At 68.9% G+C, this 57,671-nt stretch carries 41 protein-coding genes and 11 pseudogenes (1 of these 52 running past the window's edge); 32 read left to right on the top strand and 20 right to left on the bottom strand.

Annotated elements, in window-relative coordinates:
- The 4 genes from AB0G17_RS31625 to AB0G17_RS31610 all read left to right on the top strand — a co-directional run.
- Positions 1-2,138, top strand: the 3' portion of a protein-coding gene (locus AB0G17_RS31625; RefSeq protein WP_361390118.1) for an MMPL family transporter. The gene continues 67 nt to the left of window position 1, outside the view; 2,138 of the gene's 2,205 nt are visible here — the last part of the coding sequence; the start codon falls outside the window, past its left edge; its stop codon occupies positions 2,136-2,138.
- Between the two features lie 50 nt (positions 2,139-2,188).
- Positions 2,189-3,376 (top strand): sensor histidine kinase, encoded by a 1,188-nt coding sequence (locus AB0G17_RS31620; RefSeq protein WP_361390116.1) that lies wholly within the window; start codon positions 2,189-2,191, stop codon positions 3,374-3,376.
- A gap of 2 nt (positions 3,377-3,378) precedes the next feature.
- Positions 3,379-4,026: a response regulator transcription factor gene (locus AB0G17_RS31615; RefSeq protein ID WP_361390114.1), complete on the top strand. Its 648-nt coding sequence runs from the start codon at positions 3,379-3,381 to the stop codon at positions 4,024-4,026.
- Positions 4,027-4,298: 272 nt separating this feature from the next.
- Positions 4,299-4,682: a hypothetical protein gene (locus AB0G17_RS31610; RefSeq protein ID WP_361390112.1), complete on the top strand. Its 384-nt coding sequence runs from the start codon at positions 4,299-4,301 to the stop codon at positions 4,680-4,682.
- A 184-nt stretch (positions 4,683-4,866) separates the two neighbouring features.
- Here the strand turns inward: AB0G17_RS31610 and AB0G17_RS31605 are convergent, their stop codons facing one another.
- Positions 4,867-5,742 carry a hypothetical protein gene (locus tag AB0G17_RS31605; protein ID WP_361390155.1) on the bottom strand — a complete coding sequence of 292 codons (876 nt, stop codon included), beginning with the start codon at positions 5,740-5,742 and terminating at the stop codon, positions 4,867-4,869.
- A 154-nt stretch (positions 5,743-5,896) separates the two neighbouring features.
- Here AB0G17_RS31605 and pip point away from each other — a divergent pair.
- The 4 genes and pseudogenes from pip to AB0G17_RS31585 form a co-directional block, all read left to right on the top strand.
- Positions 5,897-6,757, top strand: a pseudogene (gene pip, locus AB0G17_RS31600) (prolyl aminopeptidase); the annotation flags it as partial.
- Between the two features lie 714 nt (positions 6,758-7,471).
- Positions 7,472-8,011 (top strand): ricin-type beta-trefoil lectin domain protein, encoded by a 540-nt coding sequence (locus AB0G17_RS31595; protein ID WP_361390110.1) that lies wholly within the window; start codon positions 7,472-7,474, stop codon positions 8,009-8,011.
- Between the two features lie 77 nt (positions 8,012-8,088).
- Positions 8,089-8,415, top strand: a pseudogene (locus AB0G17_RS31590) (transposase); the annotation flags it as partial.
- Between the two features lie 248 nt (positions 8,416-8,663).
- Entirely contained in the window at positions 8,664-9,128 is a 465-nt protein-coding gene (locus tag AB0G17_RS31585) for an NUDIX hydrolase (RefSeq protein ID WP_361390108.1), read from the top strand.
- A gap of 549 nt (positions 9,129-9,677) precedes the next feature.
- On the opposite strand, the gene AB0G17_RS31580 is transcribed toward AB0G17_RS31585, so the two are convergent.
- The gene (locus AB0G17_RS31580; RefSeq protein WP_361390106.1) at positions 9,678-10,796 is read right to left on the bottom strand and encodes an acyl-CoA desaturase; all 1,119 of its coding nucleotides are present in this window, start codon (positions 10,794-10,796) and stop codon (positions 9,678-9,680) included.
- A 7-nt stretch (positions 10,797-10,803) separates the two neighbouring features.
- Complete coding sequence (locus AB0G17_RS31575; protein WP_361390104.1) at positions 10,804-11,859, bottom strand: ferredoxin reductase; 1,056 nt, start codon at positions 11,857-11,859, stop codon at positions 10,804-10,806.
- Positions 11,860-11,946: 87 nt separating this feature from the next.
- Here AB0G17_RS31575 and AB0G17_RS31570 point away from each other — a divergent pair, with 87 nt between their 5' ends.
- Positions 11,947-13,086, top strand: a complete 1,140-nt coding sequence (locus AB0G17_RS31570) for a helix-turn-helix domain-containing protein (RefSeq protein WP_361390102.1) — start codon at positions 11,947-11,949, stop codon at positions 13,084-13,086.
- A gap of 556 nt (positions 13,087-13,642) precedes the next feature.
- A complete protein-coding gene (locus AB0G17_RS31565) occupies positions 13,643-13,981 on the top strand; it encodes a thioredoxin family protein (RefSeq protein ID WP_361390100.1) in 339 nt (112 codons plus the stop codon).
- Positions 13,982-14,839: 858 nt separating this feature from the next.
- On the opposite strand, the gene AB0G17_RS31560 is transcribed toward AB0G17_RS31565, so the two are convergent.
- Positions 14,840-15,232, bottom strand: coding sequence for a hypothetical protein (locus tag AB0G17_RS31560; RefSeq protein WP_361390098.1), 393 nt, complete (start codon positions 15,230-15,232; stop codon positions 14,840-14,842).
- A 235-nt stretch (positions 15,233-15,467) separates the two neighbouring features.
- Between AB0G17_RS31560 and AB0G17_RS31555 the strand changes: the two are divergent.
- The 5 genes and pseudogenes from AB0G17_RS31555 to AB0G17_RS31535 all read left to right on the top strand — a co-directional run.
- A pseudogene (locus tag AB0G17_RS31555) lies at positions 15,468-16,397 on the top strand (FAD-linked oxidase C-terminal domain-containing protein); the annotation flags it as partial.
- A gap of 142 nt (positions 16,398-16,539) precedes the next feature.
- The gene (locus tag AB0G17_RS31550) at positions 16,540-17,472 is read left to right on the top strand and encodes an alpha/beta hydrolase (RefSeq protein WP_361390096.1); all 933 of its coding nucleotides are present in this window, start codon (positions 16,540-16,542) and stop codon (positions 17,470-17,472) included.
- Between the two features lie 16 nt (positions 17,473-17,488).
- Positions 17,489-18,208, top strand: a complete 720-nt coding sequence (locus AB0G17_RS31545) for a WYL domain-containing protein (RefSeq protein WP_361390094.1) — start codon at positions 17,489-17,491, stop codon at positions 18,206-18,208.
- A gap of 160 nt (positions 18,209-18,368) precedes the next feature.
- Positions 18,369-19,265 (top strand): glycoside hydrolase family 19 protein, encoded by an 897-nt coding sequence (locus tag AB0G17_RS31540; protein WP_361390092.1) that lies wholly within the window; start codon positions 18,369-18,371, stop codon positions 19,263-19,265.
- A 213-nt stretch (positions 19,266-19,478) separates the two neighbouring features.
- Positions 19,479-19,772, top strand: a pseudogene (locus tag AB0G17_RS31535) (serine hydrolase); the annotation flags it as partial.
- A gap of 255 nt (positions 19,773-20,027) precedes the next feature.
- Here the strand turns inward: AB0G17_RS31535 and AB0G17_RS31530 are convergent.
- The 4 genes from AB0G17_RS31530 to AB0G17_RS31515 form a co-directional block, all read right to left on the bottom strand.
- The gene (locus AB0G17_RS31530; RefSeq protein WP_361390090.1) at positions 20,028-20,936 is read right to left on the bottom strand and encodes a cyclopropane-fatty-acyl-phospholipid synthase family protein; all 909 of its coding nucleotides are present in this window, start codon (positions 20,934-20,936) and stop codon (positions 20,028-20,030) included.
- A gap of 76 nt (positions 20,937-21,012) precedes the next feature.
- Positions 21,013-22,680 (bottom strand): PfaD family polyunsaturated fatty acid/polyketide biosynthesis protein, encoded by a 1,668-nt coding sequence (locus tag AB0G17_RS31525; RefSeq protein ID WP_361390088.1) that lies wholly within the window; start codon positions 22,678-22,680, stop codon positions 21,013-21,015.
- Positions 22,677-25,133 carry a hypothetical protein gene (locus AB0G17_RS31520; RefSeq protein ID WP_361390086.1) on the bottom strand — a complete coding sequence of 819 codons (2,457 nt, stop codon included), beginning with the start codon at positions 25,131-25,133 and terminating at the stop codon, positions 22,677-22,679. The genes AB0G17_RS31525 and AB0G17_RS31520 overlap by 4 nt, the downstream gene beginning before the upstream one ends.
- The gene (locus AB0G17_RS31515; protein WP_361390084.1) at positions 25,126-31,182 is read right to left on the bottom strand and encodes an SDR family NAD(P)-dependent oxidoreductase; all 6,057 of its coding nucleotides are present in this window, start codon (positions 31,180-31,182) and stop codon (positions 25,126-25,128) included. Before AB0G17_RS31515 ends, AB0G17_RS31520 begins: the two co-directional genes overlap by 8 nt.
- Before the next feature lie 522 nt (positions 31,183-31,704).
- Between AB0G17_RS31515 and AB0G17_RS31510 the strand changes: the two are divergent.
- From AB0G17_RS31510 to AB0G17_RS31485, 6 genes and pseudogenes are all read left to right on the top strand, one after another.
- Positions 31,705-32,115 (top strand): annotated as a pseudogene (locus tag AB0G17_RS31510) (diiron oxygenase); the annotation flags it as partial.
- Positions 32,116-32,155: 40 nt separating this feature from the next.
- A pseudogene (locus AB0G17_RS31505) lies at positions 32,156-32,317 on the top strand (diiron oxygenase); the annotation flags it as partial.
- 140 nt (positions 32,318-32,457) lie between these two features.
- A complete protein-coding gene (locus AB0G17_RS31500) occupies positions 32,458-32,622 on the top strand; it encodes a hypothetical protein (protein WP_361390082.1) in 165 nt (54 codons plus the stop codon).
- Positions 32,623-33,346: 724 nt separating this feature from the next.
- Entirely contained in the window at positions 33,347-34,105 is a 759-nt protein-coding gene (locus tag AB0G17_RS31495) for a polyketide synthase (protein ID WP_361390080.1), read from the top strand.
- A 17-nt stretch (positions 34,106-34,122) separates the two neighbouring features.
- Positions 34,123-35,172, top strand: coding sequence for a ketoacyl-synthetase C-terminal extension domain-containing protein (locus AB0G17_RS31490; RefSeq protein ID WP_361390078.1), 1,050 nt, complete (start codon positions 34,123-34,125; stop codon positions 35,170-35,172).
- Positions 35,153-35,353: pseudogene (locus tag AB0G17_RS31485) on the top strand (acyltransferase domain-containing protein); the annotation flags it as partial. The gene AB0G17_RS31490 and the pseudogene AB0G17_RS31485, both read left to right, overlap by 20 nt.
- Before the next feature lie 93 nt (positions 35,354-35,446).
- Here AB0G17_RS31485 and AB0G17_RS31480 read toward each other — a convergent pair.
- Both AB0G17_RS31480 and AB0G17_RS31475 read right to left on the bottom strand, forming a co-directional pair.
- A pseudogene (locus AB0G17_RS31480) lies at positions 35,447-35,540 on the bottom strand (IS481 family transposase); the annotation flags it as partial.
- Between the two features lie 102 nt (positions 35,541-35,642).
- The gene (locus AB0G17_RS31475; RefSeq protein WP_361390076.1) at positions 35,643-37,898 is read right to left on the bottom strand and encodes an MMPL family transporter; all 2,256 of its coding nucleotides are present in this window, start codon (positions 37,896-37,898) and stop codon (positions 35,643-35,645) included.
- Positions 37,899-38,221: 323 nt separating this feature from the next.
- Here AB0G17_RS31475 and AB0G17_RS31470 point away from each other — a divergent pair, with 323 nt between their 5' ends.
- Entirely contained in the window at positions 38,222-38,818 is a 597-nt protein-coding gene (locus AB0G17_RS31470) for a hypothetical protein (RefSeq protein ID WP_361390074.1), read from the top strand.
- 312 nt (positions 38,819-39,130) lie between these two features.
- Here the strand turns inward: AB0G17_RS31470 and AB0G17_RS31465 are convergent, their stop codons facing one another.
- Both AB0G17_RS31465 and AB0G17_RS31460 read right to left on the bottom strand, forming a co-directional pair.
- Positions 39,131-39,685 carry a hypothetical protein gene (locus AB0G17_RS31465; protein ID WP_361390072.1) on the bottom strand — a complete coding sequence of 185 codons (555 nt, stop codon included), beginning with the start codon at positions 39,683-39,685 and terminating at the stop codon, positions 39,131-39,133.
- A gap of 351 nt (positions 39,686-40,036) precedes the next feature.
- Positions 40,037-40,510: a hypothetical protein gene (locus tag AB0G17_RS31460; RefSeq protein ID WP_361390070.1), complete on the bottom strand. Its 474-nt coding sequence runs from the start codon at positions 40,508-40,510 to the stop codon at positions 40,037-40,039.
- A gap of 253 nt (positions 40,511-40,763) precedes the next feature.
- Here AB0G17_RS31460 and AB0G17_RS31455 point away from each other — a divergent pair, with 253 nt between their 5' ends.
- The 5 genes from AB0G17_RS31455 to AB0G17_RS31435 all read left to right on the top strand — a co-directional run bounded on the left by AB0G17_RS31455 (position 40,764) and on the right by AB0G17_RS31435 (position 43,346).
- Positions 40,764-41,081, top strand: a complete 318-nt coding sequence (locus tag AB0G17_RS31455) for a hypothetical protein (RefSeq protein WP_361390068.1) — start codon at positions 40,764-40,766, stop codon at positions 41,079-41,081.
- A gap of 40 nt (positions 41,082-41,121) precedes the next feature.
- Positions 41,122-41,259 (top strand): hypothetical protein, encoded by a 138-nt coding sequence (locus AB0G17_RS31450; protein WP_361390066.1) that lies wholly within the window; start codon positions 41,122-41,124, stop codon positions 41,257-41,259.
- Between the two features lie 57 nt (positions 41,260-41,316).
- Positions 41,317-41,508: a hypothetical protein gene (locus tag AB0G17_RS31445; RefSeq protein WP_361390064.1), complete on the top strand. Its 192-nt coding sequence runs from the start codon at positions 41,317-41,319 to the stop codon at positions 41,506-41,508.
- A 288-nt stretch (positions 41,509-41,796) separates the two neighbouring features.
- Positions 41,797-42,531, top strand: coding sequence for a thioredoxin domain-containing protein (locus AB0G17_RS31440; protein WP_361390153.1), 735 nt, complete (start codon positions 41,797-41,799; stop codon positions 42,529-42,531).
- A gap of 278 nt (positions 42,532-42,809) precedes the next feature.
- Entirely contained in the window at positions 42,810-43,346 is a 537-nt protein-coding gene (locus tag AB0G17_RS31435) for an ATP-binding cassette domain-containing protein (RefSeq protein ID WP_361390062.1), read from the top strand.
- Between the two features lie 146 nt (positions 43,347-43,492).
- Here AB0G17_RS31435 and AB0G17_RS31430 read toward each other — a convergent pair whose 3' ends face one another.
- Positions 43,493-44,413, bottom strand: a complete 921-nt coding sequence (locus AB0G17_RS31430; RefSeq protein WP_361390060.1) for a pentapeptide repeat-containing protein — start codon at positions 44,411-44,413, stop codon at positions 43,493-43,495.
- 182 nt (positions 44,414-44,595) lie between these two features.
- Here AB0G17_RS31430 and AB0G17_RS31425 point away from each other — a divergent pair, with 182 nt between their 5' ends.
- The gene (locus AB0G17_RS31425; RefSeq protein WP_361390058.1) at positions 44,596-45,006 is read left to right on the top strand and encodes a RidA family protein; all 411 of its coding nucleotides are present in this window, start codon (positions 44,596-44,598) and stop codon (positions 45,004-45,006) included.
- Positions 45,007-45,128: 122 nt separating this feature from the next.
- Positions 45,129-46,481, top strand: a pseudogene (locus AB0G17_RS31420) (NF041680 family putative transposase); the annotation flags it as partial.
- A gap of 171 nt (positions 46,482-46,652) precedes the next feature.
- Here the strand turns inward: AB0G17_RS31420 and AB0G17_RS31415 are convergent.
- The 6 genes and pseudogenes from AB0G17_RS31415 to AB0G17_RS31390 form a co-directional block, all read right to left on the bottom strand.
- Positions 46,653-47,270, bottom strand: coding sequence for a hypothetical protein (locus tag AB0G17_RS31415; protein ID WP_361390056.1), 618 nt, complete (start codon positions 47,268-47,270; stop codon positions 46,653-46,655).
- A gap of 93 nt (positions 47,271-47,363) precedes the next feature.
- Entirely contained in the window at positions 47,364-48,659 is a 1,296-nt protein-coding gene (locus tag AB0G17_RS31410) for an IS701 family transposase (RefSeq protein WP_361390054.1), read from the bottom strand.
- Between the two features lie 198 nt (positions 48,660-48,857).
- Positions 48,858-49,211 (bottom strand): hypothetical protein, encoded by a 354-nt coding sequence (locus tag AB0G17_RS31405; protein ID WP_361390052.1) that lies wholly within the window; start codon positions 49,209-49,211, stop codon positions 48,858-48,860.
- A gap of 950 nt (positions 49,212-50,161) precedes the next feature.
- Positions 50,162-50,402, bottom strand: a pseudogene (locus AB0G17_RS31400) (IS5/IS1182 family transposase); the annotation flags it as partial.
- A 455-nt stretch (positions 50,403-50,857) separates the two neighbouring features.
- A complete protein-coding gene (locus AB0G17_RS31395; RefSeq protein WP_361390050.1) occupies positions 50,858-51,487 on the bottom strand; it encodes a hypothetical protein in 630 nt (209 codons plus the stop codon).
- Between the two features lie 416 nt (positions 51,488-51,903).
- Positions 51,904-52,089, bottom strand: a pseudogene (locus AB0G17_RS31390) (BlaI/MecI/CopY family transcriptional regulator); the annotation flags it as partial.
- 120 nt (positions 52,090-52,209) lie between these two features.
- Between AB0G17_RS31390 and AB0G17_RS31385 the strand changes: the two are divergent.
- The gene (locus AB0G17_RS31385; protein ID WP_361390048.1) at positions 52,210-54,681 is read left to right on the top strand and encodes a DUF6185 family protein; all 2,472 of its coding nucleotides are present in this window, start codon (positions 52,210-52,212) and stop codon (positions 54,679-54,681) included.
- A gap of 322 nt (positions 54,682-55,003) precedes the next feature.
- Complete coding sequence (locus AB0G17_RS31380; RefSeq protein ID WP_361390046.1) at positions 55,004-55,426, top strand: winged helix-turn-helix domain-containing protein; 423 nt, start codon at positions 55,004-55,006, stop codon at positions 55,424-55,426.
- Between the two features lie 414 nt (positions 55,427-55,840).
- Here the strand turns inward: AB0G17_RS31380 and AB0G17_RS31375 are convergent, their stop codons facing one another.
- Positions 55,841-56,440 (bottom strand): hypothetical protein, encoded by a 600-nt coding sequence (locus AB0G17_RS31375; protein WP_361390044.1) that lies wholly within the window; start codon positions 56,438-56,440, stop codon positions 55,841-55,843.
- A gap of 273 nt (positions 56,441-56,713) precedes the next feature.
- Here AB0G17_RS31375 and AB0G17_RS31370 point away from each other — a divergent pair, with 273 nt between their 5' ends.
- Positions 56,714-57,253 (top strand): hypothetical protein, encoded by a 540-nt coding sequence (locus AB0G17_RS31370; protein ID WP_361390042.1) that lies wholly within the window; start codon positions 56,714-56,716, stop codon positions 57,251-57,253.
- The last annotated feature ends 418 nt before the right edge of the window (positions 57,254-57,671 follow it).

Here is a 57,671-nt window from a genome sequence, read left to right as displayed (position 1 = left end):
GGTTCCTCTTCGTCGTTCTGTGCCTCGGTATCGGTATCTCCGTCGGCACCAACGCGGCGACCACCGAGGACTTCCGCATAGGAGAGGCGGGACGTGGTGAGGCGATCGCCGCGGAGGGCGGGTTGCAGCAGCGGCCCGTCGAACACGTCCTGATCACCGCGCAGCCGGGAACCGGAAAGCTCGACATCGCCGCGGCCGATTCGGCCGCCGCCGACATCGCCGCCCGGATGACCAAACTGCCCGACGTGCTCTCCGTCGCCGGCCCGGTGCGCAGCGCGGGCAACACGGCTGTGCGGGTCACCATCACCATGAAGGGCCCGGAGCTGGAGGGCAAGGAGCATGTCGACCCGCTGATCGAGCAGACCGCCGCCGTACAGAAGGCCAACCCCGGGCTGCGCGTGGAGGAGACGGGATCACCGTCCATCAGCAAGGGCGTGGGCAAGCTGCGCGGCGACGATTTCTCGCGCACCGAGGTGATCGCCCTGCCGGTCACCTTCATCACCTTGCTGCTGGTCTTCGGCTCCATGGCGATGGCCCTCGTACCGCTGCTGCTCGCCCTGTCCTCGATCGCCGCGGCCGTCGGCCTGTCGATGGTGGCCTCGCACGTCTTTCCCGACGCGGGTGTCGGCACCAACGTCATCCTGCTCATCGGTCTCGCCGTCGGCGTCGACTACACGCTCTTCTACCTCAAGCGCGAACGCGAGGAGCGGGCCCGCGCCGGCGGCAGGCTGAGCCCGCAGGCCGTCGTCGAACTGGCCGCCGCCACGTCAGGGCGAGCCGTCGTCCTCTCCGGTCTCGCCGTGGCCGTCTCCAGCGCCACCCTCTACCTCGCCGACGACGTCATCTTCTCGTCCATCGCCACCGGCGCGATCGTCGTCACGCTGGTCGCCGTCGTCAGTTCCCTGACCGTACTGCCCGCACTCCTCGCCAAGCTGGGCATGCGTGCCGAGCGCCGGGCCGAGCGCCGGGCGGCCCGCGGGCTCGCGCCGAAGAAGCGGAAGGCGCACAAGACCGGCCCCGGCCGTCTGACCGCCGCCGTGCTGCGCCCCGTCGCCAAGCACCCCGTCGCCACCCTCACCGTCACCGTCGCCGGGCTGGTCGCTCTCGCCGCCCCGCTCCTCGGCCTCAAGCTCACCGACATGGGCCGCGAGACGCACTCCCGCTCCATCGTCGCCATGCAGGTCTACGACCGGCTGAACGCGGCCTATCCGGAGCTGAAGTCCATGCACCAGGTCCTGGTCCGCGCCGACGCCAACCGCTCGTCGGAGGTGACCGCCGCTCTGCGCGAACTCGCCGCCGACGTCAAGGGCGACCCACGCCTGAGCGGCACCCCCCGGCTGACCACTTCGCCCGACCAGCGGATCAGCATGCTGCAACTGCAGGTCCCGCACTACGTCAGCAGCGACGAGGCCCAGTCCTCGCTCCAGGACATCCGCGACACGTTCGTCCCGCAGACCGTCGGCCGGGTGAAGGGGGCCGAGACCGCGGTGACCGGTGACGTCGCCCGCTACACCGACTACCCGACCCACCAGGAACAGAAGCTGCCCCTCATCATCGGCGCACTCCTCCTGGTCACCTTCACCATGACCGTCTGGGCCTTCCGCTCCGTGGTCCTCGGCCTGGTGGGCGTCGTCCTCAACCTCCTCTCCGCCGCCGCCTCGCTCGGCATCCTCGTCCTGGTCTTCCAGCACACCTGGGCCGAAGGCCTGGTCGACTTCACCTCCACCGGGTCGATCGGCTCCCGTGTGCCGCTGTTCCTCTTCGTGATCCTGTTCGGCCTCTCCATGGACTACCAGGTCTTCGTGATCAGCCGGATCCGGGAAGCGGCCCTGCGCGGAGTCCCGACCCGGAGGGCCGTGATCGAAGGCATCGGCAGCTCGGCGGGGGTGGTGACCAGCGCCGCCGTGGTCATGGTGACGGTCTTCGCCAGCTTCGCGGCACTGCACCTGATCGAGATGAAGCAGATCGGCTTCAGCCTCGCGGTCGCCGTCCTCCTGGATGCCTTCGTCATCCGGCTGCTGGTCCTGCCGTCCCTGATGCTCCTGCTCGGCGAGGCCAACTGGTGGCCCTCTCGCGGAGTGAGCCGTGCCCGCCACACCACCGACCAGGCCCCCCACACCCTGGAATCGGTAAGCTGATCAACTCGACCGCCGGGCCTCCAACTCCCCTACGAACGAAATGAATCAGCGTGAGTCAGTGGCAGCAGCAGCCGGGTGACCGGCTCATCCAGGACCGTACCCTCCGCTGGAACCTGGCAGCCTGGATCCTGTTCGGCCTGCTTCCCCCGGCCATCGCCGTGCTCGACGCGTCACCGGCCCGCATGTGCTGGATGTTCGGACTGCTCGCCCTGATCGCGCTGTGCCACACCGTCGTTCTCACCCGGCCGGACACCTCCGTGCCGTCTCCCCGCACCTACCTTGCCGTCCTCGCTGTCGTCCTCGGCGCGGCGTCCTACCTCCTGGACGGCGGGGCCGCGTTCTACGTGGTATCTCTGCCGCAGTTCTGGCTCTTCACCCGCACCCCGTCGGACGCGATCGGGCTCAGCGGGGCCGCCGCGGCCCTGACCGTCTTCGGCGGCACACTCGGCCAGGGCTGGAGCCCGCATTTCCTCACCGGGAACGCGGTGGTCACCGTCGTCGCCTACGTCGCAGGGGTGGGTCTGGGGCTGTGGGTGCACCGCTTCGTCGGCCAGAGCAAGGAGCGGCAGGAGCAACTGGCCTCCGAACTGTCCGTAACACAGGAGGAGTTGGCGGTCGCGTATCAGCGGCAGGGGGCGGCTGAGGAGCGCGAGCGGCTTGCCCGGGAGATTCATGACACCCTCGCCCAGGGCTTCGCCTCCATCGTCGTGCTCGCGGAGGCCGCCCGCGCCGGCGTCGTCAGCGACCCCGTCCGCTGCGCCGAGCAGCTCACCTCCATCGAGCAGACCGCGCGCGAGAACCTGGCCGAGGCCCGGGTGCTCGTCGGCTCCGCCCCCGTGAGCGGTGTCGCGGCAGGTTCGCTGGCCGCCACCCTGCGAAGGACCCTCGACCGTTTCGTCCAGGACACCGGTCTCACCGTCACCGCCGAGCTGCCCGACATCGACCTGGACCAGCGCACCCGCGTCGCCCTGCTGCGCTGCACGCAGGAGTCCCTCGCCAACATACGCAAGCACGCGGGCGCCTCCACCGTCGGCGTCGTCCTCTCCGAGCGCCCCGGCGGTGTCGAACTGGAGATCACCGACGACGGCCGCGGGTTCGTCGTCGAGGAGTCCCATGGCTTCGGCCTCGACGGCATGCGCCGACGGCTGGCCGAACTCGACGGCGAACTCGCCGTCACCAGCTCGCTCGGCGACGGCACCCTTGTCCTCGCCACCCTTCCCACGCAGAGTCAGGACTGACCATGACCGACACCCCGTACGACCGGATCCGGGTGGTCGTGGTCGACGACCACGCCGTCATGCGCGCCGGAGTCATTGCCCTGCTGACCAACGAGCCCACGATAGAGATCGTCGGCGAGGCGAGCGACGGTCGCGAGGGCGTCGACCTCGTCGAGCGGCTCGCCCCCGATGTGGCGCTCCTCGACCTGCGTATGCCGGTGCTCGACGGCGTGGCCGCCACCACCGAGATCGTCGCCCTGCCGACACCCACCCGCGTGCTGATCCTCACCACCTACGACACGGACGTCGAGATCGAACGAGCCGTCGAGGCCGGCGCCGTCGGCTACCTCCTCAAGGACACCACCCGCGAGCAGCTCGCCGACGCGATCCGCTCGGCCGCACGCGGTGAGACGGTCCTCGCGCCCAAGGTCGCCGAGCGCCTCGTGGCCCGGATGCGCCGCCCCGAGCCGGTCGCCCTCACCGCCCGGGAACGGGACGTGCTGCGCGCGGTCGCCGACGGTCTGTCCAACGCGGAGATCGGCCGTCGCCTGGTGATCGGCGAGGCCACGGTGAAGACGCATCTTCTGCGGGTCTTCGCGAAACTCGACGTCAATGACCGCACGCGCGCCGTCGTCGTCGCCCTGGAACGCGGACTCCTCGCACACTCCTGACGCCCCGACGCCGACAAGGGTCAGACAGCCGGCAGGCGGGTGCGTTTCCCCGTCCGCTCGCCTGGTCGGGCGCCGCGTTCCCGGCGTCCGACCAGGCGTTGCGCCTGTTAGAGGTACGGACGGGTGATCAGCTCGATCGCGTGGCCCGCCGGCCTTGAAGTACACACCCCGGCCGCCGTGCTCGTTGTTGATCTCGCTGGTGCCGCATCAGGCAACGTTCGCCCGGTCTTGTCGATCAAGTGGCGCATCGCGGGGGCACGTAGTCTCACGGGATGCACTCTCATCTGACCTTCGAGAACCCTCCTGCGCTGCCTCACGAGGTGGCGGCCGAGGCGTTGGAGCGGGCTCTGCGTGACCGCTCGCACGAGTTCGAGGCGGCGAGCGTCCTGGTCGGGAGCGCGTTGAACGACGACGATCGGGAGTTCGTCGAGCACTGGTGCATGGAGGTCGGAACCCGGGCTATCTCGGGAAGCCCTTTGCTCGGGCTGGCCGGCCTGTGTCTGGGACACACCGCGCGACGCTTCGGGCGTCTCAGCGGTGAGGCTCTCGCTCTGGTGGAGTCGCTGGCGTCGCGTGCCGAGGCAGACCCGTCGGACGTGGACGGTCGGGCTCTCGACGGCTTTGACGACGTCCGGAGCTTCCTGCACCTGTGGTGAAGCCGTTCGCAGGTACGGTCAGGCGGCGTTCGCCCTGCACACGATGGCGTTGAGGCGCTGGTCGGTGGCGTGCTTGTTCCGCATGATGTAGCGGCGGATCATGCTGCCCTGGGCCTTGTGGCTGGGATGGTCGGTGCCGTCGAGGGCGAAGTACCGCAGGGCGGTGAACTGGGCCTCGACCCAGTCAGAGGGAACCCGTTGCGTCGTCCTCGGCCGGGCCGGGGGCTGCCGTGCTGTCGGCGGCCTGGCCGGCGGCTCGTTCCGCGCGGAGTTCTTCGGCGACCTCGTAGGCCCGGCCCGGGTCGTAGACGGTGACCGAAGCGCCAGGGCTGTACATCGCGTTTGCCCGGGGCGTGTACCGATAGCCTTCGACACCGCGCCGGGCTGCTATGCCGTCGACCTCGCCGACGGGTACCCGCCACAGCTCGGCGGTGTGCGACGGGGTCCACCACTCGTCCGGACGCACGAAGTCTCGCTTGACCTCCGTCTGACGCTCCACCGTCACCTGGACCCGGCCGAGTTGCTCGGTCAACCAGCCGGTCAGCGCCTGTGCGTCGACCCGAGAGAGCGGTGCGGACGTCGACGGTTCGCACTCCACCGTCTCGCTGCGGGCATGCAACACCACCTTGACCGACTGCCGCTGCCCCAGACTGAGTCGCTCGATGACGACAACTCGCTGCAGATCAGCCATCGCCATGGTCGACGAACGCAGAAAGCGGGCGATCACCACCTGGGCCGGAGTTCCCAGGGGGCGGAACTCGACCCACCGCACCGTCATGGAGACCGTGACGTACATCATGGCCACGGCGAGCAGGATCACTGCGACGACCGTGAGCGCCAGCAGGATCCAGAAAATGCCCCAGACGAGTGAGCTCCCCGAGATCAAGGCGACCACCAGAACGGGCAGCACAAGTGGGGCTGCGACCACCGGCGGGATCATGATGCTCGCGCCGAGCCCGACGGCCAGCTCGCGGGCCCGGCTGGGCACGAACAGCAGCCGCCATCCGGCCGTCACGGGTGACACAACTCCCGCCAGCGGGCCGGGATGCTGAGTTGCCATGGCTCAAAGGTACGACTCTGCAAAGGAGTTCGTAAGGCCCACAGCGAGGGGGTTGAACCACCAACTCGGGCCCCTCGTACGGGAGGCCCGGTTCGCACCGCCCTCAAGGCGGCGCCGGCCGTACTCGCTGCTGATCTTTCCAGCCCGATCCTAGGCGGCTCTGTGCGTGCACGGCGGGCCTGGCAGCGGGGGGCACCGTGGCAGTCGCAAGATGTTCGATCCCGAGGTCTACCGGATCGTCCTGTTCGATCAGCGTGGCTGCGGCGAGAGCCGGCCTCACGCCTCCGACCCGTCCGTCAGCCTCGATCGCAACACCACCGACCATCTCATTGAGGATATGGAGCGGCTACGCGAACACCTGGGCATCGAGCGCTGGCTCCTCTACGGCGGCTCCTGGGGCTCAACACTGATCCTCGCCTACGCTGAGCGCTATCCCGAGCGAGTCTCCGAGGTGGTCATCGTCGGCGTCACCATGACCCGGCCGGAGGAAACCCACTGGCTCTACCACGGCGTCGGACGCCTGTTGCCAGGCCCCTGGGAGACATTCCGCGACGCACTTCCGGAGGCGGACCGGAGCGGCAACCTGGTGGCCGCCTACAACCGGCTGCTGAACAGCCCTGATGAGGCGGTCAGGGAGAAGGCAGCGCGGGACTGGTGCGCTTGGGAGGACGCTGTCATCGCCCACGAGGCACTCGGTCATCCGGGCGCCTACAGCGACAAGGCTGACAACGCACTGATGGCATTCGTTCGAATCTGTGCGCACTACTTCGCGAACGATGCCTGGCTTGAAGATGGACAACTGCTCCGTGACGCACATCGGCTGGCCGGTATCCCAGCAGTGCTGATCCACGGCCGACTCGACCTCGCCAGCCCATTGAAGACCGCCTGGGAGTTGTCCAAAGCCTGGCCGGACGCGGAGCTGAAAGTGATCGACGACTCCGGGCATACAGGCAGCCCCACGATGCAGCACGCGGTTCTGGAAGCGATCGCACGGTTCGGCAAAAGCGGGCGGTAATGGGCACCGCAGCGCCGTGCTCTCTCGCCGCACAAGAGAGCCAGAGGACAGGAATAGCGCACGGTCGGAATAGCCCCCTCGCCGGATAAGCGAGCGGGCCCTTAGGTACGTCCAGTCGACTGGGATGTGCGAAGCGTCCAGACATTCTCGACACTTCACGCAAGGCCTCAAGTCGTTTCGGGCGTCACGCACCCGTTGCGATTGGGGGCGGCAATGGCATGTCAGCCTCCTCATGGGCGGCTATCTACCGCCCCATGTACGGCCGCGAGATTCCCCAGGTCCGGCTGGTCAGGCTGCCCCCTCGCCTTGGATTTATGCTCCACAGCCCACAGGCGGCCAACGCATCACAGGTTCAGCCCGCCAGCGTTCAGGGGTGCCATGTTCCGGATCCGGGAGGGTGATGCGCGGGCGGAAGCCGTGCGCGGGTGCGCTCTTTACGCGGTGTGAGCGAACCTCAACCCCTGCTACATTCACCGCCGTTGATCACCGACTAGGGCGTGTCTCCTTGACGCTCTGACGGACCGAGCATCCCGCGAATGGTGTGGGCGGGTGGCCGGAACTGATCAGTTCAGTTCACCCTTGGGTGTGACCGGTGCGTCGGGTATCGGCCACACCGGACGGTCTGCGGTTTCCTCATACCGTCGGCAGGGGAGTCTGGGCGGTGCTGGCGGCGAGTGTGCGAGCTGGCACGTCCCACGAAGGAGAAGAGGCCACGTGATCGGCAATATGATGAGGTCTCTGCGACGATCGGCGGTGGCTGTCGCCGCCGTAGCAGCCCTTACCTCCATGATCGGAGCAGCTCAGCCCGCGCAGGCGTACCCGGCTTACCACAACATCCAGATCAAGACTTCCACAGGCAAGTGCCTGACCATCAGGAACCAGAGCACCAGCGACGGCGCTGTGCTTGAACAGAACCGGTGCCAGAATGTGGCTGCCCAGCGCTTCAAGAGTATGAACTTCGGCGTCGCGGACCCGGTTCACGTGCTCAGGACGTTCACGGACAAGTGCCTGACTATCGGCAGCGCCTCGGAAGGCAACACGCATTTTTGGCCGATCATCCAGCAGGAGTGCAGGGATGGTTCCTATCATCAGCGGTTCACCTACTTCCGCGAGTACGACAGGCCGGGCACGGGGTTCAGGTCGTTCTCCATGGGGCTCTGCTGGACCGTGACGGGCGGCAACGACGGAGCCAGGATCGAGGGCGACGCGTGCAACGGGTCTGACTCTCAGCGCTTCACAATCGTCTTCGTGTGAGGCCGCGCCGCTGCTCACCCGCAGTGGCACGATCCCCCAGCGCGTGACTCTTTGATCGGTTGGTCAGTTGATCGGATGTGTCTGTCCGCTTAGTGATCACTGATGCGATGTGGGACCGGATCGAGCCGCTGATGCCAGCCGATCCGGTCCGCGGGCGGCGGTGGGCCGACCACCGCCGCACCCTTGAGGCCATCCCGTGGAAGTACCGAACTTGCTCGCCCTGGAGGGACCTTCCGGACGAGCTGGGCCCGTACCAGACCGCTCACAAGCGACTGATCAGGTGGGCCGTGGACGGCACCTGGGAACAGATCCTGACTGCGCTCCTGACGGCAGCCGACGACGCTGACGACATCTGCTGGACCGTGTCGGTGGACTCCACCGTCTGCCGCGCCCACCAGCATGCCGCCACCGAAGCCGGTCAGCCCAGCTCCACCCGTCCGCTGCACACGCATCCGCTCTTCCGGGCCCCCGGATCCCTGCTGCCCGGCTACGTTGACGGCCACCACCAGCCTGCCGACGGCTTCCCGGCAGCCGAGCACGTCCACGCCACGACGCTGAAGCTGCCGGTCTGGAACGGCGCCGACGACGTCCGCCTCGGCGACGCCTACACCACCGCCATCACCAAAGTCGCCACCCACGCGAAGGACCTGACGTGACCACCTCCTCCGTCACCCCCGAGCTTCTGGACGACCTCGCCTGCGCCGCTGCGCGGGACGGCATCGAGAAGAGCGTCGTCGGCGCCGTCATCGCCAGCGAGGACGGCAAGGTGCTGCTGCTGCACCGGCCGGCCGCCGACTACCTCGGCGGACTGTGGGAGCTGCCCTCAGGCGGGGTCGAGTCCGGCGAGGGTCTGATCGAAGCCCTGAGGCGCGAAGTCGCCGAGGAAACCGGGCTGACCGTGACCGAGGTCGACACATACCTGGGACACTTCGACTACCGCTCTGCCTCGGGCCGCCGCACCCGCCAGTACAACTTCACAGCCACCGCCACCGCCACCGGGCAGACGGTGCAGCTCAGTGAGCATGACGCCCATCTGTGGGCGGACAGCGGCCGGCAGGCTCACGTCTCCAGTGCCGTCCAGGCCGTCTTGGGTACCTGGCGGCAGACGAACCTCTGACCGCCGCCGCGCCTGGCCCGCTCCGGTCCGTACCGCCCGAAGGACGGATGCCGACCGGAGCTCTTCCCTGGATGAGGAGCGAGCAAGGCTATGGCCGCCGACTGTTCGCGCCGCTCGGGCGGCGCCGAGGCAGCGTCAGGTGTCCAGCCCTGGCGGAGCGGCGGGGCGATCGTCCTGGCCGTGGTCGCCGATCGAGAAGGACGCTGGTGGCAGGCCATGGAGTGCTGTTCGCGCCACGCGGCCGCCACGTTCGGCGCAAAGGCCGTCACGACCCCCGCTCGCCCCACCTGCGACCCGCGGCCGACGGTCCGTCCACGGACAGCTGCGCGACGACCGCTCCGGCTGCCGCGCCGCAGTACTCCGATCGCACCTCGCCCACAGCCGATCCCCGCCAGTCTGGCGCACGTCCAGGCAGCGCAGCCGGACACCGGGCTGCCCGGATCCCGTGTCGTACGGTCTGATGTCGCGGCCGCCCACCGTCCGTAACGGATCTCACCGAATCCGGCGGCGCCGCCGGTAGGGCCAAAAGATCTGAACCAATACCGGGAATCAGGCCGCGACGAGCTCCTGCTCGCGGTCCGGCGTCTTGACCTTGGGCTTCTTGTTCGGCAGCGAGAGCCGGAAGACCTTGTGCCACGCGGAGAACACTTGCTTCGGCAGCGGCCCGGTGACGTACTCCAGCTCGTACTTCTCGAACAGCGCGCGCACCTTCACCGCGACCTCGGCGTACCGGTTGCTCGGCAGGTCCGGGAACAGGTGGTGCTCGATCTGGTGCGAGAGGTTGCCGGTCATGAAGTGCATGGCCTTGCTGCCGCTGATGTTCGCCGAGCCCATCATCTGGCGCAGGTACCACTGGCCGCGCGTCTCGCCCTTGATCGACCGGCGCTCGAAGACCTGTACGCCCTCGGGGAAGTGCCCGCACATGATCACCGAGTGGGACCAGATGTTGCGGACCAGGTTCGCGGTGAACGTGGCGCCGAGCGTGGTGAGGAACGACGGGCCCGACAGCAGCGGGTGGATCACGTAGTCCTTGAGTACCTGCTTGCGGATCTTGCGGCCCACGGCCTTGGCCTGCGCGCGGAACTCCGGGTTCTTGCGGCGACGCTTGTTGAGGTTCTTACCGAGCTCCAGGTCGTACGCTGCGATGCCGTACTCGAAGAAGCAGGCGTTGAGGAAGTTCCACAGCGGCTGGCCGAGGTGGAACGGGTGCCACTTCTGATCCTCGTCGACGCGCATGATGCCGTAGCCGAGGTCGTTGTCCTTGCCGATCACGTTGGTGTACGTGTGGTGCAGCTCGTTGTGCGAGTGCTTCCACTGGTCGGCCGGCGAGACGTGGTCCCAGTCCCAGGTGGTGGAGTGGATCTTCGGGTCCCGCATCCAGTCCCACTGGCCGTGCAGGACGTTGTGGCCGATCTCCATGTTGTCCATGATCTTCGCAACGGACAGACCGGCGGTGCCGATCAGCCACGCGGGCGGGAAGATCGAGAACAGCAGCACGCCCCTGCTGACCAGCTCGAGCTTGCGCTGCGCCGAGATGACCTTACGGATGTAGGCTGCGTCCTTCTCGCCACGGTCGGCGATCACCTCGTCGCGGATCGTGTCCAGCTCGCGGCCGAGCTCCTCGATCTGCTCCGCGGTCAGGTGGGCGGTGGGGTCGATGGCGGTCAAGGTGCTCCTACCGTTCGATGTCGCAGGGGCCCGCGGCGGCGGACACGCAGGTCTGGATGAGGACGCCCGGTTCGGCCTCGGTGATCTCGCCGGTGCGCAGGTCGCGGACGGCGCCCGCCTTGAGCGGCGAGACGCAGCCGAAGCAGATGCCCATACGGCACCCGGAGGGCATGAGCACGCCGGCCTCCTCGCCGACGTCCAGCAACGGCGTGGCACCGTCCGCGTCGACGCTCTTGCCGGAGGTGCTGAACGTGACCTCGCCGCCGTCGCCGGCGACGACGATGCTGGGGCGGAAGCGTTCGGTGTGCAGGCGCTCTTGGACGCCGTGTTCGCTCCAGTGCTTTTCGGCGGCGTCGAGCAGGCCCGCGGGCCCGCAGGCCCAGGTCTCGCGCTCGGCCCAGTCGGGCACGAGTTCGTCGAGACGGGCGATGTCGAGCATGCCGTCTGTGTCGGTGTGCACCTCGGTGAGCCGCAGCTTCTTGTCCGCGACCAGGTCGTGCAGTTCGTTGCGGAAGATCACGTCCTGTGGCTGTGGCGCACAGTGGACCATGACGACGTCGTCGAACTCGCTGTCGCGCAGCATGCCCATCACGGGCGTGATGCCGCTGCCGGCCGTCAGGTAGAGCAGCTTGGCGGGCTTGGGCTGCGGCAGCACGAAGTCACCGGTCGGCTGGTCGAGCTGGATCAGCGTGCCCGGTGTCGCCCTGCGGACCAGGTGGTTGCTGACCTTGCCGTCCGGGATCGCCTTCACGGTGATCGTGACGCGGCCATCCTGGCGGTTCGTCGGCGAGGTGATGGAGTAGGCACGCCACAGGCGCACCCCGTCGACGTCGACCCCGATCCGCACGTACTGACCGGCTGCGTGGCCGCGCCAGCCCCGTCCCGGTCTGATCACGATGGTCGCGGCGTCAGCCGTCTCGGGGTGCACGGCCTCGATGCGCCCCCGCAGGTCGGCGCCCGCACGCAGCGGGCTGACCAGGTCGAGGTAGTCCGACGGCAGCAGCGGCGTCGTGACCATCTCCAGCAGTTTCCACGCCCTGCTGCGGAGGGCTGTACTCGTCATGACTCCAGCTTGCTGCGTCTCAGGGCGTAAAGTCCTGACCGAAGGACGTGAATCTGGTCGGCAGAATTGTTCGCAGGGAACAAAATCGTGAGCCATGCAATCCGGAGGGCCAGCGAGCTGGCCCTGGACGAGACGACGGTCACCGCACTTCGGGCCGCGCTGAAGACCACCGCCGACGAGGTCGTCCAGGCGATCATCGACGAGGTCCCTCCCTACGCCAACGCCCTCTCGGGCCACATGGGCGCCACCATCCGCCGAGCCGTCCGCACCGCCCTGGGGCACTACCTGGACCTCGCAAGCGGAAACGCCACCGGCGGTGACGCCGGTGACGCAGCCTACGAACTGGGCCGCGGCGAGGTCCGCGACGGCCGTTCGATGGACGCCCTGCTCAGCGCCTACCGCGTCGGCGCCCGCGTGGCCTGGCGATGCCTGGCGGCGGGTGCCGTACCCGCAGGTCTGCCCGCCGCCGAGGTCGCCAAGTTCGCCGAGCTGACCTTCGCCTACATCGACGAGCTCTCCGCCGCGAGCGCCGCGGGCCACGCCGACGAACTGGCCGCCCGGGGCCGGGACCACGAGCGCCACCTGGAACACCTGGCCCGCGACCTGCTCGCCGGCGCGAGCCCGGACGTGCTGCTGGCCTCTGCCCAACGGGCCGGGTGGCAGCCTCCGGCTTCGCTGACCGCGGTCCTGCTGCCCGCCGCCCATGCCCGCCCCGCCTACCGCACGCTCGACCCGAGCACCCTCGTCCTCGACGATCAGCCGGACGCCACCGGTGTGCTGCTCGTCCCCGATGCCGACCGATCACATCTCTTGCGGCAGCTGACCGACCGCACCGCCGTGGTCGGCCCGGCCCGGCCATGGACTCGTGCGTCCGCCTCGTACGCACGAGCCGCACGCGCGCGCTCCCTCTCCTCCGATATCCGCGACACCGAGGACCACCTGCCCGAGCTGGTGCTGAGCGCCGACCTGGACGCGTTCGCAGACCTGCGTGCCCGAGCCCTCGCACCCTTGCGGACCTTGCCTGTCGCAACCGCACGGCGGCTGGAGGAGACGTTGCGGGCGTGGCTGCTGCACCAGGGCAGGCGGGACGAGGTGGCGGCGGCGTTGTTCATCCACCCCCAGACCGTCCGGTACCGGATGTCGCAGCTGCGGGAGCTGTTTCCGGATCTCGCATCGCCACACCGGGTCCTTGAACTGACGCTCGCGGTCGGTCTTCGGGTCAGCTGACCGGTACTTCGACCGTCCACGACCGCGTGCGCGCGGCCAGGAATCGTGCCTCGTTCTCGGTGCCATCTACTGCCTGATGCGGCCCCGGGAAGAGCGGTATCAGCCAGCTGAGACCGGGTATTGAGGTGAAGACCAGACGAGGCCTCGGAAAGCCTGTCGAGGGCGCTGTCTCTGAGAAGCGCGGTGGCGGATACGGCTCGACTGGATCCGGTGGACGATGCGCACCGGCCCGCTTGTGACGCGCTCATCGAGCATCTGCTCGTTGATCTGGGCCGCGATGCTCTGGAAACGGCTTTCATGTCGTCGTGAAGGGCGTGGCCCCGGCACGAACTGACCCACGGGCGCGCGTCGGGCTGCAGCTGGGTGACCGTGGGGCGGCCAGGCCGGGTCGCCAGGGGCAGGGAGCCGGGCCGCTCGCGCCGGGGACCACCGTGGTTCTGCGACGGCCCCGTGCCTGCCTTCCGACAGGTCAACCGCACGACCGCCCGGGCCGGCCTGGCACACCGCGCGAGGGATGATGGAGATGGAATGACGGAACGCGAGGTCAGGAGCTTGCATGGCGAAGCGGGTTCACCGACCCCGTGAGGACGCGGAGTTCAATTTCATCCTCGGAATGAGCGCAGTTCCGGTCCTCGCATACTTCACCGGGACATGGCCCAAGGCAATCGAGCCCTGCCGGGCGATGGACCTCGTCGTGCGTGGCATCGCCGACGACTACACGGGCCGCCTGACGGCCGTCCGCGTCGACATCACGCGTTGTCCGGCCGCAACCGAGCGATACGGGATCACCGGAGCCCCGTCCTGCGTCCTGCTCAAGGAGGGAGAGGCGGTGGCGCACAGCACGGAGCCTATGACCATCGCCGAGGTACGAAAGTTCCTGGACGGCCACCTCTGAGCGGCCGCTGCGGCACGTATCCGTGACGCCCGTCACGTCTCGTCTATGGGAGCATGCACCGCCCGAGACACCTTGGGGCTGAGACACCCCCACAGGTCACCTAACCCCGTTCAGCGCGGTTGCATCGGGCAGCTGTGCCGCTCCCGCACACATCTCCGGAAAGGACGGCGCGAGATCCGTGCCTCTGCGAGAGCGCAGCACCACGCGCCCAGCATCGAGGGAGAACAAGGCACGCCAGCCGTCCCACTTGGGTTCGGCGGCATGACCCGGCGGAAGCTCGGGGTTCGCGGTGGATGCCGCGAGCATGGGCTCCGGCAGCAACCAAGAAGAGGGCACAGCCGTGCTCAGCCGATGTACTGCCGGCACAGCCTGCTGGTGGCCGCGCTGGTGACGCTCTCGGACGCTCGGCACAACGCCTCGTTGCCGTACGTGCGGTCATTCCGGACGGGCGCTGGGCGCGGTGCAGGACGGTGGACGCGGGGTGCGGGGCGCGACGGTCATGGCGGACGGCGCCTACCTCGGGACCGGCACCTTGGGACCCGTGGCCCCATCGGCTCCGTGGGACGATGGAAAGCACCCGACAAGCAGGGCGCGCAGGAGCTGGGTGGCGAGCCGGGTGCCGCGGAAGTCCTTGAAGGTCCGAGTCCAGGTGCTTGTGGCGCCGGGCGCCGCCCTTGCCGTGCAGCCCCGGGGCCGAAGCATTCGGTGGTGTCCCGGCGGGCGAAGTAGGCACTGATCAGGGTTCGCCGGCCTGAGGAACCCAGCAGTCAGTCGCTGACGGAGGTGGGGCCGCACCGTCTGACGTTCCGAGTCACTCAATGAGGGTGAGTGAACGAAGGTCAGCGTCCAGCATGCGGATCAACTCACCAACCCGTCCGCCGCCATCCGGTGCTGTCGGGAAGCGCTTGAGCACCTCAAGGCGGTCGGCGTCACACGATGCAGCGTCTGCTCAAGATGTTCGGCACCAACGCTCCGATCGTCGTCGGCGACGAGTTCGGCCGCTCTGGCTGCAAGAGCCACCAGCTCCGAGAATGTGTTTGACCTGGGTGGCCTTGGCCAGCGGATGCAGGTAGGCGGCACGCCCAGGACCTCACGACCGACGAACTGATCCAGTGGGACCAAAACTTCTACGCCGCGCACCGTCGGCCGGACGCCCTTCGCGTCATTGGCCTCGACATCGCCACCCACGCCGTCCGCTACGCACAAACCGTCGGACTGCTCGACGCGGCCATCACCGACAACCTCGAACACCCCCGATCAGGTGCCGCACTCCCCGCGCTCATGGCGGACGTTGGACTGATCACCCTGACCGGCGGCGGCAGCTACATCACCCACCGCACCTTCCACACCCTCCTCAACGCAGCCCGGCGGCCGGTCTGGGTCAGCGCGTTCTTCCTGCGCACCGTCTCCTACACCCCGATCGCCAGCACTCTCACCCAACACGGACTGCGCACGACCACCGACCCCCACCACACCTGGCCGCAACGACGACTTCGTCCAGTCCCTGCGCGTGGTCACACCCGCCGCAGTCGGCACCTCCTGGCGTCTGCCCGCGTCCGGCGCCGGTCCGTCGCCCGACCGGCTCTTCCTCGGCTCCGTGGGCACGCTCGGCGTCATCACCGAGGCCTGGATGCGTCTCCAGGAGCGTCCTCGCCACAAGGCCTCCACGGCCGTGACGTTCACGCGCTTCCACCGCGCCGTGGACGCCGTGCGCGCCATCGCCCAGTCCGACCTCGCCCCGGCCAACTGCCGTCTGCTCGACCCCGGCGAGGCCCTGCTGTCCGGAGCCTCCCACGACGGCTCCTCCGTCCTGGTCCTCGGCTTCGAATCCCCCACCGCCCCCGTCGACGGCCGCCTCGCCGACGCCCTGGACATCGCCCGTACGCACGGCGGCCACGCCAAACCGTCCACGACGGACCGTGACGCGTCCGCCGACCCGGCTGTCAGCGCCTGGCGTTCGGCGTTCCTGCGCATGCCCTACCTGCGCGACGGCCTCGCCCGGATGGGGGCCGTCATCGAGACCTTCGAGACCGCGGCCACCTGGGACAGGATTCCCGCGCTGATCGACGCCGTACGTACCGAGGTCGCCGCAGCCGCCCTCAAGGCCACCGGACACCCCGCCACCATCAACTGCCGCCTCACCCATGTCTACCCCGACGGCGCTGCCCCGTACTTCACCGTCGCCGTCGCCGGCCGCCCCGGCGCGGAGGTCGAGATCTGGGACGAGATCAAAGCCGTCGCCACCGACGTCCTGCACCGCCACCGCGCCACCATCACCCACCACCACGCCGTCGGCCGCGACCACCGCCCCGGCTACGACCTCCAACGCCCCGAGCCCTTCGCGCCGGCCCTGCGCGCCGCCAAGAACGCCCTCGGCCCCCACCACGTTCTCAACCCAGGCGTCCTGATCGACTGACAGACACCGTCAGCCGGGCAACACCCGAGCCTCGACGACGGCGAGACCCGCGCCCCCAGGGATCAGCACACAGGTGGGGTGACGCAGGTCACGGAGAAAGGGTGACAGGGTGTTGTCGCGGAGGGCTGCGACCGTCGACGGCATGAAGATCACAGATGAGGACTGCCTCCCCGAAACCTTGGCGTTCAACACGCAGTTCGAGGCCGCCGCCGCGAGCCGTCCGGGCCGCGGGCAGGCGCCGACCCCGGCCACCCTGGCACTCCTGCGGCGCAACCGGCTGGGCGGTGACACCCCGCCGACGAGGCTGCCCCACGGCCGGGACCTCGTCATCGAGGGCGGTGTGAAGGTACGGGTCTTCGTGCCGGACCACGTGGACGGCGCGTACCTCCACTTCCATGGGGGCGGCTGGGTGTTCGGGTCCGCGGACGGGCAGGACGAGCGGCTCTGGCGGCTTGCCGAGCAGGCACGACTGGCCGTGGTGAGCGTGGATTACCGTCTCGCGCCGGAACACCCCTTCCCCGCCGGCCCCGACGACTGCGAAACGGCTGCCCGGTGGCTGGTAGAGCGCGCTGCGGCCGAGTTCGGTACCGAACGGCTGCTGATCGGCGGGGAGTCGGCGGGTGCCCACCTCAGTGTGATGACGTTGCTGCGCCTTCGTGACCGGCACGGCATGACGGGAGCGTTCCGCGCGGCCCACCTGCTCTTCGGTGTGTACGACCTGTCAATGACGCCAAGCCAGCGGTTGTTCGGCTCCCGGCAGTTGCTGAGCAATACCGACACGCTAAGGGTGGGCTATGAGCTGTTCACGCCCGGGATGGGCCCGGAGCAGCGCCGCGATCCGGAGGTGTCGCCCCTGTTCGCCGACCTGGCCGGCTTGCCGGCCGCCCGGATCATCGTCGGCACCGAGGACCCGCTGCTGGACGACTCGCTGTTCCTGGCGCAGCGGTGGCAGGCGGCGGGTGCTCCCGTGGAGCTTGGCGTCGTCGCCGGTGCGATGCACGGTTTCACCCTGTTCCCGCTGACCGTCACCGAGCGGGAACTGCGGCGCCAACAGGAATTCCTGGCCGCCGCGTGACGGTAGCGTCAACGGCATGAACCGAACTGCGCGGCTGTACGCGCTGGTGGAGGAGTTGCGCGCGGCGGCACCGCGGCCGGCGACGGTCGCGGTGCTCGCCAAGCGGTTCGAGGTCAGCTCGCGCACGGTGCAGCGCGACCTGCAAACCCTCATGGAGACCGGCGTTCCTGTACGCGTCACACCCGGGCGGGGCGGCGGTTGGTCGATCGACCCCGCGATGACGCTGCCCCCGATCCACTTCACCGCCGACGAGGCCTCGGCACTGACCGCCGCCCTCGCCACGGCAGGCACGTCCACCCCGTACGCCGACGCGGCCCGCACCGCCGCGCAGAAGATCGCGGCCTCGATGACCGGCCCCGCCTCGGCGGCGGCGCGGGAACTCGCCGCCCGCATCGTCGCCCTGCCCGCACGCGGCGACTCCCAGGTTCGTACAGCGGTGGAGCAGGCCCTCGCCCACACCTCGGTGCTACGGCTGACCTACACCGACGCGGCAGGCCACGAAAGCGACCGTGCCGTCGAACCGGCCGGACTCCTCACCGCCGACGGCCGGTGGTACCTCATCGCCTGGTGCCGTACGCGCCGGGCCGGCCGGGGCTTCCGGCTGGACCGGATCACGGCCGCGGCTCCCACTGGTGAGCGGTCCCAACCGCACAACCTGGCCGAACTGCTGCTCGGCTCAGCTGCGGCCGGCGCGGCACGCCCCACCGCGCTGGCCGCGCTCACGACTGGGCCGTGAGGTCCCGAAGCCGCCAACCTGCCCGGCCCTTCAGGCTGCCTGGAGCCGTGGAGCCGCAGCCGACGACCAACCTCCCTGCGGTCCAGACCTATTGACAGGTCTGGACCAATCCGCTTGAGTGTCTGGTACCCCACTTCACCCCCCTCACAAGGAGTGGCACATGCCCAAGCGCCGGATCATCGCGACGCTGGCCTCGGCGGCCTCCGCCGTCGGCCTTCTCTCCCTCGTCCCACTCGCCTCGCCCGCCCATGCGGCGAGCTGCGCCGCCCCCTACACGGCCTCCGCCGTCTACACCGGGGGCATGACCGCCTCGTACAACGGTCACAACTGGTCCGCCAAGTGGTGGACCCAGGGCGAGACACCCAGCACCGGCGGCTCGGGCGTCTGGGCCGACCAGGGTGACTGTGGCGGCTCCACCACCCCGCCGACCAACCCCAGCGGATTCGTCGTCTCCGAAGCCCAGTTCAACCAGATGTTCCCGAACAGGAACCCCTTCTACACCTACGCCGGACTGACCGCCGCGCTGAGCGCCTACCCCGGCTTCGCGAACACCGGCAGCGACACGGGCAAGAAGCAGGAGGCCGCGGCCTTCCTCGCCAACGTCAGCCACGAGACCGGCGGACTGGTCTACATAGTCGAGCAGAACACCGCCAACTACCCGCACTACTGCGACACCACCCAGCCCTACGGGTGCCCAGCCGGTCAGGCCTCGTACTACGGGCGCGGCCCCATCCAGCTCAGCTGGAACTTCAACTACAAGGCGGCCGGCGACGCGCTCGGGATCGACCTCCTCCGCAACCCCAACCTGGTGCAGACCGACGCCGCCGTTGCCTGGAAGACGGGCCTTTGGTACTGGAACACCCAGAACGGCCCCGGCACCATGACCGCGCACAACGCCATGGTCAACGACGCGGGCTTCGGCGAGACGATCCGCAGCATCAACGGCTCACTGGAGTGCAACGGCAGGAACCCTGCCCAGGTGCAGAGCCGGATCAACGCCTACCAGAGCTTCACCTCGATCCTGGGTGTGCCGACCGGCTCCAACCTGTCCTGCTGACAGCACCCAACAGGCGGCCGGGCCGACGGGTTCACACCCCGTCGGCCCGGCGGTGCAGCGCGGTCAGCGCACCCTTCCGTCCCACTGCCACTCCGCGCGCCGGGACAGGCCGGGAAGCGGGACGCGGCCCCGTACACCACAGCAGGGTCTCGGACGGACAGGGCCCGGGCGGGGCGCCGGGGAAGAGCCGGGTGAGGACGGCCCGCGCTGACCAGGGTCATCGCCACGGCCGGGGACCTCGAGCGCCTCGCGCGGATGCACCTCGCGGGCGGGGTGGCGGAGGACGGCACGCGCGTGCTGTCCCAGGAGAGCGTCGCGTTGATGCAGCGTCGCGTGGTCGACTGCCCCGACAAGTGGACCGTCAGCGCCGACGGCTGGGGCCCGGGCTGGACCCTGGACGACTGGAACGGCGTCCAGGGATACGGACACGACGGCGCCTCGATCGGGCAGTACGGCTATCTGCGCGTGGTGCCGACGGCGGGCGTCGCAGTCGCGCTGCTCACCAACCGTCGGTCGTGTGCCATGCGAATACCAGCAGTCATCCGGCCCTGCGCAGTGCGGCCCGCTTGCCCAGGCGGCAGGCGGGCCGCAGACGTGTGCGGTCGGCAGTCCCCAGGCGGACTCCCGGCTCCAGCGCGTTTCGTTCACTGCCTCTGCCGCCGCCCTGCGCATGCGGGGACGGGGGTGCTCGAAGAACCGCTCAACAAGCGGCAGCGCCTCTGGGCCGTGCGTCGCGCCGGTACGCCATCCGTCAGCACACCCTCAGTGGGGCGATGTGCGCTCGAAGGTGAGTCGGAGGAGTTGGGTGCAGCCGTGCTCGAAGAGTCGGGCCGACGCCCGCAAATACCTCTCGTAGCTCAGCGTCATCGCCTCGCCGACGACGGCGGTCGCTTCGGCGCGGACGGTGAGGAGCCGGGCCAGCCAGCATCGGCAGGTGCGGGCGTAGTCGGCGCCGTCTGCTCGCGTGTGCACGAGCGACAGGGTGCCGGCGCCGGCTTCGTGGATTTCGGCGAGGGTGGGGAGCTGTGATTCCGGGAAGATGGTGCGGGCGATGAACGTCAGGTCCAGCAGCAGATCGGGGTTGTCAGGGATGGCCTCCAGAGAGATGGTCTGCAGAGACAGGCGTCCGCCGGGGCGCAGCCAGGAGTGGCAGCGGGAGAGGAAGGCGCGGTAGGCCGCGATTTTCTCGATGCGGGACAGCTGGAGTCGGGCGAAGTGCTCGAATGCTCCGATGCAGATGATGGAGTCGTAGGGTTCGTCCGGCTGGTGGTCGACCCAGTTCTCCAAGCGGATGTCGCCGTACGGCCAGGTGCGTGCCCGGGCGAGGCCGGCCTGTTGTCGGCTCAGCGTCAGTCCGACGGCACAGTCGGTGCCATGCGTACGGATGAGTCGCTGCAGGGTGCTTCCCCAGCCGCAGCCGATGTCCAGCACCCGCTCTGCGGAGTCGGCCCTCGCCTGGGTGATGTGGTAGTCGATCTTCCGTGTCTGTGCCTGTTCCAGGCTGTCGCCCGGCTCCCACAGGGCGCAGGAATAGGTCAGTGAAGGGTCCAGCCACAGGGCGTAGAAGTCATTGGACAGGTCGTAATGATGTTCGATGGCTTCCTGGGACGCGCCTGCGTAGCCGGGAGAGGAATGCGCGGACATCACAGGGCCTTTCCGGATGGCGGACACGGGTGATGCGTGGGCGTCCGGTCCGATGGTTCATGGGCGTTTGATTCGGCGGTGTGTGGCCGTCTGCTCCGGTGACTCATCGAGAGTCCCGCGACAGCGTGGGACTGCCGCCCGCTGGGCCGGGGATCCGCAGCGGCGTATGAGCGACGTGTGTCTCGGCGTGGGGGATGTCACGGGGCCGCGGCGTGCCTGCCGAGGGAGGAGGCAGCCGGTAGTCCGTACACGCTGCGGGGAGGCGGGTTCCGCCCGCACGCAGGTGGTGGATACGGGTGAGGTAGGCGGCGCCGCGCATCAACTGATGCGCGATGGTGGCGACATACCGGTTGCCGACGGGCTCCAGTGTGCTGTCGGCCGCCCAGGCGTTGAAGGAGCCCATGGCGGGACCGCACCACACCTGCCAGTCCTTGGTATGTGCGGCGTCGCCCGCCATCGCCCATCGCGACGACATGGCCAGGTACCAGCGAAACGTCAGAGCCATGCGGTGTTTGGCGTCGCGTTCGGCACGGTGGAGCTGTTCGGGGTGGTGGGCCGTGAGGTAGTCGCGGGTGTCCCCCCACACCTCGTCCAGCGATCGGCCGAGAACGCGCTCCTCAAGGGCTTGTCGCTGTTCCGGTGGCAGGCTGTCCAGACTGTCGTGGTCGCGGTACAGACGGTAGAGGCGGCCGGCGTGTCCGGGAAAGAGCGTGCCCCGGCTCAGGACCTGGACGGTGACGCCCTGCTCGAACATGTCCGCTGCCGGTGCCATGGTGCAGTCGGCGAGCCCCGCCTGCGCCAGCAGCTTCTTCACGGCCGGGGAGGTGTCGGCCTCCACACTGACCTGGTTGACCGAACCGGTGACGACGTAGTCGGCCCCCAGGGCGAAGGCCGCGGCGATGGCCTGCGGGCTGCCGAGACCACCGGCCGCTCCGATGCGCACCTGTGAGCCGGGACGGAGCCGACCGGGCGCCTCCCGCGCGACGCGGTCCCGCAAGCGGGTCATGACGGGCAGTAGGACGGTCAGCGGGCGCCTGTCGGTGTGCCCGCCGGAGTCGGCCTCGACGGTGATGTCGTCGGCCATGGGCACGGTGCGGGCGAGGCGGGACTCTTCCGCTGTGATGTCACCGCGGGCCACCAGCTCGGCCAGGAGCCCTTCAGGAGCCGGGCGCAGAAACAGCTCAGCGACTTCCGGCCTGGACAGTTTGGCGATGACCCGGTGGGTGATGACCGTACCGCCGGCCGGTCCGGGCCGCAGACCGCGGGCACGGTAGCGAACGACCTCGGGTGTGAGGTGGACGAAGGCGGAGGCTTCCACGCACCGCACGTTGTGGCGCAGACACAGGTCGACACAGGCGCGTTCACTGCGGGGCGCCATGGGTGAGTGGATCAGGTTGCAGGCGTAGGGCGCGTCACCGAGACGGTGTGCCAGTGTCCTCAGAGCGTCCTCGATACGGTTCGCGGGCAACCCTGCCGCGCCGAAGGAGGCAAGGTGTCCGGCCCGCGCCATGGCGGTGACGAACTCGGTGCCGGAGATGCCTCCGGCCATGGCGCCGGCCATGTAGGCGTCACCCACGCCGTGGTGCTCGCGGAAGGCCGCGGATCCGAGCCGGTTCGGCGGCAGCGGCGACGCGGCGGCGAGCACGGTCTCACCCGGCCTGGGTGCGTCCGTCGTCACACCGACACGGTTGCCCGAACGGACGACGTAACAGGGCCGGTCGAGTGCCGACAGCGCCGCGTGGATGCCTTCGGAGTCATACCTCACGTTCATGGCCCCACCTCCGTGGTGGCTGGGGAAGCGGCCACCAGCGCGATGTTCCTGATGTGGTAGATGCGCAGGTCGTCGCGCCACACGCTGCCGTCTGCGCGCAGGAACACGTGATCCGCTTCCTGCCGTACCTCGCGCAGGTGCACCTCGCCGCGTACGCGCTGGTGCTCGCGCAGGATCTGTCCCCGGTACGACCAGCGCAGTTCTTCGCCGACCGCCGCGTGGAACCGCACGCCGGTCAGGTGGTCGGTGACACCGGTGTGCAGGGCGAAGGCCTGCACCGCCTGGTAGAGCATCTGCACGCCCGCGGATCCGGGCATGACCGGGTCGTGCAGGAAGTGCTGCTCGAAGAACCAGTCGTCGGCGCGGACCGGTTTCGCGCACAGTGCGTATCCCTTGCCGTGGACGCCTCCCCCCGGCACCACGGTCGTCTCCTCCAGCAAGGCCATTCTCCCGCGGCCCAGTCGGGCGTCCTCGCGTGCGTCGAAGTGGTGTGCGCCCGGCGGTGAGGTGCTCTGCTGGTCCAGCCAGGGAGCGCGGTGGTGTCCGTGGTCCAGGCCCTGTTGACGGGCCAGGACGTCCGCGGTGAAGTAGCCGTGCACGGTCTCACCCAGGTAGAAGGGCACGCCTTCCGAGCAGAGCTCGAAGGCGTAGGTGTGCATCACCGCTCCGGGCAGATCGGTGGTGGAGCGCAGACGGACCTGCTGTCCTACGGTGGTGCCGCGCGGGTCGACGAGTCGGGTCAGCCGGGCCCGGCCTTCGAGATTGCGGCAGACGAAGGGCTCGTCCGGGTATTGGGTGGCCAGGCCGAGCCGTGCGGCGACCAAACCGGTGGGCTGCAGCGCCATCTCCATCAGAGCCAAGGGCGGCGGGGCCACGGCACCGGCCTCCCGGTAGTACCAGGGCTCCAGGGGCATGTCGTACTCGGTCGCCGCCCAAGCACCAGCGCCGCCCGCTCCCTCACCGTCCTCGGTCCTCACCGCGCGGTCCACCATCAGGAAGTCACCTCGGGGAAGGCGGGGCCGTACCGCGGTCCGGGCCGGCGGGCCCGGGTCGGCGGCCAGCAGCTGGCCGAGGTCACCGTCGGCGATGTTCGCCATGTGTAGTTCGTTGAGAGGAGCTGGCTTCCCAGTGGACGCCAGCCGGCACGGTGTCCGCTCCACGTGCAGCAGGCGGTCTTCGTGTGGCTCGCCGTAGACCGCGAGGGTGAGATCGCGCAGTCGGGCCACCGCACGGCCGTCCATGGTGGTGATGAGGCAGTCGGCCGTGACGAAGGGCCTGGGCGACATCCCCAGCTCCTTGACCACGACCGCCAGCCGGGTCGGGGCCTGCTGGACGGCGCCCGCGTCGCGGATGTCGATGTGCAGGGGCGCGCCCGGCAGGGGAACCGCGTGCGCGGCGGGCAGGCACAGATGCATGCCCCGGTGGACGGCGTAGACGTAGAGGGCTTCGGTCGCGGCAGCGAAAAGGTACGGACCGGGGATCTCTCCGGCCCCGGCCACGCGGACCGTGGCGGTCAGCTCACCCCGCGAGCGCGTCCCTCCTGTCGGGTCGATCCGGTCAACCTCCTCCAGCACGCTCTCCGGCCACGGTTGGAGGCGCAGCTCCGGTGGGAGGTGGGACTGGTCGTAGTCGTCACCCAGGACCGTGGCAGCGCGGCCCTGGGCCACGGCGGCCAGGTCGGCGGCGCGGAGCCGCGTCACCGGTGTGTGTGCCAGCGGACGGAGGTCCGGCGGATACGGCTCGGCGCAACCCCGGGTTTCGGGAGGCACCCGGTCGGACGTGCTCTCGGTGACCGTCAGGAGGGGACGGTCACCGTCGTACATGCGGAATGGGCGCTCGCCCGTCCCGCCACCCGGCCCCCAGTCAGTGCGGAGAGCACCGGGAACGGTGGCGACCGCGGCGTGCCACGTCACCTCGTACGTGCGCGGACAGAGCGGCTCCGCACCCGCGTCGCTGTGCTCCAGGGCCGCGAACGCGGCGGACAGCAGGGAGCGGGCGGGGTTACGCCCGTCGTACGGCCGCGCGTCCGGCGTCGGCGCGACGGCGACGGACGGCCTGTCCTCACCGTCCTCGTCGCTCTCGGGGCCGGTCCGGGAAGCGGGCAGCCGCAGGGCGAGGGCGTTGACAGGCGGTGAGGAGGCTGCCGCGGCGTCGTGGCGGGCCGCGGCTCGTGTCTGCCACCGGCTGATGGTGTGATGCGCGTCGAGAACCGAGGCATGGGCCCGCTGCAAGGCCAGGGCCATGCTCTGGGTCAGCTCGTGCGGGTCCTGGGCGCTGTTCGGTACGGGCCGGGCATCTTCGCCAGGGCCCGCACCAGAGCTCCTCTCCCCCCGTACGGGCGGAGAGCTCCTCTCCCCCCGTACGGGCGCCGTGTTCGCCGGCAGGTGGAACAGGGGCTCGCCGTTGAAGGAGAGGACGTCGTCTTCCGCGCCGGGGCCGATCCGGTCAGCCACGGCTGCCCTCCAGGGACGCGGACGCCGCGGTGAGCAGGCGGACCGCTTCCTCCTCGGTGATCCGGAGCATCCTGAGCCCGCTCCACCGCTGAAGGACCCTGCCGGAGCTGTCGCAGGCCGTGGCGGTGCAGTACACGTCCATCGCTCCGACCTCCTGGGCCTCAGCGACGATGACGAACGGTTCGTCGTCGGGCAGCGGGCTGAACAACTCGATCTTCTCCGCGCTCACCGGCCCGCAGAAGTCCTGCGCGGACGTGCACCACGCGAGGCCGGCGGCTTGCAGCAGCAGATCGGCCAGGCCCGGACTGAACAGCTGACCGGCGTATGCGCCGTGAGCCAGCACGGGGTCGGCGAGGCACGCGGTGAGGATCAACCGTCCGTCGACCCACTGTTCCTTCGCGCGCAGACCGGCCAGTGACGGGCCGTGGAAGAGGGGCCCCTCGACGTAGGCGGGGTGGAGTTCGCTGGTCAAGTCCAGCGGCGGCAACTGCATGCGGGGAGCGGGCTCGTCGCGCTCGGCGAAGCTGAGGACGCCGTCGAAGTGCAGGGTGGTCGCGCGGCCGTCGGCGCGGTGCGCGGTGACCCGCGCCTCCTGGCCCGAGGGGTCGGGCGTCAGCCGCACGCTGATGCGCTGGGCCTGGTGGCCGTCGAAGTACACCCCGCGATTGATGGTGAAGTCGCGGCACTCGATGACGGGCCGGAGTCCGCCTCCCGCCCGTTCCGCGGTGTGCAGGGCCCAGCCGACGGCCGCGGTCATGGGCAGCAGCGCGTGGCCGCCGATGCGGTGGTCGCGCAGCATCGGTTCCCGGTCGAGGCCCTCCAGGCCGCGCGTGGCGGTCAGGCCCGCGGCGGGCAGCTGCGTCTCCGCGTGCAGCCACGGGGTCGCGGGGCCGATGACAGTGATACCCCGCATCTCGGGATCGCGCCGCATCTCCGTGCAGAAGTGGCTGCGGCCGGCATCCCGGGAGAGCACCGGAACACCGTTTTCCTCGAACAGCTGGTGTACGGGCGCGGCCATACCGCCCTCCCACGGACCCCAGGCCAGGGGGGTGACACGGCACTGCGGGTGCGCCGCCTGGTAGGCGCAGGCATAGCGGTTGACTGCCTCGTTCGCCAGGGCGTAGTCGCTCTGCCGGACGTTTCCCCAGATGCCGCTGACGGAGGAGAAGACCACCAGATGCCGCAGGCGGTCGGTGTCGAGGGCGGCGAGCACGTGATGGAGGCCGGAGACCTTGGTGTCGATCACCCGGGCGACCGACTCACCGTCCATCTGGCTCAGGGGCTGGTCGCCCAGGACGCCGGCACCATGGATGACTCCGGTGATCGTGGACGCGTACGGGGCGAGCGCGGCGGCCACCGACTCCGCGTCGCGGACGTCCGCGCTCACGTACTCCACGGTTGCTCCACGTTCGCGAAGTTCGGCCATGGTGGCGCGGATTGCCCGCTGACTGATGACGCGCTGGACCTGGTGCGTGATGGCGGCCCGGGTCTCGGGAGCCCGGGACTCCCCGCCCTCTGCCTCGGTCCGTTCTTCCAGCGCCGTACGCAGCGAGTCCGGGCCGTCCAGCCCTCGGGACCACTCCGGTTCGTCCGCCAGCGGGGTCCGGCCGAGCAGGACGTAGCCGCACCGGTGCTCCGCGGCGAGCGCGGTGACGCACCAGGCGGTGATGCCCTGGGCTCCCCCGGTGACCAGCAGCACGTCGCTCTCGGCCAGGGGCGCGGTTCCCGCCGGCGCGGGCAGAAGCGCGTCAGACGTGCCCGACAGCCGCGGAGTGCGACGCTGTTCGCCGTCCCAGGCGACTTCCCGTACGTCGGTGGCCACATCGTGCAGCTCGGCGAGGAACGCCTCGGCGACCGCGTGGAGTGGCAACTCGGGGGCGTAGTCCAGGGCCCGGCAGAACACTGGGGCCATCTCCAGCGCCGCTGTCTTGACCAGGCCACCGAGGCCACCGGCGAGGGCCGCGACCGGGTCGCCCCCCGCACCGGCGAGTCCGAGGGCACCGTCGAGCTGGGTCACCGTGACGAACGCGGCACGCGGGCCCTCCCGCGCTGTCTTCGCGAGCGGGGCCTGGGCGTACTTGGCGGTCAGCACGGAGTGCCGCAGCCGCGCAACGGCCTCCTCGGCGCTCGTGCAGCGCGACCGGCTCACCGGCAGCAGGCACAGGTCAAGCCGGGAGCAGTCGGCCGGCATGGCCGCGAAGGCGGCTTCCAGCGCGTCGTCCGTCCAGTCCTTGAGTGAACCGCCGCTCGTGTCGTCGCGTGAGACGCCCGGCAGGCGCAGGTGATGGGTACGCCACCCGCGCGCCCGCAACGAGCCGGCGAGGGCGGCCAGTTCACCGCCGTCGTCCAGGACGAGTGCGCAGGGCTGATCCGTGTAGGCACCGGCGCGCTCGTCGACCGCCGGGGCGGTCCGCAGCGTGACGAACGCCCGTCGCAGTTCGACCTCGCCCAAGTGGCGCAGGGACGAGCGGGAGGCGACGAGGGTTTCCATGAACATCTCGCTCAACTCACCGATGGTGCGCGCCTCGGTGAAACGGAACAGGTCCTCACGCTTGATCGAGGGGTACAGACGCCACAGCTCCGCACCGATCTCCACCTGCTTGAGCGAGTCGATGCCGAGGTCCTCCTGGATGTACATGTCCGGTCGCAGCATGTCGAGGTCGTAGCCGGTCTTCTCCGCCACGACGGCCCGGCACGTCTCGGTGATCTCCTCCAGCGACAGACCGGTCACCTCGCTCAGCGCCTGGTCCGGCCGGTCGTTCTCACCTGCCAGCAACTGGGCCAGCACCGAGCGGCCTGCGGACGGTGTGCCGTCCTGCGGCTGTGCCAGGCCTTGGGGTTCAGGACTCCCGGTCGGCTCCCACTGGGCCGGTACCTGGTGGGCGTGACGCTGTTCCGTACCGTCGCCGGTGCCACGCAGCAGATCAGTGACGGCCGCGGCCGCCTGCGCGTGTGCCTCGCTGAGGGCCTGACCGTGGTCGGTGATCGCCGTCACGGCGGTGACGAGCGCCTGATCGACCTCCCCGTGCGCTGTCCGGGTGCGCAACAGGTCGGTGAGCTCCTTGGTGGTGTCCGTCTGCTGGTGCAGGAAACGCGTGTGCGCGGCGAGATGATCGGTGGCCACACGGGTGAGGGCCGTGATGTCCGCGGTGACGGCCGGGAAGTCGCCGCTGTCCGCCGCGCGTGCGGGAGCGGCCTCGGCGACAGGAGCGGGCCTGTCGACCGGTGCCGCGGACGCCATCTCCTCGATGCACCGCTCGTAGGCGTCGCGGCGGCTTTCCACCGCGAACATGGGGCCCTCCAGCAGACGGCTCACCGACGAGGGGGTCGGCCGGGGCGGAGCCGCAGGGGCGTCGTAGCGGTTGATGTCGTGCACCGGCATCCCCAGGACGGCCAGGCGCAGCGCCGCTTCCTTCAGGTCGCTCGCGCCGCTCGCCGGGTTTCCCGCGTCGCACGGCACCGTCTCCACGTCCCGCGCCGTCAGTGTGCGGGTCACCAGCCGCGTCAGAACCTGGCGGGGGCCGAACTCGACGAACACGCGGAAGCCGTCCTCGTACATCTCCCGCAGGCGGCCCTCGAAGTCCACGGGGCGCCGCAGTTGCTGGACCAGCACCCCGCGGCTCGCCTCACTGTCCGCCCCGTAGGCGGCGCCTTCCGTGTTGGCGTACACGGGCAGTCGCGGTGGCCGGAAGGCGGCGTCGGAGCATGCGGCCTGGAAGGGTACGAGGGCGTGGTCGACCAAGGACGTGTGAAAGGCCGCGGCGACCGGCAGCAGCCGTGCCGTTACGGCGGCGTCCTGACAGGCCCGCACGAAGCGTCGCACCTGGGCCGCCGGGCCGCCGATCACCTGTTCGTCGGGAGCGTTGTGGTTGCATACGGCCAACCCCGGGTGGCCGTCGGCGAGCATGTGCTCGGCCGCCTCACGCGTCAGACGGACAGCCGCCATCGCTCCGGGGTCGGGGCTGTCAGCCGTTGGACGCATGGCGCGTCCCCTGGCCTGCGCCAGCCTGAAGAAGGAGTCGTCGTCCAGGACACCGGCGGCCCACAGGGCCGTTACCTCACCGAAGCTGTGTCCGAGCACTCCGGCCGGGGCGAAGCCCAGTTCCCGCAGGAAGGTGTACTGGCCGGCCGCGAGGGCCCCGACGGCCGGTTGCGCGTAGTCGGTACGGCGCAGGCGCTCATCGGCGCGGGCCACGTCGCCGCCGGGCGGTGGGAACACTGTGCGGGCCAGCGTGTCGTCGGCCGGGGAGAGCGCGTTGGCCTTGTCGAACGCCGCTCGTACCGGGGGGATGGCGAGCAGGGCGGACAGCCCCATGTCGACGTACTGGCTGCCCTGCCCGGCGAAGAGCGCGGCGACCTTCGCGTCGGCCGGCAGCGCCGTTCGGCGGTAGTGGATGCCAGGGGGGTCCTGCCCCGTCTGCGGGCCGTCCAGGTAGCGCACCGCCGCGGACAGCAGTCCGCTGTAGTGCTCCTCGTCCGCGGCGACGAAACCGAGCCGTGCGTGACCGGCCGGTACGGGCCCTTCGTCGGGTACGTCGCCACGCCGCAGCCGTTCGAGAAGGTCCTGGGGCTCGGGGGCGTGCCACAGGTAGGCGCGCGGGGTGCGGTGCAGGACCCGCTCCCGGCGGCCTTCGGTGGGTACGTGCTCCTCCAGGACCGCGTGGTAGTTGACCCCTCCGAAGCCGAAGGCCGACACCCCTGCACGTCGGACCGGCCGGGCGGGGTCGCGCACCCAGGGCCGGCATACCGTGTTGACGTATACGGTGCTGTCCTCCCGGCCGGCGGGGCCGGTGGGATGGTCGACGTTCAAAGTGGGCGGCAGGACCTGGTGGTGCAGGGCCAGAGCCGCCTTGATCAGTCCGGCAGCGCCGGCTGCCGCCTTGGTGTGTCCGATCTGGGATTTGACGCTGCCTACGGCTACATGACGGCTCTGTCCCGGTGCGGCCAGGAACGTCTCCAGCGCGGAGAGTTCCACCTCGTCGCCGGTGGCCGTCCCGGTGCCGTGGGCCTCGATCAGTTCAACGGTGTGCGGGGAGCAGTCCGCGTCCTGGTATGCCCGGCGCAGGGCTGCCAGTTGCCCCTCGGCGGAGGGGGCGTAGATACTCTTGGCGCGTCCGTCGCTGGAACTGCCCAGGCCCCGGAGCACGGCGTAGATCCGGTCCTTGTCGCGCTCGGCGTCCTCAAGGCGCTTGAGCGCCAGCATGCCGATGCCTTCACCGATCAGCGTGCCGTCGGCCGCGGTGTCGAAGGGGCGTACGCGCCCGCTCAGTGACAGCGCGGGGGTCTGGCTGAAGCACATGAACGCCACGACCGAGTTGTCGGCGTCACATCCGCCGGTGAGCATAAGGTCGGCTCGGCGGCACAGCAGTTCGTCCACAGCCGCCCGCACGGCGGCGAGCGAGCTCGCACAGGCGGCGTCGACCGTGTGGTTCGCGGCACCGAGGTTCATGCGGTTGGCGATCCGGCCGGACACCACGTTGCCCAGGATGCCCGGGAAGGAGTCCTCCGTCCATGACGGCAGCGCTTCCAGATACGCCCGGGTGAAGCGCCGTACGACCTCCTCGGACGAACCGAGATCCCGCAGGATCGCCGCGCTGGTCGGCACCATCAGGCGGGCCGCGAGGGGGACCAGGGTGGAGTTGCCGCCACACACACCGAGCACAACACCGGTACGGCCCGGGTTATACCAAGGGGCGTCGTCGCAGCCGGCGTCGGCCAGGGTGTCACGGGCCACGAGGAGGCTCAGCAACTGAACCAGCCCGATGGAGTCCAGCGTCCGCGGTGGCATACCGAACTCGCGCGGATCGAACATGGTCGGCGAGAGGAACCCGCCGCGGCGCGCGTAGGTCTTGTCCGGGGCGAACGGGTCGGGGTCGTAGTGGTCGGAAGGACTCCACCACTTCGGCGGCACCTCGTCGATGCAGTCCCGGCCCGACACGATGTTGTCCCAGAACTCACCGAGCCCCGCTGCTTGCGGGAACAGCCCGGACATCCCGACGATCGCGACCGGGTCGCGGGCGAGACGACGATCGATCTCAGGGGTGCTCACCAGGTACCTCTATTCCCGTAACGGCCAGGATCCATGGCCCTCGCCTGCTGTGACTCTGCCCAGGACGACAGCGCCTGGCGGACTTCCGCCCGCCCGGGCCACCTGTTGTGTGAAGTCCCCTCCCGCGACCGTCGCCGTGAACAGAACCACCACGGGCGGGGCAACGGTCCGGACGGCGGACAAGAGCGACTGCCGGGCCGGGAGGCGCCCTCGCATGACGTCTTCCTTTCCGTGGGAACCGCGATTGTTTCGGAGCGTCGACCACTTCACCAAACTCGCCCTGGGCCGAACGGGTTTCGAGAAGGACCGTGCGTCAGCGTCCGCTTAAAACGTCGGTAAGGTGCAAGGCTGGCCGAGCGAATTGAAGCCGGTCCGACAACAGGACAAAGACCATGCCCGCGTTACGCGGCACCGGCGCGCGATCCGTTGTCCGAGCTTCGCTACGCACCCGAGCCATGGCCGTCATCGCCGCGACCGTCGCCCCGGCTGGAACCGCTTTCTCGGTGAAGGAGCATGAGATAAATGAGCATTTCTTCGCCTCGGCCAATGGGCCATACCGACGCGGGCAAAGTCGCGGACCGGTTGCTGACCGCCTCGGCCGGCCACCGGTACGACTCCGCCTCGGACATCGACTGGACCTTGCCGGTACTGGAGGATGCTTGGTGCTGGCAGCCGGAAAGGCTATCGCTCTACGGCACACCGCTGTGGGAGAAGATGGACCACCGACAGCGCCTCCAGTTGTCGCGCGGAGAGTTCGTCAATGCGCTGAGCACCGCGATCTGGGTCCAGTTCTGCCTGATCCGGATGCTGGCCCGCCATCTGAGCGCGAAGGACGTCACTGACAGCCGGAGCCGTTACGCCCTCGTCGAGATGGGTGAGGAGCTCGGGTATTCCCTGATGTTCGCGCAGGCGGTCCGCGCCCTCGGCTCCCCCGCCTACCGGCTGGCCGCCAACGCCCCGTTGAGCCTTCGAAGTGTTCGAGAAGATCCTTCTGCGAGGCCCGGGCCTCTTCGCCCTCACACTCGTGGCGGAAGAAGTCTTCGACCGGTGGCAACAGGCAACCATGAGCGACGAGCGGGTGCACCCGTTGATCCGGCAGGTCTGCCGCTTCCACGTCATCGAGGAGCCGCGACACGTTCGTTTCGCCCGGCCGGAGTTGGCGGACGCCGTCGTACGGACATCCCCCGGCCAGACTCGCCCGTCATCGTCAGGTGACGGCCCTCGCCGCCTGCCTCTTCATGAGTATGTCCACCAGCCCGGAGATGTATCGAGCCGTTGGCCTCGACCCCGGAGGAGGCAGTCCGCCAGGCCAGGCGCAACCCGCACTTCCGGCAGACAAACCTGTGGCTCGGTGAGAAGTCGATCAGCTACCTGGCCGAGATCGGCATGATCAGCGAGCGCGAGCACCGCTGGTGGAGGCGGGCGGGGCTGATGAGGTGATGGCCGGCGCCAGGGCAGTCACTCCGTGATCTCCGGTTGCGCGCCGTACTCATAGCCACCTCCACAGCCATGACGGAGCGTCACCGGGTCACGGCAAGGGGGTTCGCGTCGACTGCACGGTACGACTGACGGGCTCGGCGCAGCGCGGCAGCGCCGGTGCGGCCATCAGGCCCCTGAGGGCCCGTCACCGTTGGCGGCTCAAGTCTTCCTCGGACGGCTGTACCGGACGCTCGCGGTGAGGAAGAATGCTCGGCATGACGACTTGAAGAGCACCGGCCGGGCGGCAGCCCTGGCGCAAGGTCGCAAGTGGGTGGACCGTTGTCGACGGTGGACGTCGCATCTGCCACGCCTGTGCAACACCAGTCCGCTCCTACCGACTCCGCTTCCATCCGCCGGAGTCCTCCCTGTTCGAGCGATGCATCGGACTTGCCTGGTGCTCTAGTTGCAGGATCTACTCCGGCAACATGGTGCAGGTCCCGCGAAAGCGAGTGCTGGTCGACGCCCTGGCTTCTCTCCCCCCGGAGCAACGGGAGCGGCTTCTTCGTTCGGAATCGGGACTCGTCGCGTTCCTGGACCGCCGGGCGCAAGACGGCGGCACTGGCTGAGGTTTGTCCCTGGGTAAGGGCGTGAGCTGGGGCGTTGCTTCCGAGACTCCGTTCGGCAACCACCTCGGCGAGTCGGTCCTGGCGGTGTGTGCTGTTCGTACGAAGAAAGCTGGCTGTGCATGTGGGACGAGGCGAAGTCAACGGACGGGGCCATCGCGGTAGTCGGGGCGGCGTGCCGCCTTCCCGGCGGCATCGGTGACTTGGACCAGCTCTGGGCCACGCTTCGGCAGGGCCGCGACTTGGCCGGGGAGGTGCCCGACGACCGGTTCGAGGCATCCCGGTTCGTCGATACCTCGATGCCGCGTCCCGGCAAGAGCTACACCGCCGCAGGCGGCTTCCTCGACGACGTCGCCGGCTTCGACGCCGCCTACTTCGGCATCTCGCCGAAGGAAGCGTCCCGGATGGATCCTCAGCACCGCTTGCTGCTGGAACTGGCCGTCGAGGCGCTGGACGACGCCGGAATCGTTCCCGAGCACCTGTCGGGCACCGACACGGCCGTGTACGTCGGGGTCTCGGACACCTCGTACGGCGGCCTGCAGATGATGATGCCGCAGGACGTCAACGCCTACACGATGTCGGGCGGTGCTTCCTCGATCTCCGCCAATCGCCTGTCCCACTTCTTCGACCTGCGCGGGCCGAGCATGGCGGTGGACACCGCCTGCTCGTCGTCCCTGGTGGCGCTTGACCGCGCCTGTCGCACCCTGCTCGACGGCAGCAGCCGCGTGGTGCTCTCCGCGGGAGTGAACGTCCTGCTCAGCCCGTACCACTACGTGGGGTTCTCCCAGGCGGCCATGTTGTCGCCGAGCGGCAGGTGCGCGTCCTTCTCGGCGGCGGCCGACGGGTTCGTGCGCACGGAGGAGGCGGCCTCGTCGTCCTGAAGAAGCTGTCGGACGCCATGGCCGACGGCGACCGCGTCCACGGAGTCATCCTCGCCAGCGCCTCCAACAGCGACGGCAGGACCATGGGGCTGGCACTGCCGAGCGCCGAGGCCCAAGAGGACTTGCTGCGTTCGGTGTACGAGCAGGCCGACGTCTCGCCGGACGAACTGGTCTACCTGGAGGCACACGGAACGGGAACCCTCGTCGGTGACCCGCTGGAGTGCCGGGCCATCGGCCGGGCACTGGGTCGCCACCGCACCGCCGGGGTACTGCCGATCGGTTCCGTCAAGACCAACATCGGGCATCTGGAACCGGCTTCCGGGATCGCCGGCCTGCTCAAGGCACTGCTCGTCCTCCGACACCGGGTGATCCCCCCGTCGCTGCACGCCTCCCCGCCCAGCCCGGACATCGATTTCGCGGGGTCGAACCTGGCGACCGCCGACAGCACGCGGCCACTGGACACGGCCGGGCGACCTGTCGTGGGGGTCAACTCCTTCGGCTTCGGCGGCTCCAACGCCCACGTCGTCCTCACCTCCGCGCCCGCCCCGCCGCCCGCCCCGCGTCAAGAACCCGGCGGCAGCCCCACCACGGATCACGAGCGGGCGCTTCCGGTACTGGTCTCGGCGCGCACCCCCAAGGCGCTGGCCGAGGCGGCCACGCGGATGGCGGACCGGCTTGCCGCGGCCCCCGCGCAGGAGTTCTACGACATCGCCCACACCTCCTGCCTGCGCCGGGGAACGCACCCGCACCGTGCGGTCGTCCTGGCCGGGCGCCAGGCCGCCGCACAGCAGATTCGGGTGGTCGCGGGCGGGCCGGCGTCCGACGGGGAGCCCGTGGCCGAGACGCCCGTGGCCGAGGAGCAGGCGCCGAGTTCCGATGGCCCGTTCCCGCGGGACCCGCCGGGAACCGAGGGGCAGGGGCAGTCACCGTTCGTCCCCTCGCCCCGGGAGGGGGGGCGAGGTCCGCGCCGCCCCTACCGCCGTCCAGGGCGTGTCTCGAGGGCGGATCACGTTCGTCTTTGCCGGCAACGGTTCGCAGTGGCCGGGCATGGCGGCCGACCTCCTTGAGCACGATCCCGTCTTCCGCACCGCCGGCACGCGGGTGGACGCTGCCGTAGCCCCCTTGCTGGGATGGTCGCTGGTCGAGGAGCTGGCAGCGCCGGCGGAGCGGTCGCGTCTGGCGCTGACCGAAGTGGCCCAACCGCTCCTGTTCGCCGTGCAGGTCGGCCTGGTGCGGATGCTGGAGGCACAGGGCATCGCGCCGCACAGCGTGCTCGGCCACAGCGTGGGCGAGGTCGCCGCAGCCCATGGCGGGCGCGCTGGACCTGGAGCAGGCCGTGGAGCGTTCGACCTTGCCGTTGGTCTGGGGCCGGTAGGCGCGGGTGAGCTTGCCGGTCGCGCCGAGGTCGGCCAGGTTGGCGCCAGGCGAAGCTGCGGTGGGGGCGGTAGCAGTGCGCCACTCTGTCGCGGTACGCCTCCGTCCGTGCGCGGGGACTGGAGACAACCGCGTCCCTGCGGCCCGATGCGCCGAGGTGGAATCAGCCGACCGGGTCCACCGTCTGTTCGGCGCGGGCAGCCGGCACGCTCCCCGCGGACGGGACCAGTGACTCGCCGCACCAACGGTCCAGGCCGAGACGTCGGTGGACGGCGGCGAGCGGGGGCGGCGCCCACCAGTTGGCGTGCCCGGTCAGCCTCATGAACGCCGGGACGAGCACACCGCGTACGACCGTGGCATCGAGCAGAACGGCCAGTGCCAGACCGCAGCCGATGAGCTTGAGGAGGGTGATGTCCGAGGTCACCAGCGGGAACAGGGCCGCCGCGAAGATGGCGGCCGCGATGGTGATCATGCGCCCGGTGCGGGCGAGACCGTCGTACACCGCCGCGCGGTGGTCGCCGCCGGCCCGGTACTCCTCCTGGATACGGGAGATGAGGAAGAGCTCGTAGTCGACCGAGAGCGCGAAGGCGGCTCCGAACACCAGGACCGGCATGGAGGTCTCCAGCTCACCGGTTACCGTGAAGTCGCCCAGCAGATGACGCAGATGCCCGTCCTGGAACACGTACACCATGGCACCGAAGCTGGCGCTCAGACTCAACGCGCCCATCACGACGGCCTTGACGGGGATCAACACGGAGCCGGTGAACAGGAACAGCAGCAGCAGGGTGGCGCCGACGACGATGCCCGCGGCCCACGGCAGGGTCCGCAGAACGGCGCCCTTGGTGTCGAGCACGCGCGCGGGTCGGCCCGCGACGTAGTGGCGGCCGGGGGACGGCAGGGCGCGCAGCTCTCGCACCAGGCTCTCGTCCCGGTTCGGCGGTCCGTCGACGGCCACGGCGAGCCAGGTGGCGCCTTGGGTGATGTACATGAGCGAGTCGGCCGAGGGGCCCGAGTGGAGCCGGCCGTCCTGGTACGTGCCCAGCGCCGTGACGGTCGCGCCGACGCCCGGCAGGGCGGAGACCGCCCGGGCGTAGCGGTCCAGTTCCCCTCCCTGGTCGATCACATCCGCGTCCGGAAGCAGTACGGCCAGGGTCCGCGTCCAGGGCAGCGGGAACTCCTCCTCGATGCGGGCGGCGGTGGCGTGGGACTCGGCCCGCGCGGGCAGGACGCGCTGGTCGGCGACGCCGAAACGTACGTGCGCGAAGGGAGCGGCGAGCGTGAGCAGGACGACCGCGGCGCTGCCGCCCACCAGCACCGGCCGGGTGGTGGCCTGGCGGGCCACGCGCAACCACAGGGGCGACCGCCGCGCGGTGATTCTGCGCAGGGGAGCGAAGAGGTCACCTCGGTCGATACGGGTCCCGATGACGACGAGCAGGGCGGGCAGCATCAGATGGGTGGTCGCCGCGGCGAGGACCACCACACTGATGCCCGCGAGCGCGAGGGACCGCAGGAAGCCCAGCGGGAACAGGAGGAGGGCACTGAGACAGACGACGACCGTGGCCGCCGAGTACAGCACGGTGCGCCCGACGGTGCGCATGGTGGTCTCGACCGCGTCGGAAGGTGTTGCCCCGGCCGCCAGTTCCTCGCGGTAGCGGGTGACGACGAAGAGGGCGTAGTCGACGGCCAGGCCGAGACCGAGTGCGGTGGTGATGTTGGCCGCGAACGCCGACAGCGGCATGAAGGTCATCAAGACTCTCAGCACGGCGAAGGTCCCGGCCACCGCGAGGCCGCCGACCATGGCGGGCGGGAGCGCGGCCGTCAGCGACCCGAACGCGAAGAGCAGGATCAGCAGCGCCGCGGGTACGCCGATGAGTTCGGCCTGCCACAGCTCCTGGCGGCTGAGCTGGGTGACCTGGGCCATGACCCAGGCGGGCCCGGTCACCGACACCCGAAGACGTCCGGGTCCGTCGCCTCCTTCATGCCCCTCGTGTCCGCCGTACCTCGCGGTCAGTTGGGGTACCAGTGTGGCCGCCAGCCGCGCGGCCTCGTCCTCGTTCCCGCGCAGATCGACCGTGACCAGAGCCGCCCGGCCGTCCTTGCTGCGGAGCCGGCCGTCTCCCACGGCCCAGTACGAGAGGACCTCGCCCACTCCGGGGCGCCGCCCGACCTCCTGGGTGAGAGCCCGCCCGGCGCGCGTGACCCTGGGGTCGTCGACGGGCGCGTCCGCCGTCACATGGAGCACCAGGTCCGGAATGCCCGCGCCGAAGCGCTGGTGGAGCTGGGCCTCGGTACGCGCGGCCTCGGTTCCCTCCGCGATGTAGCCGCCGTTGGAAAGTCGTACGGGGGCCGCGAACGCGGCGAGTACCAGCATCAGCCCGATCGCCAGCGCCCCCGCCAGCACCCACCAGGGGTGACGCACGCCCCAGCGCACCCGGCCGGCGGGCGATGGCGCCCCGCTCGCGGAACCTGACGGCGACCGCGGGACGTGAGGCCATCGCATGACGGGTCCTTTCTCTCAACCGGGACAACCCTGGTGAGGAGGACGTGTCATGGTCAAACGCCTATTGATCCATAAGAGTGATGAAATATCGGTACTCATACGCAACGGGCTACCTTGCGGTGCGTATCCCAGCGCTGGTTCACCGCACGGCGATCCAGCACAGCACCACGTACACGTCGACGTGGACACGCGTCCGGCACGAGCACTCCGTCCGGCACGAAACACCAGCAAGGAGAACCCCCATGCGCAGGACCGCTCTCTTCCGCTCCGCCACGGTCGCCACAGCGACCCTCCTCACGCTGCTCACGTTCAGCACCGGGAGCCAAGCCGAGTCGCGGATGCCGGCCGCCGCATCCGGTGTGCGGGCGCAGAACACGCTCTCCTGCACCCTCAACACGGGCCCCGGCGAGCGCATCTCCTTCTCCCCCGCCGTCTCCAGCACTCCTCGCTCCATCTCGGCCAGCGGCAGCGCCCAGTTGAACAACTGCTCCTCGTTCAACGGACGTCAGAGCCGTATCCGGTCCGGCAGGCTGACCCTGAGCGGGGCCGGCCGGGCGAGCTGTGCCCGCGCCACCGGGATCAGGGGCAGCGGCACCATCACCTGGTACTCCGGACCCCACCGCAACGGGCGGATCGTCGGCCGCTCCACGCTGAGGCTCTCGAGCAACGGCTCCCGCGGCTACACGCCGTTGGACTCCTTCCTTTCAGGCACCATCGTCTCCGGCCTCATGCAGGGCCACCCGTTCAGCGGCGTCGCGGTACCGACCAACGACGTCCGGCAGTGCTTCGGCAGCGGCGTCGGGTACGTGCAGGGCCGCGGCCGCCTCTCCATCGGCTGATCCGGCCGGACGGCCCTGCCCCGGGCGGCGGGGCGGGGCCGTGGTCGCCGGAGGCTGGGTCAGTAACGATGTCGATGACGACCACGGTGGTGACGAGATGTGCTGGTGCCAAGCAGCACCAGGGCGAGACCCAGGGGCGACAGGGTGAGCAGCAGGAACGTCATGAGAGTCCGTATGCCCGTCGCCGGTCGGCTGAAGCAGCCTTGTGCGTGGTGCTACTCGAATACGGTCACGCCTGGCTCACGTGTGCCGACTGCCGTAGGGGCCGGGCCCGGAGGACGTGCCGCAACCGCGCATCGCCCTCTCAGGGCATCAGCGCGGTACACGGGCGTCGTTGCGGATCCTGGCAGCGGTATCCGCGTTCTCGCCGAAGCTGACGCCCAAGCCGCCGTTGCGCAGCGCACCGGGGTCGAGGACGAGGACCTCACCGTAGGTGTAGTGATCGGCCCATACGCAGATGGGCGTCGTGATGATGTACTGATTCGCCCCTGTACGAATGTTCTGGCACTTCATCATGGCGTCACCCAGCCCGGAGGGATGCATCGTCTGGAGGGTGCCGACCAGCTTGGTGCTTCCGTTCGGTTCCGCGGCTGAGTTTTGAGCTATCTTCGCGAAGTGCCGGTCGATGACCTGCTCGGGGTCGCTGATCGTGCCCCAGGCGCCCGTCAGCTGGACAGTCTGCCGTGAGGCAGAGCTGCTCGACTTGTACAAGATGCGGACGGGCGTGGGGTTGGTGATGCCGAAAGCGGCGAAGTCCTCTTCGGCTGACTCCGGGACGGGACCCGTCAGGGTTTCGTCGTAGACGAAGGCCCCGCCCAGCACACTGCGCGGCGCGGTGAGCTGATACGGACGCGAATCGGCCGGCATAGTACTTCTCGTGCTGGCGGTGTTGCCGGTGTGATGGCCGTACACGTAGCCTCCCGCCGCAGCCGCTACCAGTGCGCACGTCACACTCACGGAGAGCAGCACCAACCGCGCTCTCGAGTGCGGCCGTGGCGGTGCCGGGTCGTAGGCAGGCCCGAACCCGGGCCCCGGCCCCTGCGGAGGTCCGTACCACCCACCAGGCTGCTGCTGGCTCACGTCCACACCCTCATTCCCCGAACCGCCCCGCGCTTCCTGTCCCCATCCTCACCCACAGACCGGCCGGAGCACGCACCGGCCCCCGGCCCCATCGTGCGTTCCGGGGCCGCCCACCGGCTGGGATCGAGTGAATGCTGTTCAGTCGGCGACGAAGGGGGTATATCCGACCGGGACCTCAGTGACCTGCAGATCGGAGAAGAGCAGGGACAGCCGGTGCGCGTTGGTTTCGATGAGGACGTCGTGGAAGTCGATCCCGAGGATGGCCGACCAACGGCGAGCGGTATCCGATGGGGGAAGCAGCTTTGCGCCGGGGTACATCGGATGCCACTTCACACCCCAGACGAACCCGTCGAGGTCCGCACCGGTCTCATGGTCGATGAGGCGGTCGTCCAAGGACAACCGCCATGTCTTTGCCGCTACTGCCGTCTCACAATGAGCCTCAATGCAGTACCGGAAGAGATACCGCCGGTAGGATGGCTCGACCCCCGTGCCCGGATCCGCCGCCATGTGGACGACGACCTCATAGTCACGCAGGTAGTTGGTGTAGCCGTGGTGCACCACGGCGTGATCAAAGGTCTCATTCAGTATCTGCTCAAGTACTGCGGCATCCATGCCGCAGTACTACCGCAAGTCCCGGCCTCCCCGGAAACCTGGACGCGGGGCAGTTCACCGCCCCGGTCAAACACCGCTGGTGGGCCATACTCACCCCTGGCCCGCGCCTACCGCAACCACCCGACTTCCCCGCCACCGTCCGCCCATTCCTCCACCGCCAGCGGTGGCAGTGACCACCGTGACCGGGCCGCGTCGAACGCAGCCCGCTACCCAGGACTCACATGCTCCTCCCGTTGTCCCCTCCGAGAGCGGGATGCCGGCCGACGGGCACGTCCACGAACTGGAAGCCATCCGCTACGTGCCGATCGCTGAGCATCCGCCGGCCACCATCGACTACTTCCGCGACGGCCGGTACACCTGCGGGTTCGGACTCAGGGAAGAGAGCCACCGCTGGGGTGCGGAGCCGGATCTGCTGCTGGCCGAGCTCGTCTCAGCAGGGATACTCGCGCCCGACGGGTATACGTACTGCGCGCCGGAAGGTGAGCATTACACGATCACCTATCGGCGCAGCCTCGCCGTAGTCGAGGCACACTTCAGCCTCTCCCTCTCCCCTGCCTGCCTGCCTCGATGAAGCCCGTCTGCCCGCCTATGCCGTACGAGGGGCTCAGCGCATGAACACTCAGGCGGACTCCGACCTGGACACCATCCGCAGCTGGGCCCAAGCCCAGGGCTACACACTCGACAGGATAGGCCCCAAGCGAGTCCCGGCCGACATCCGCGAGGCGTACCGCAGAGCCACCGGCATCTGAGGCGCGCGTCAGGAGAATGCAGTTGAGGTGATTCCGCCAGACCGGCACACTCGCCCGATGAGCCACCCCCAGATCGAGGCCATCATGGCGAGATGGGCCCACACCGGGGAAGGCCTGGAAGGCCGCTGCTTCTGGTGCCCGGACGAACACATCGTCCGCGACGCCGGCATCAGCAACATGATCGGCGTCCTGGCCGGTCTGGCCGAGAACGGCGAACTCGCACAAGCCCTCCACCGTCTCGAAGACTGACTACGCAGAGGCCGCCTTGCGGTGACGAGATGCCCGTTGGGGAGCCAATTCGCGATAACCGCCGAGGGGGGTGACTCGGCGGCGACTGCATAATTGTGTGGCTGTTGCGATCACCGTCGGCCAGAGTCGGCTCCTGCGCGCCACGTCCCCGGATCTGGGCCCTGTGAGGCCTGGGGCGGGCTGGCGCACGGTGGGGAATTCTACACAGCGGCAGAACGTAAGCACGCGGGCCAACGGTGGCAAGTCGTCCAGCCGTTGAGCGACCGGCAATGGGGAGGGGTTGTGGGGATGGTGGCGGGCAGACGTCGGACGCGGCTGGTGTGGGCGGGCGCGGGCTTGGTGATGGTGGCCGGGTGCGGTGGCCGCGGGCATGCGTCGCAGACCGAGGGTGATCGGGCGGGGGTGGCGGCGTACGCGAATGTGGAGGCGGTCCCCGAGCAGCTGGGCCTTGACGGTACGACGATTACCGTGGGGGATTCCAAGGCCCCGGTGACCGTTCATCTGATGGAGGACCCGCGCTGTCCGTACTGTGAGCAGTTCGAGCGCACCGGTGGCGGGCCGGTACTGGCGGCGGCGGTGGTACGCCGGGAGGTGCGGGTGCAGTACACGATGGCGTCGTTCCTGGACGACCGGCTCGGTGGCGGCGGTTCCAAGCGAGCGGTCAACGCTCTGCGGGCGGCATTGCAGGCGGGGAAGTTCACCGAATACCACGCCGTGCTGTACAGCAATCAGCCGACGGAGGAGACGGACGGTTTCACCACCGCACGCCTCCTCGAACTCGCCGCCCGGGTGCCGGGGTTGCGCAGCCCCGCCTTCGACAGCGCCGTGAAGACGATGAAGTACCGGGCCTTCGTTACGGCATCGGAGGAGGATTACGAGGCGAAGGGAACCGAGGAAGGCGTCGGGCCGGGTACACCCAGCGCCAAGATCGACAACTACCCCCTCCCCTCCAACGCCATCCTCTACGACGCTCAGGCCTTCACCGAACTCTTGCGAGTCTCCCGAAGCGAACAAGGTTCCTGAGCCGCCATCGGACGAGCCGCGCAGACCCCTGCTTCGCTGGCGAAGTCCTGTCCGATGGTGCGGAACCGCATGCCGATCCGCCGATCCTCCTCCAGCCGCTCGAACTCGGTGAAGGTTGCGTTCAGATCTTCCAGCGAGTTCACCCGCGGCACTGGCAAAGGTAATTGCGTCGGAAGTATCCGACCTGCCCTTCCACCCCGCCCTTCTCATGGGCCCCACGCAGCCCCGGCTCGCAGTAGAAGGGGACGAACGCGAAGTGCCGCCTGAAGTCCGCCCACTTGGGGGCTCTCCCTGGACGGCCTTCGCCATATCGGTGTCATCACCCAGGAGCCGTACCTCTTCCACGGCTCGATCCGGGACAACCTCCGCCTCGCGCGACAGAACGCCGCAGACTCCCAGCTCCTCGCAACCGGCGCGACGGCCCAGATCCTGGACACAGTCCATCAGTTGCCGCAGGGGCTGAGCAGCGTCATCGGAGGCCGCGGCTACAGCTCTCTGGAGGGGAACGCAAGCGCCTGGCCATCGCCCGCATGCTGCTGCGGGAGCCGGAGATCGTCGTCCTGGACGAGGCCACCTCACACCTGGACAACACCACCGAGCACGCCCTCCAAGAGGCCCTGCGTCCCTTCCTGCGCAACCGCACCTGCCTGGTCGTCGCCCACCGGCTCTCCACCGTCCGACACGCCGACTTGATCTTGGTGCTCGCAGACGGCGAGGTCACCGAGCAGGGCACGCACACCGAGCTCCTGCACCATGACGGCCTGTACCGGCGGCTCCTCAGCGCCCAGCCTCCACCACGCGGCCCGTCCGGCTGAGGGAAGGCCCGACGGCTCTTGACTGGCCGTACTGCAGGTGAGCGGAGTCGAGGATGACGCTCCAGGGTCACCCCGCGGAACGGCTTGCTCCGCACGCCAGCCTGACGCGTACCACCCCAACCGCGGTTTCCGACCCGCCCGGGCGCTCAACGTGCCGCCTGAACCGTTCGCACCACCGCTTCCGGCAGCTTCGTCCCGCTGTCGAGCACCGCCCCGGCGAGCTGCGGCGCCGTCAGGCCGACCGCCGTCGACAGGTCCGCGTTCACCAGCCGGGTGCCTTTGAAGTACGCGCCTTTCATGCTCGCCCCGCGCAGGTCCGCGCCCCTGACGACAGCGCGTTCCAGATGCGCGCGGTCGAGCCACGCGCCGGTGAGGAAGGAGTCGCGCAGCCAGCCCTCCTCCAGGTGGGCACCGGTCAGATTGGCCTTCTCCAGATGGGCACCGCCCAGGCGGACCCGTTCCAGCCGGGCGTTCTGGAGGTCGGCCCCGCGCAGATCCGTACGCCGCAGGTCGATACGGAACGGCTCCTCCACCTGCGGGCGTCTGCCCAGGACCGTCAGCGCGGCCTGTACGGACTCCTCCGGCATCGCATTGGCGGACAGCTCCGCGTCGGGCGGCACCGGCACCTGGTCGCGGACGAACGCGGCCAGGACCTCGACCACCGTGAGGTGGTCCTTGGCGGAGTCCCGCATGATCCGCTCCAGCGCGTAAATACCGCCGAGCCGCTCGACCGTACGCTCGGAGGCGAGGAGCTTGATGGCCTCCACATAGCGCCCGGTCACCTGGCCGTCGCGGGCGATCTCCGCCTGCTCGCGGTCGCGTTCGCGGGTGTGGCGCAGCGTACGGTCGGTGTAGTAGAGGCCCGCACCGGCGACCGCGCCAGCGCCGAGGGCGACGAGTGTCGTACGGAATCCGGTGATCACCACGCCGTCGGCGGGCTGGAGGTCGCGGTGGCGCAACCGGCCGCCGTCGAGCCACCACGGCCCCCGCCACAGCAGCAGGGCGTAGCCGACGAAGGCGACGGCCAGCAGCGCGAGGACCAGGGCACGCGTCCAGCTCCGTTTCATACGCGGGAGCATGTCCTCACCACCGGGACAGTATGCGCGGCGGCCGCTCGAACCGACCGGGGCTCAGGCAGAGGTTCAAAGACAGGCTCTTAGCTTGTTCTTGAACCTCACGTCGCTGCGGAGTGCTTGCCGGTGGGGAAAATGCGGTGCGTGCCGGCACCACGCTAGGCAGACTCGCGGACATGACTGAGAAGATCACCCGCATCAACCCCGAGCAGCTGCATGAGACGCCCGGCTACCACCACATCACGGTGGTAGAGGCAGGACGTACGGCCTATCTGGCGGGACAGTGCCCGCTTGATCGGAACGGTGACCTCGTCGGTGCCGGTTCCCTCGAGACGCAGGTCGACCAGGTGGTCGCGAACGCGCTCACTGCCCTGGCCGCGGCGAGCGCCCAGCCGCAACACGTGGTGCGGTCAGTGATCTACGTGCGGAGCGACGAGAGGGACATGCTCGGAGCCGCATGGCGTCGGCTCACCGAGTCTGCCCTGGGGCCGGCGTTCACCACCGCCAGCACGCTCTTGGGCGTTGCCCAGCTGGGCTTTTCCGGACAGCTCGTCGAGGTGGATCTCACCGTGGCGCTGCCTGACTGACTTCGAACGGCGTATCGATGGGTAGCCCAGCTGGGCATTCGCCGGACGCTGGGGCGGCCTTCGTCTGATCATGCACTCCAACCAAGGTGCACGTGACCACGACGAGGGCCCTGAGGGTGAGTCTGCTGCCTGATGCTGCTGTACGGGAAGCGTTCGCGGAAGCCTCACGCTTCCGGGAGGAGTTGTACGCGTGTCTGACCGTGCGGGGCGATGAGCTGTGCGAGCTGGCGGACGCGGTGCTGTGTGCTCCGGGTGCGGTGCACTCGGCGGTGGAGCTGACGTGCTGCCCGAGCGCCGGCGTGGGCATGGCGCTATGTACGACGGTCTCAACCAGGGCCGGATCGACAGCGGCCGGCTGCGGTCGCTGCTGGCCGGCCTGCCGCTGCCCCGCTTCCCGGACGGGCGCCTGGTGCTGGCGGTAGACGTCTCGCCGTGGCTGCGGTCAGACGCGCCGTGTTCGCGGGAGCGGTTGTTCTGCCACGTCTACGGCCGGGCCAAGACGGCTTCGCAGCTCATTGCGGGCTGGCCGTACTCGTTCGTCGCGGTGCTGATGATGGGTGCCACGTCCTGGACACAGATTCTGGACGCGGTCAGGCTTGGCCCAGCCGACGATGCCACCGCGGTCACCGCCGCCCAGCTCCGCGATGTCGTCGAACGGCTCGTCGCGGCAGGCCAGCGGGCGCCGGGCGAGCCGGACATCACCACCGTGACCGACGCCGGTTACGACGTCACCCGCCTGGCCTGGGTCCTGCAGGACCTGCCTGTCGAGCTGGTCGGCCGCGTCCGCGGCGGCCGTGTGATGCGGCTGCCGAAGCCGCCGCGCGTCGACCCGAAAGGTGGCCGGCCGCCGAAGCACGGGCCGGAGTTCCGCTTCGCCAAGCCTGAGACCTGGCCCGAGCCCGCCGTCACCACCCACACCGCCACCGCGAACTACGGCAAGGCCGTCACGCAGGCGTGGGACCGGGTCCACCCCCGGCTGAATCACCGGGCTGCCTGGCTGGACCATGAGGGCGACCTCCCTCTGATCGAGGGGACGTTGATTCGGCTGGAGGTCGGGCACCTGTCGAAGGACCGGGCGGCCCCAGCGGTGTGGTTGTGGTCCTCGAAGACCGGCGCCGACGACGCGGACGTCGACCGGGCCTGGCAGGCGTTCCTGCGACGCTTCGATCTGGAGCACACGTTTCGGCTGTTCAAACAGACGCTGGGCTGGACCCGGCCTCGGCTTCGGGAACCGGAGGCGGGCGGACCGGTGGACGTGGCTGATCATCGCTGCCTACACCCAGCTCCGGCTTGCCCGTTCGGTCACCCGCGACCTGCGGCATCCCTGGGAGAAACCGGCGGCACCGCACCGGCTCACATCCGCGAGAGTCCGGCGGACGTTTCGGAACCTCCGCCAGCACATGCCCTGCCCCGCCAGGGCACCGAAACCCCACTGGCCCGGCCCTGGACGGCCGCCCGGCACCCCGAACAGGCACCGGCACTAAAGATCAAGTTAGTACTGCAGCCGCAGTTGACGTGACTGCCCGCGAGCCGCTCGTTGCGCCAGTCATGAGTGGGGATGTCACGGTTGACGAGGTGCACGGCTGGACTGCGGGCCTGGATGGTCTGCACGCTCGGATCAGCGCCGAGCCGGTCAGGAGAAGACCCTAGTGCTGCGCGAGGATCACGAGAGCGACGACCGCCACGACGACAACGGCTACGGCTACGGGTACGACGAGGCCGATCACGGTGGGAGTCAGCCGGTCCCGGAACTGCTTCGGGGGCCGGACCCGTGCGGTCTGGTCCGTGCTCAGCTCGGGCCGGACCCGTGCGGTCTGGTCCGTGCTCAGCTCCCACCAGTTGACGACCCGCTGGAACTGCTCGTCGAAGTCGGGGGCGGGATGCATGTCGCTGTGGTAGAGCCCGGGCAGCGAACGACGCCGCCCGCCCTCCAGGAATATCCGGACCGCGTACGACGACGAGGCCTGGCCCTTGGTCTCGCGCACGTCGATCCACCGGATCTCGTGCCAGGGGTAGGTGCGGCCATGCCCAAGGCCCCAACAGATGGTTATTCCGTCGGCCCCGACCCTGCTCCAGCTCCGGGACGACAGGAGGAGAAGCGGGGCGAGGAGGGCGATGCTTCCGCCCGTCAGCCAGGAGAAGCCCACCGCGCCGAGCTTGACGAACGCGGCGCACCCCTCGACGACCAGGACGGCAAGTGCCAGCACCACGTACGACTTTGCCGGACGATTCCGGTCCATCGCCCGGAAGTTCAGTTCGATCACACCCGGCACCCTACGCTTCCGGCCTCGGCCGCGAAACGGCCGGGCGGGCGCATCACTGGCAACCCGTCAGGACTAGCGTTGTCAACCTAGCAGTTACGGGGGTCGGTGACCGCGGCGGCGGTAGTGGCTGGTGCGGGCGCGATGTTGGTGGCGCCGACGCCAAAGGGACCAGCGCAGAATGTGCTCGACCTCGTGCCGGACGGCGTACGCAAACTTGGCCAGCAGGCGGTGGATCTCGTTCATGCTCAGTCGGATCAGGTCGGGGCCAGCTCCCCGTTTTTCGTGGGCCGTGGCGCGGACTGCGGCCAAGTGGGCGGCGGCTGCCATCGCGAGGGTGATGTGCCGGTACCAGGCCTGGTAGTGGCGGACCTGGTAGTGGTCGAGGCCAGCCTCGTTCTTCGCGGCCTGGAAGGTCTCCTCAATCGCCCAGCGGGCTCCGGCCGCATGGACGATGTCGGCCAGCGGGGTGCCGGAGGGGGCGTGCACTAGGTAGTAGGCCTGCTCGCCGTCTGCCAGGCTTCGGCGGATCAGCAGCGCATCGTCGAAGCCGTGGGCTTGGCCGGGCAGCAGTACCAGCGCCCAAGCGTACTCACGCCGGCCGTGGGCGCCGTCGCCGGCCGAGCGGATCTCCCAGGAGTGTTCGGGCAGGATCGCCGCAAGCGTGCGGGCGTTCTGGCCTCGGGGTCCCAGCCGGTGCTTGTAGGCGATAGCCAGCACATAGCTGATCTCGTGCTCGGTCAGCCAGCCCCGCAGGACGGGGTTCTGGCCGTAGGCCTCGTCACCGGTCACCCACCGGAACGGCACCCCGGCGGCCACTGCCCGGGCCAGCATCGCCTGGGCGAGCGCGGGCTTGGTGGCGAACGCGATCTCCTCGCCGATCCGGGCGTCGGCCCGACGCGCCGGATCCTCGGTCCATGCCGTGGGCAGGTACAGCTCGCGGTCGATCAGCGCCCGACCGCCCGCGGAGGCGTAGGCAAGGAACACACCCAGTTGGCAGTTGTCGATCTTCCCCGAGGTGCCCGTGTACTGCCTCTGGACTCCGGCGGAACGGACGCCCTTCTTGATGAACCCTGTCTCATCGACGATCAACACCCCGTCTCGCAAGGCGAGATGTACCAGGATGAAGTCGCGGACCTCGTCACGGACGACATCGACGTCCCAATCGGCCTGGTTCAGCAGCCGCTGTATGCCGTCCGGGCATCGCTCGCCGGCTTGCTCAGCCAATGTCCAACCGTTCTTGCGTTCGAGCGGAGCCAGAAGCCCCCGCATGTACTCCAGGACCCGGCGGCGTGGCTCTGATCTGCGGAAACAGTGGCTGATCCGAGCGTGCAGACCATCCAGGCCCGCAGCCCAGCCCTGCACCGCGTCCACCGTGACATCCCCACCCATGACTGGCTCAACGAGCGGCTCGCGAGCCAGTCACATTAACTGCGGCTGCAGACGAAAATCTTGTCAGAGCCACGTTCGGGTGTATGCCGACACCCCCTTGTTGCAGGAAGCAGCCAGCCTGGTAAGCGATTTACCTTGCTTTCGTTTCTTTGCGGAAAGGTGAAGGTGCGGCGGACTTGGAGCCCGCCGCACGCACTCTTAGGCGCGGATTTCAACCGCCAAAACGGTCACGTCAGGAACCGGGATCGACTGGCCGGGGTTGATCCAGACATCCGGGCTGCCCAGGATGGCGACTCGAGCTCGGTTCACACCCGATGTGATGTGATTGACATGATCTATCTGGAGATACGTCGTGGGGTCCGGTGAGCCTGCTATACAGGTCATTCTTCCGTCGTTGCCCCAGAGCTCAATGCCGTGGGACCAGGTCGGATACGGCGGGCAGGTCACGACCATGGACGCACTGGCCGGGCTAGCCGTCGCGAACGTCCCGGCGATAACAGCCGCGGCGGTCAAAACCCCCGCCGCTGTGCGCTTTTTGATACTTGGTGCCATCGTGTCACTAACTCCTCTTGCTCGTACTGCCGGAAGACCATCTGCCGAACGGTGGTGCGACTGGTGCGCCAGGTGGCAAACCCCGTCCTATGGCCAGAATTCGCCGCTCTTTGCGGGGCATGCCCTGAGCGCGGTGATCACCGGGCGTAATCCGTCCGGAGACCACCCCGTGTTCGCGGTCCGCAGTCCGACAGTGCTGGTGCGAGGAGTTGTCCACGTGACCGCGAGGTGATCCACGCAGGTCATCCACGGGGCTGAGGCCGGACAAGCGGAGTTGTCCGCGGACAACTGCGGGATTGACCGGGCGCAGGAGGTATGGAGTGCCCGGCCCCCACAGAATCCGCCGGCGTTCAGCTGCCGGCTGCCCTGCTCGCATTACGCCGGAGCTGCTGTCCCCGCCCTACAGGGCCGTGTGCGCGGTCCGGCAAGTCGCCGGCCCCGTACGGCTTTCGCCGGAAGCCACCACAGAGAGCGGCACTCACCAGGTGAGGGTGGTCAGTGTGAAGGGCTTCAGCGGATGCCCGACCACGTCCCGCTGGCTCCCGTGGTCGTTCACCACCGGGCAGGGCGCCGCCTAGAACTCCGCGCGCACTGCGCTCTTCGGAGGGCGACTGCTCTACTGACTGAGCGCGTCCGTCACCAGGCGGTTAGCCACGACAAGCGTGAGGTCGGGTACGGCTTTGCGCAGGGCAGCGACGGATTCGGCGTAGCCGCTGCCCGAATCGAGGCCGGCGTCCGAAAGGATTCCTCGGACCCAGTGCGCCAGGACATCGTCCTCGGTCCGTGCGCACTGGGCCTCTTATTGAGGGGGCCCAGTGGGCGAGCAGGATATCGCGCCGGTGGTTCTTCTGGCTGACGAGCACCCCCGACCACGGAAAATCCCTGGGTAGCCTGCGGCATTCGCGATGACGCGCCGTCAGCCTGGCACCCAGTGAGATCCCTCGTCTGGCAAGCCGCCGGTAGCAGATGGGTGTGGCGGCGATGCTGGCGAAGGCAAGGAGGTGTTCCGCCTTCGCTCGTAGCGCCGGTGCAGACGGCGGCATCCTGCAAGCCAGGCCACCGTCCGCACCGCAGTCCAACAATGTCGCCCCAGCACCGGGAGGACTCCATGCCCCTGCGCGCAATGCGCGGAGTGATGTTCCGCGAGCGCAGTCATTGCCGCAGGTGGTCGTAGTCGTACCCCTTGTCGTGAGTCGGGTCCCGCTCGTCCGGTCACGGCCCGGGGAGGCTGTGGCTGTGGCTGGGTGGGCAGAAGCCGCACGACGTTGTCCAGAGCAGTCAGCTGCTGCCGGTATCGCCGGTTCTCCGTGGTGAGTTGGTTCACGACGCGCACCAGGGCCTCGACGTCCTGGCGAAGCACGGTCAGTTCAGCTTGGTCCTTCTGCCGTAGGGTCTTTTTTTGAGCTTGACGACCTGCATTCGGAGTCGGAGCTCGACGTCCGTGGGCTGCCCCCGCTCTTTAACCTGGCGTAAAACTCGTTCTTCAGGTCCAGGTGACGCTGGGTGGGAGCGTTTCGGGGGACGCCGGCTTCCGTGGCGAGGGCGACGATCGACAGCGCGCCGTTCGAGTGCTGTGGAGTGCCGGGCAAGATGCCGTCCGTGGCGGCACGGATGCGGTCGCGTTCGTCCAGGGCTGGGGGCACCAGTCAGCTGCTTTCGTTCGTGATGCGGGTGACGTCGTGACGGTCGGCGGCGCGGCGCAGGGCGGTTGCACTTCGCTGCAGCCGTTCGGCGAGCGGGTCGGGGACGTGCACGGCCTTGGTGTCGAGTTCGTCAGCGCGTCGGCGGCGTTGTTCGGCTTGGTGGTCGATGCGTGCGATGTTCGCGCAGGTACTCAGGCAGCCGTCCAGCGTGGGGGTGTTGGTGGTGGTGTCGCGTCGGCAGAGGGCCTTGTCGGGCTTGTAGACGCACATCAGCATGGCGTGGGGATTGTCGTAGACGGCCAGGTTCGGGTTCTGCAGGACATCGCGGGCGGTTCGGGATGAGTCCGCCGGGGCGTCGGGCGATGTGCCAGGCCAGTGTTCGGCGAAGGCGGCTGGCGCCGATGGCTCCGTGCGGGTCCGGTGGGATGGTGTGCTCGGGCAGGTCCAGGCGGACGGCCTCGCTTTGGCCCAGGTGATGAAGTCCTCGATGCGGGTGTTGATGGTTTCCGTGTTCAGCGAGCCGGCGCCCGCCACAGCACGCTGTCCGTGGACACCGTGGTCGAAAAGCAGGCTGCCGCTGGGGACGAGACGTTCCAGGACTCGGATGGCGTTGACGACAGGCTTGATCGCCACCCAGGGAACATCGCGCATCACACCGGCAGAGATGTGATGGCCTCGCTCGTCTGGGGCGGTCTTGAACGTGTGCCCCGTAGATCAGGTGCCGGCCGGACCGCGGTGGTGGGCAGCAGCCGCTGCGCAGGCCGAGGACTACTGGTGAAGAGGCAGTATTCCGAGCCTGCGCTATTCCTGAGTTCGACGGCCCCTGGAAGGCTTTCGCGGGTGGCGACGCAGGCCGGACCCGAGCCCGTGAAGTCCCGCGCGCTCCGGCCTGGTCGTCGTAGTTGCCGCGGGCGTTGGTGTGCACCGTGGCCACGCTTCCAGTGCCCTCTCATGAGGGGTTTCGCGTCTTGGAAAACACCCAGCGGGCTGAAGGACAGGGGCACTCGGATCCAGCAACTCAAGGGGCACGTCGGCGAGTTCGGAGAGCAGAACGACCGGCCCGCCCGCTCCCGCGCCACGGCGCCCTTCGTGTGCAGGCGAGCCAGGATGGTGATGACGGCGGTGTACGCGAGGTCGCCGCCGAGCCGCTCCTGTACCCAGCCGGCCGTGACCGGTTCGGCCGCCCGCAGCGCGTCCAGCTCGCCCTGCCCACGCTGTCGCGGAAATCCCGCCATCCTGCCGACCTCCGCGGAGGGCGCCTGCCGGACCCGGGCGGCACTCGGCCGCTGGGGTGGAACCGCCTGCGCGTCGGCGCATCGTACGGCATCGCGCGCGGTCGGCCGGGGGATCCTCGGATGGTGATCCGTCCTGGCTGGTCCGCGCCCCGCCGTCTGTGTGTGCTTGTGCTGCTTCTCTGCCTCGCTCTGCCCGCGGTGGGAAGGGCCGACGCTGTCGAGGACGCCCCGACGGACTGCCGAGCCGACCAGCTCGAGACGGCCGAGGTCGCGGCACTGGCTGAGTTCAAACATCGCGGCAACGACTTCAGCATGGTCACGAGCACCATGGACATCAGTGTGCCCGCCGGTTGGACTCACGCCTCCGACCTGCTCCTGGACGCCCATGCGCCGGCCTATCGGTCTGCGCTGGCGTGCCTGGTGGGCAAACCCCCGCAAAATGCGCACGACTTCCGTGATGACGAGTGGCGGTTCAAGCCGGTGACGGTGAAGGCTGACGGCCAGAGGGTCAAGGTTCACTACGAGGCTGCCACGTGGGTCCAGTTCAGCTCCTCCCTTGCTGTCGGCCCCTGGGTGCTGACGGTGTCGAAGGAGAACTGGCGCATCGCGTTGCGTCCTTCTCTTGCCCTGAAGGGCGCCGATTGGGACAGGGTGCAGGTCGACCTGGGCGGACGAGGCGCCCTGACGGCCACCCCTCGCCCGGCCTTCGGCGAAGGTGGAACGAGACTGAACTGGCGGCACAAACAGCCGGACCAGAATCCCACGGTCACTTTCCGCCCACCCACGCTGCAGTATTGGGACTTCATCACGACCTCGACGGAGGAAACCTGGCAGTTCTGGGAGACGTGGGGCATCTATAGCGCCTCGGCAGCGTTCTGGTACGCCGCCTCAGGTGCGTTGTTGCTCGTCGCGGGTCGTCGGCTGAGGCGCAGTCTCGCCGATACGACGACGCCGGAAGAGTCGAGAGCACTGCACTACCTGCGGTGGTGGGCGCTCCTTTTGATGTTTCTGGGCGTGCTCGCCTATATGAACGACAACGTCTACCGGTGGTTCCAGCATCTCGAGGGCTGGTATCACGACTACGAAGCGACGGTCGCGGTGTTTGTGCTGGCGTTCCTCGGGCCTGTGCTGTGTCTGTTCGGCAGCCGGTCGAAGCGCCTCCTCTTCAGTGTGGGCGGAGTCGTCCTGGGCGTACTCGGCTGGTACGTGGTGTCGGAGATGTTTGACTTCACCTTGCTCCCCACAGCCGACCAGCTCCTGTCCACTCCGGGCTGGACCGTGGCAGCCGTGGCCTGCACCGCACTGACGGCAGTGTGCTGGGTCGGCATGATCGCAGCAGGGCAGCGGATGCTGCTGATCAGAGAGACTCGGATCCCGACTCGCATGATGGTCGCCGCCGCCCTTGCAGCAGCGACGGCGACCGTCCTGTGGGCCTACCTCGCCTTTGACCGCTCCTGGGAGCGAATCAGCTGGCTCGCCAACCCACGCTCGCCTGATTTTCAACAGATGTGGGTGGAAGAGCTCGATTCATGGTGGTGGACCTTCCCGGCAAGGGTTCTGGATCCGCTGCTCAACGTTGTCATCATCCTGGCGCCGCTGCCCGCGCTGGGTGTCCTGCGGGTCTGCCGGGTCGAACAGCACGAGCAGGGGGCGTTCACACCCGCGCCTCCGGAGAAGTTCCTGCTCGTGGCCCTCTTCGCCATCACCTTCGCACCCTACGCGTACTACTTCGGCTTCTCCGCATACGCGCTCACCCTGGTGCTGTGCCTGGGCACGGCCTGGGGAGTACTCGTCCTGGGCTCGCACTTCTCCGTGCTGGAGCAGCCCTTCGCCGACAACGCACCGCTGGGAAGGACGATCTCGCTGACCGACAGGACCGACGTGCTGCGCCTGGCACGCCGGTTCAGGGAACTCCAGACCCGCCTGAGTCAGCTCAGTACGTCGAACCTGGGGGAGCGTTCCACCGAGCGGCAGTCGATCGAGGCCGAGATCGACCGACTGGACCAAGCGTTGCCGGCAGGAGTGAGACCCGCCGATCTTCCCTTCGCCTGTGGCCCGATGCCCACGTGGTGGGGCAATGCTCGCAGGGGAGCCGTCAACGCGTGTCTCATCGGCCTGCCCGCGACCGGCCTGCTGTACTGGGTCGCCGCCGTGAAGGGCGACTCCTGGATGGTGTACGCGGAGGATCCAGCAGGGTTTGTCTGGATCGTGGTCAACATCCTCTACTGGCAGGTCGGCTGGATCGTCGGCGGATTCTTCCTCGGGGCGCTGTGGCGTGATCTGCCGGGCCGTCACGGGCCGACGAAGGCACTCTTCGTCACGCTCGCGTTCGCCGTCCCGGCAACGGCTGACTTCCTCATCGTCCAAGCCGTCGGCGGGAGCGTGCCCCAGTTGGTCGGCGAGATCGCCGCATTCGGCTCGGTAACGACGTGCACGGGCCTGATGATGGATCTGCAGACCTTCCAGAACGAGCGCCGCTACTGGCCGACCAATGCCAGTCTCGTCGCTTACGGGGCTGACAAGAAGGTAATGGGGGGCTACCGGCCGGGCGCCGATGTGCTGACGGGTCTGCGAAGGCCTTCCAGAGGGTGACGAGCGCAAGCAGCTGCGCCAGGAAGAACGCGATCGTGGCGAAGCGCATCTGGTAGACGATGAGGGGCATGACCACCAACTCCTTCGAGGGCAGGGCTGAAGCCCTCCGCCAGGAGCGTGGGATGCGAAGGGACCATCGCCTTGTGCTGCGCGCGGACGGTGTCGGCGGGGACCGTGCGGTTCGCCGGGCGCGGGCCCCGGCGCTCCACACACACGGAGGCCGGGGTTGGCCCCCATGACCGCGATGACGGGGCATGTTGTGCCGCTTGGCGGGGGGACTGTAAGACGTTCGGTGTAACTCCCGATCATGGAAGATGCATCGATGACCAGTGAGAACGTGTCCGAGTCCAGGGCCGGCGAGCCGCCGAAGGCTGTGTCGGCGAAGGCCGGGGACGACCAGTTGAACCGCTGGCTGCGGGCGGTAGCGTCGGGCGGTCGGCAAACCCTGGCCTCCAAGAGCCCCGGCAGCACCCGCTGCAAATTCGATGCGGCACAACTCCGCGTACTGGAGACGATGTTGGATGCCGGAACGGCCGCCTCTGGCTGGAGTGACCAGTGCTGGACGCTGGCGAGGATCGCCGAGGTCGTGCGCCGCCGGTTCGGCGTCGATGTTCACGTCCAGCGACAGCACTACTACGTCCGCGACCGACGGGAACAACAGCTCCTTCAAAGGGAGAACGACCTCTTCCACGGCCCCGAATTGTCAGCTATGACGCGTCGGTCACTCGCCACGGAATGTCGATGAGAACTGACACGGCGGTGAAAGGTCGTACGTCGGGTGCGCACTCGCCTGGCTTTGTCCTGTCGCCCTGCGGTGCGATAGGGCATCCTCATGCCCATGCGAACGGGGCACACACGTGGCGACAGTGGCGGCAGCAGGCGCGCTCATCAAATCGAGGACGTGCTGCAAGTAGGCGTTCCATCACCCTGACGGAAATCCAGCAGGCCGAGGTCCGCACCAGGGGCCGCGAGGCGCACCCGCCCTCCGACGGGCACATGGACCGTGCAGGCGAGGTGCCCTTGTGCCTGCCCGGTGGGCCAGAGCAGGTTGCAGCGGAGGCCGACCTCCCGTCGGCCCGGCACCACCGGCACGCTCTCGTTGACGGGGTGGACGACCCCGTCAACGGTGAGCGTCCAGCAGGATGCCGGGCCGGGGACCTCAACGCGGAGCATCGGACTCAAACCTCACGGACGACATGAAGTCGTTGAAGGTGTCGTCAGTGTTGTCCGGCTGGTGGAGGACCACGACCATCCCCGTCGGGTCGGAGGCGGGGTTGTCACCTTCGAAGCTTCTGATGACGGTGAAGAACTGCGGTCCGACCTTCACGGTGAGGTCACCGTCCCCGATGTCGTAATCGTCCTCGCAGAACCAGTGGACGACCTTTTTCGGCGGCCCGATGAAGATCATCGAGCTGATCTCGTCCTCCAGCTCGATGTCGTTGGTGAAGATGTCGTTCTGGATCACCGTCGTGTCGTTGAGGACCGGCACCCCATCCGCCGCGGCGAACGCGAAGTACGGGTTCGCGGTGACCCCGCTGACCAGACTGTCGAGGCCCAGCAGGAACGCGGCGAAGTCAGGGAACGCCTTCAGCGTGGTCACCGTCTCCTGGAGGGTCGCCAGCGTCGACTTGAGCTGCTCGACGCTGCGCAGCGGCGAGTTCCCGGGGACCATGAAGAGGACCGCCGGGACGCCCTGCTCGCCGTCGAGCGGCCGGCAACAGTCGAGGAGTACCGGTGCACGACCGCTACCCGGCGGCACTCGACCCGCCTGGCCTGCCCGCTGACCAGTAGTCGTGCCGCCACACGCGAACGGGCGTGACCTTCAAGCCGGATCGAAGGTTCGAAGGCAGGACATGACCAGCATGGGCTGTACCCGCGCCACGGTCAGATCGCCGACTGCAAGTAATGCCAGGGCTGGACAGGCGTGCAACGATACGCCCGCCAGAGTGATTCGAGGCTCAAGATCCAGGAGGTGGCGGGTTTACACGGGGATAGTTGCGTTGATGTTCAGTCCGCTCACAGGAGGTCGGCCTTGCTGCCCAAACTCACCAAAATCACCATCGCCGCGGCTGCGGTCCTGGGCTGTGTACAGCCGAACGTCGCCTCAGCCAACGTGGCTCAGGCCAGTGACGTGAGCTTGTCCAGGACCGGGCATTCCGCTGGCACTGCTGCGGCACTACCGCAGGGATGCCAGCGTCAGGAGGCTTATGGCACCTCGGGTTGGTGGTCCGCGGTGCAAGGCTGTTTGGCTGACCGGTACGGCCGTTCTACGGTCAAGATCGAAGCCAACTGCAAGTACAAGAGCGTCTTGCTTTACAGCGTGAACGCCTGCGATGTCAGCGGACACTACTCCGTCCAGAAGGACGGAAAGGCGCTCAAGGAAGGCAGGTTCGTCTTCAGGACCGATCCGTTCCACGGAGGGGGATCGGATTATTACCAGGCATATGCGTGCGACGGCAGCGGGACCTACACCCTGAAGCTCACCGATATCCACACGGTGGGAAGCTACAAGGGCCAGACGCGCGGGGTTGCTTCCGTGCCGGACATCACCGTCGTTGCCAAGGGTTGCTGAGCAACTGGTTTGTTGTAAGCGGGTGCTTGAGATCCGATAGCGCTCCGGAGGAAACGCTACAGGCCCGGCTGGGCGTCCCCAGCCGGGCCTGTGATTTGTGCGGCCTTTTCGCCTGGCCTGGAGACACTCCCCCCGGCTGCTCGCCGGTCCCCTGTTCAGTGCCCTGAACTTCAAAGGGGCAGTGGGAGCCGCGGAGGGAAGCCGTGAGGTGAAGGTAGAACCGGAAACTCAGCCCCTACACACGCCACACGCCCACGACCCCCGCCCGGCACGAGGACCGTGCCGCCGCAGACCTCTCCAGCCGCCTGCCCGCCCAGCACGGGCTAGGGCCTGTCTGATAATTGATCTTGTGGTGGGTCGTGGTGAGTTGACGGATGCGGCGTGGGAGCGGATAGCGCCCCTGCTGCCTGGTGTTGAT

It is taken from the genome of Streptomyces sp. NPDC023838, from assembly GCF_040639555.1.
Taxonomy (GTDB): domain Bacteria; phylum Actinomycetota; class Actinomycetes; order Streptomycetales; family Streptomycetaceae; genus Streptomyces.
This window is presented reverse-complemented; position numbering and strand designations above follow the sequence as displayed.

Coding starts and splice junctions, on each gene's coding strand:
- AB0G17_RS31545 (WP_361390094.1), top strand. CDS start 17,489: ATGAACCGAACTGCGCGGCTGTACGCGCTGGTGGAGGAGTTGCGCGCG.
- AB0G17_RS31605 (WP_361390155.1), bottom strand. CDS start 5,742: ATGGCAACTCAGCATCCCGGCCCGCTGGCGGGAGTTGTGTCACCCGTG.
- AB0G17_RS31460 (WP_361390070.1), bottom strand. CDS start 40,510: ATGGATGCCGCAGTACTTGAGCAGATACTGAATGAGACCTTTGATCAC.
- AB0G17_RS31540 (WP_361390092.1), top strand. CDS start 18,369: ATGCCCAAGCGCCGGATCATCGCGACGCTGGCCTCGGCGGCCTCCGCC.
- AB0G17_RS31450 (WP_361390066.1), top strand. CDS start 41,122: ATGAACACTCAGGCGGACTCCGACCTGGACACCATCCGCAGCTGGGCC.
- AB0G17_RS31455 (WP_361390068.1), top strand. CDS start 40,764: ATGCCGGCCGACGGGCACGTCCACGAACTGGAAGCCATCCGCTACGTG.
- AB0G17_RS31425 (WP_361390058.1), top strand. CDS start 44,596: ATGACTGAGAAGATCACCCGCATCAACCCCGAGCAGCTGCATGAGACG.
- AB0G17_RS31525 (WP_361390088.1), bottom strand. CDS start 22,680: ATGAACGTGAGGTATGACTCCGAAGGCATCCACGCGGCGCTGTCGGCA.
- AB0G17_RS31445 (WP_361390064.1), top strand. CDS start 41,317: ATGAGCCACCCCCAGATCGAGGCCATCATGGCGAGATGGGCCCACACC.
- AB0G17_RS31380 (WP_361390046.1), top strand. CDS start 55,004: ATGACCAGTGAGAACGTGTCCGAGTCCAGGGCCGGCGAGCCGCCGAAG.
- AB0G17_RS31550 (WP_361390096.1), top strand. CDS start 16,540: ATGAAGATCACAGATGAGGACTGCCTCCCCGAAACCTTGGCGTTCAAC.
- AB0G17_RS31410 (WP_361390054.1), bottom strand. CDS start 48,659: ATGGGTGGGGATGTCACGGTGGACGCGGTGCAGGGCTGGGCTGCGGGC.
- AB0G17_RS31470 (WP_361390074.1), top strand. CDS start 38,222: ATGCGCAGGACCGCTCTCTTCCGCTCCGCCACGGTCGCCACAGCGACC.
- AB0G17_RS31495 (WP_361390080.1), top strand. CDS start 33,347: ATGTGGGACGAGGCGAAGTCAACGGACGGGGCCATCGCGGTAGTCGGG.
- AB0G17_RS31405 (WP_361390052.1), bottom strand. CDS start 49,211: ATGGCACCAAGTATCAAAAAGCGCACAGCGGCGGGGGTTTTGACCGCC.
- AB0G17_RS31615 (WP_361390114.1), top strand. CDS start 3,379: ATGACCGACACCCCGTACGACCGGATCCGGGTGGTCGTGGTCGACGAC.
- AB0G17_RS31490 (WP_361390078.1), top strand. CDS start 34,123: ATGGCCGACGGCGACCGCGTCCACGGAGTCATCCTCGCCAGCGCCTCC.
- AB0G17_RS31430 (WP_361390060.1), bottom strand. CDS start 44,413: ATGAAACGGAGCTGGACGCGTGCCCTGGTCCTCGCGCTGCTGGCCGTC.
- AB0G17_RS31385 (WP_361390048.1), top strand. CDS start 52,210: ATGGTGATCCGTCCTGGCTGGTCCGCGCCCCGCCGTCTGTGTGTGCTT.
- AB0G17_RS31575 (WP_361390104.1), bottom strand. CDS start 11,859: ATGACGAGTACAGCCCTCCGCAGCAGGGCGTGGAAACTGCTGGAGATG.
- AB0G17_RS31440 (WP_361390153.1), top strand. CDS start 41,797: ATGGTGGCGGGCAGACGTCGGACGCGGCTGGTGTGGGCGGGCGCGGGC.
- AB0G17_RS31565 (WP_361390100.1), top strand. CDS start 13,643: ATGGCGAAGCGGGTTCACCGACCCCGTGAGGACGCGGAGTTCAATTTC.
- AB0G17_RS31610 (WP_361390112.1), top strand. CDS start 4,299: ATGCACTCTCATCTGACCTTCGAGAACCCTCCTGCGCTGCCTCACGAG.
- AB0G17_RS31465 (WP_361390072.1), bottom strand. CDS start 39,685: ATGCCGGCCGATTCGCGTCCGTATCAGCTCACCGCGCCGCGCAGTGTG.